At 46.9% G+C, this 57,671-nt stretch carries 46 protein-coding genes (1 of these 46 running past the window's edge); 30 read left to right on the top strand and 16 right to left on the bottom strand.

Annotated elements, in window-relative coordinates; genetic code table 11:
- A protein-coding gene (locus CWB99_RS17135) for an ABC transporter permease (RefSeq protein WP_138551192.1) crosses the window boundary here: on the top strand, window positions 1–1,072 show its 3' portion. It extends 140 nt beyond the left edge of the window; the window shows 1,072 of its 1,212 coding nt (coding positions 141–1,212); the start codon falls outside the window, past its left edge; it ends in the stop codon at window positions 1,070–1,072.
- A 56-nt stretch (window positions 1,073–1,128) separates the two neighbouring features.
- Window positions 1,129–1,542, top strand: a complete 414-nt coding sequence (gene arfB, locus CWB99_RS17130) for an alternative ribosome rescue aminoacyl-tRNA hydrolase ArfB (RefSeq protein WP_138551193.1) — start codon at window positions 1,129–1,131, stop codon at window positions 1,540–1,542.
- A gap of 14 nt (window positions 1,543–1,556) precedes the next feature.
- Here arfB and CWB99_RS17125 read toward each other — a convergent pair whose 3' ends face one another.
- From CWB99_RS17125 to CWB99_RS17110, 4 genes are read right to left on the bottom strand one after another with little or no spacing between them, the layout of a single operon-like run.
- On the bottom strand, window positions 1,557–2,804 hold the full coding sequence (locus CWB99_RS17125; RefSeq protein WP_138551194.1) for an ATP-binding protein: 1,248 nt from the start codon (window positions 2,802–2,804) through the stop codon (window positions 1,557–1,559).
- 6 nt (window positions 2,805–2,810) lie between these two features.
- Entirely contained in the window at window positions 2,811–3,500 is a 690-nt protein-coding gene (locus CWB99_RS17120) for a response regulator (protein ID WP_138551195.1), read from the bottom strand.
- Window positions 3,500–3,898, bottom strand: coding sequence for a DUF3019 domain-containing protein (locus tag CWB99_RS17115; protein ID WP_138551196.1), 399 nt, complete (start codon window positions 3,896–3,898; stop codon window positions 3,500–3,502). Before CWB99_RS17115 ends, CWB99_RS17120 begins: the two co-directional genes overlap by 1 nt.
- The gene (locus CWB99_RS17110) at window positions 3,888–4,871 is read right to left on the bottom strand and encodes a MipA/OmpV family protein (protein WP_138551197.1); all 984 of its coding nucleotides are present in this window, start codon (window positions 4,869–4,871) and stop codon (window positions 3,888–3,890) included. Before CWB99_RS17110 ends, CWB99_RS17115 begins: the two co-directional genes overlap by 11 nt.
- Before the next feature lie 160 nt (window positions 4,872–5,031).
- Here CWB99_RS17110 and CWB99_RS17105 point away from each other — a divergent pair, with 160 nt between their 5' ends.
- A complete protein-coding gene (locus tag CWB99_RS17105; RefSeq protein WP_138551198.1) occupies window positions 5,032–7,116 on the top strand; it encodes a beta-propeller domain-containing protein in 2,085 nt (694 codons plus the stop codon).
- 56 nt (window positions 7,117–7,172) lie between these two features.
- Here the strand turns inward: CWB99_RS17105 and CWB99_RS17100 are convergent, their stop codons facing one another.
- The 4 genes from CWB99_RS17100 to CWB99_RS17085 all read right to left on the bottom strand — a co-directional run bounded on the left by CWB99_RS17100 (window position 7,173) and on the right by CWB99_RS17085 (window position 11,197).
- Window positions 7,173–7,694 carry a GNAT family N-acetyltransferase gene (locus CWB99_RS17100; RefSeq protein ID WP_138551199.1) on the bottom strand — a complete coding sequence of 174 codons (522 nt, stop codon included), beginning with the start codon at window positions 7,692–7,694 and terminating at the stop codon, window positions 7,173–7,175.
- Between the two features lie 24 nt (window positions 7,695–7,718).
- Window positions 7,719–8,450: a 5-oxoprolinase subunit PxpA gene (locus CWB99_RS17095; protein ID WP_138551200.1), complete on the bottom strand. Its 732-nt coding sequence runs from the start codon at window positions 8,448–8,450 to the stop codon at window positions 7,719–7,721.
- A gap of 100 nt (window positions 8,451–8,550) precedes the next feature.
- Window positions 8,551–9,348: a D-glutamate cyclase family protein gene (locus CWB99_RS17090; protein ID WP_138551201.1), complete on the bottom strand. Its 798-nt coding sequence runs from the start codon at window positions 9,346–9,348 to the stop codon at window positions 8,551–8,553.
- A gap of 64 nt (window positions 9,349–9,412) precedes the next feature.
- Window positions 9,413–11,197 (bottom strand): glycoside hydrolase family 3 protein, encoded by a 1,785-nt coding sequence (locus CWB99_RS17085; RefSeq protein WP_138551202.1) that lies wholly within the window; start codon window positions 11,195–11,197, stop codon window positions 9,413–9,415.
- Between the two features lie 184 nt (window positions 11,198–11,381).
- Here CWB99_RS17085 and CWB99_RS17080 point away from each other — a divergent pair, with 184 nt between their 5' ends.
- Window positions 11,382–11,732, top strand: coding sequence for a VOC family protein (locus tag CWB99_RS17080; protein ID WP_138551203.1), 351 nt, complete (start codon window positions 11,382–11,384; stop codon window positions 11,730–11,732).
- A gap of 18 nt (window positions 11,733–11,750) precedes the next feature.
- On the opposite strand, the gene CWB99_RS17075 is transcribed toward CWB99_RS17080, so the two are convergent.
- Both CWB99_RS17075 and CWB99_RS17070 read right to left on the bottom strand, forming a co-directional pair.
- Window positions 11,751–12,482 carry an MBL fold metallo-hydrolase gene (locus tag CWB99_RS17075; RefSeq protein WP_138551204.1) on the bottom strand — a complete coding sequence of 244 codons (732 nt, stop codon included), beginning with the start codon at window positions 12,480–12,482 and terminating at the stop codon, window positions 11,751–11,753.
- Entirely contained in the window at window positions 12,479–13,084 is a 606-nt protein-coding gene (locus CWB99_RS17070; protein WP_138551205.1) for a chemotaxis protein, read from the bottom strand. The genes CWB99_RS17075 and CWB99_RS17070 overlap by 4 nt, the downstream gene beginning before the upstream one ends.
- Before the next feature lie 217 nt (window positions 13,085–13,301).
- Between CWB99_RS17070 and CWB99_RS17065 the strand changes: the two genes are divergently transcribed.
- A complete protein-coding gene (locus tag CWB99_RS17065) occupies window positions 13,302–15,539 on the top strand; it encodes a putative bifunctional diguanylate cyclase/phosphodiesterase (protein ID WP_138551206.1) in 2,238 nt (745 codons plus the stop codon).
- 95 nt (window positions 15,540–15,634) lie between these two features.
- A complete protein-coding gene (locus tag CWB99_RS17060; protein ID WP_138551207.1) occupies window positions 15,635–16,861 on the top strand; it encodes a sensor histidine kinase in 1,227 nt (408 codons plus the stop codon).
- A 22-nt stretch (window positions 16,862–16,883) separates the two neighbouring features.
- On the opposite strand, the gene CWB99_RS17055 is transcribed toward CWB99_RS17060, so the two are convergent.
- Window positions 16,884–17,558, bottom strand: a complete 675-nt coding sequence (locus tag CWB99_RS17055; RefSeq protein WP_138551208.1) for a hypothetical protein — start codon at window positions 17,556–17,558, stop codon at window positions 16,884–16,886.
- Window positions 17,559–18,026: 468 nt separating this feature from the next.
- On the opposite strand from CWB99_RS17055, the gene CWB99_RS17050 reads away from it, so the two are divergent.
- The 12 genes from CWB99_RS17050 to CWB99_RS16995 all read left to right on the top strand — a co-directional run bounded on the left by CWB99_RS17050 (window position 18,027) and on the right by CWB99_RS16995 (window position 37,376).
- Window positions 18,027–18,236, top strand: a complete 210-nt coding sequence (locus CWB99_RS17050) for a cold-shock protein (RefSeq protein WP_010380108.1) — start codon at window positions 18,027–18,029, stop codon at window positions 18,234–18,236.
- Between the two features lie 132 nt (window positions 18,237–18,368).
- Window positions 18,369–18,872 (top strand): DUF4240 domain-containing protein, encoded by a 504-nt coding sequence (locus tag CWB99_RS17045; RefSeq protein ID WP_138551209.1) that lies wholly within the window; start codon window positions 18,369–18,371, stop codon window positions 18,870–18,872.
- 695 nt (window positions 18,873–19,567) lie between these two features.
- On the top strand, window positions 19,568–22,291 hold the full coding sequence (locus CWB99_RS17040) for a M4 family metallopeptidase (protein ID WP_171045373.1): 2,724 nt from the start codon (window positions 19,568–19,570) through the stop codon (window positions 22,289–22,291).
- A gap of 90 nt (window positions 22,292–22,381) precedes the next feature.
- Window positions 22,382–24,334 carry a Hint domain-containing protein gene (locus tag CWB99_RS17035; RefSeq protein ID WP_138551211.1) on the top strand — a complete coding sequence of 651 codons (1,953 nt, stop codon included), beginning with the start codon at window positions 22,382–22,384 and terminating at the stop codon, window positions 24,332–24,334.
- 53 nt (window positions 24,335–24,387) lie between these two features.
- Window positions 24,388–25,635: a hypothetical protein gene (locus CWB99_RS17030; protein ID WP_138551212.1), complete on the top strand. Its 1,248-nt coding sequence runs from the start codon at window positions 24,388–24,390 to the stop codon at window positions 25,633–25,635.
- A 9-nt stretch (window positions 25,636–25,644) separates the two neighbouring features.
- Entirely contained in the window at window positions 25,645–26,514 is an 870-nt protein-coding gene (locus CWB99_RS17025) for a GEVED domain-containing protein (protein WP_138551213.1), read from the top strand.
- Window positions 26,515–26,524: 10 nt separating this feature from the next.
- The gene (locus CWB99_RS17020; protein WP_138551214.1) at window positions 26,525–28,000 is read left to right on the top strand and encodes an internalin; all 1,476 of its coding nucleotides are present in this window, start codon (window positions 26,525–26,527) and stop codon (window positions 27,998–28,000) included.
- Window positions 28,001–28,166: 166 nt separating this feature from the next.
- Window positions 28,167–28,907 (top strand): PKD domain-containing protein, encoded by a 741-nt coding sequence (locus CWB99_RS17015; RefSeq protein WP_171045372.1) that lies wholly within the window; start codon window positions 28,167–28,169, stop codon window positions 28,905–28,907.
- A gap of 487 nt (window positions 28,908–29,394) precedes the next feature.
- Window positions 29,395–31,947, top strand: a complete 2,553-nt coding sequence (locus CWB99_RS17010; protein ID WP_138551216.1) for a hypothetical protein — start codon at window positions 29,395–29,397, stop codon at window positions 31,945–31,947.
- 15 nt (window positions 31,948–31,962) lie between these two features.
- Window positions 31,963–35,736, top strand: a complete 3,774-nt coding sequence (locus CWB99_RS17005) for a DUF637 domain-containing protein (RefSeq protein ID WP_138551217.1) — start codon at window positions 31,963–31,965, stop codon at window positions 35,734–35,736.
- Window positions 35,737–35,753: 17 nt separating this feature from the next.
- A complete protein-coding gene (locus CWB99_RS17000) occupies window positions 35,754–36,284 on the top strand; it encodes a hypothetical protein (RefSeq protein ID WP_138551218.1) in 531 nt (176 codons plus the stop codon).
- 582 nt (window positions 36,285–36,866) lie between these two features.
- On the top strand, window positions 36,867–37,376 hold the full coding sequence (locus CWB99_RS16995; protein ID WP_138551219.1) for a hypothetical protein: 510 nt from the start codon (window positions 36,867–36,869) through the stop codon (window positions 37,374–37,376).
- Window positions 37,377–37,510: 134 nt separating this feature from the next.
- Here CWB99_RS16995 and nfi read toward each other — a convergent pair whose 3' ends face one another.
- Window positions 37,511–38,185: a deoxyribonuclease V gene (nfi, locus tag CWB99_RS16990; protein WP_138551220.1), complete on the bottom strand. Its 675-nt coding sequence runs from the start codon at window positions 38,183–38,185 to the stop codon at window positions 37,511–37,513.
- Between the two features lie 222 nt (window positions 38,186–38,407).
- On the opposite strand from nfi, the gene CWB99_RS16985 reads away from it, so the two are divergent.
- The gene (locus CWB99_RS16985; RefSeq protein ID WP_138551221.1) at window positions 38,408–39,241 is read left to right on the top strand and encodes an ADP-ribosylglycohydrolase family protein; all 834 of its coding nucleotides are present in this window, start codon (window positions 38,408–38,410) and stop codon (window positions 39,239–39,241) included.
- A 350-nt stretch (window positions 39,242–39,591) separates the two neighbouring features.
- Here CWB99_RS16985 and CWB99_RS16980 read toward each other — a convergent pair whose 3' ends face one another.
- Window positions 39,592–40,311, bottom strand: coding sequence for a substrate-binding periplasmic protein (locus CWB99_RS16980; RefSeq protein ID WP_138551233.1), 720 nt, complete (start codon window positions 40,309–40,311; stop codon window positions 39,592–39,594).
- Window positions 40,312–40,552: 241 nt separating this feature from the next.
- Between CWB99_RS16980 and CWB99_RS16975 the strand changes: the two genes are divergently transcribed.
- From CWB99_RS16975 to CWB99_RS16930, 10 genes are all read left to right on the top strand, one after another.
- Complete coding sequence (locus tag CWB99_RS16975; RefSeq protein ID WP_046007265.1) at window positions 40,553–41,224, top strand: GntR family transcriptional regulator; 672 nt, start codon at window positions 40,553–40,555, stop codon at window positions 41,222–41,224.
- Window positions 41,225–41,255: 31 nt separating this feature from the next.
- Window positions 41,256–42,134, top strand: a complete 879-nt coding sequence (prpB, locus tag CWB99_RS16970; RefSeq protein WP_125717407.1) for a methylisocitrate lyase — start codon at window positions 41,256–41,258, stop codon at window positions 42,132–42,134.
- An 88-nt stretch (window positions 42,135–42,222) separates the two neighbouring features.
- Complete coding sequence (prpC, locus tag CWB99_RS16965) at window positions 42,223–43,344, top strand: bifunctional 2-methylcitrate synthase/citrate synthase (protein ID WP_138551222.1); 1,122 nt, start codon at window positions 42,223–42,225, stop codon at window positions 43,342–43,344.
- A 98-nt stretch (window positions 43,345–43,442) separates the two neighbouring features.
- Window positions 43,443–46,031: a Fe/S-dependent 2-methylisocitrate dehydratase AcnD gene (gene acnD / locus CWB99_RS16960; protein WP_138551223.1), complete on the top strand. Its 2,589-nt coding sequence runs from the start codon at window positions 43,443–43,445 to the stop codon at window positions 46,029–46,031.
- 92 nt (window positions 46,032–46,123) lie between these two features.
- A complete protein-coding gene (gene prpF / locus CWB99_RS16955; protein WP_138551224.1) occupies window positions 46,124–47,302 on the top strand; it encodes a 2-methylaconitate cis-trans isomerase PrpF in 1,179 nt (392 codons plus the stop codon).
- Between the two features lie 268 nt (window positions 47,303–47,570).
- Window positions 47,571–47,948 (top strand): LysE family translocator, encoded by a 378-nt coding sequence (locus tag CWB99_RS24630; protein WP_249331968.1) that lies wholly within the window; start codon window positions 47,571–47,573, stop codon window positions 47,946–47,948.
- A gap of 7 nt (window positions 47,949–47,955) precedes the next feature.
- Window positions 47,956–48,333 carry an STAS/SEC14 domain-containing protein gene (locus tag CWB99_RS16945; RefSeq protein WP_138551225.1) on the top strand — a complete coding sequence of 126 codons (378 nt, stop codon included), beginning with the start codon at window positions 47,956–47,958 and terminating at the stop codon, window positions 48,331–48,333.
- A 94-nt stretch (window positions 48,334–48,427) separates the two neighbouring features.
- Window positions 48,428–50,809: a diguanylate cyclase domain-containing protein gene (locus CWB99_RS16940; RefSeq protein ID WP_138551226.1), complete on the top strand. Its 2,382-nt coding sequence runs from the start codon at window positions 48,428–48,430 to the stop codon at window positions 50,807–50,809.
- A 3-nt stretch (window positions 50,810–50,812) separates the two neighbouring features.
- A complete protein-coding gene (locus CWB99_RS16935) occupies window positions 50,813–52,213 on the top strand; it encodes a PAS domain S-box protein (protein ID WP_138551227.1) in 1,401 nt (466 codons plus the stop codon).
- An 11-nt stretch (window positions 52,214–52,224) separates the two neighbouring features.
- Window positions 52,225–52,917, top strand: a complete 693-nt coding sequence (locus CWB99_RS16930) for an SDR family oxidoreductase (protein WP_138551228.1) — start codon at window positions 52,225–52,227, stop codon at window positions 52,915–52,917.
- 386 nt (window positions 52,918–53,303) lie between these two features.
- On the opposite strand, the gene CWB99_RS16925 is transcribed toward CWB99_RS16930, so the two are convergent.
- Window positions 53,304–54,638 carry an NAD(P)/FAD-dependent oxidoreductase gene (locus CWB99_RS16925; RefSeq protein WP_138551229.1) on the bottom strand — a complete coding sequence of 445 codons (1,335 nt, stop codon included), beginning with the start codon at window positions 54,636–54,638 and terminating at the stop codon, window positions 53,304–53,306.
- Window positions 54,638–55,195 (bottom strand): GNAT family N-acetyltransferase, encoded by a 558-nt coding sequence (locus tag CWB99_RS16920; protein ID WP_138551234.1) that lies wholly within the window; start codon window positions 55,193–55,195, stop codon window positions 54,638–54,640. Before CWB99_RS16920 ends, CWB99_RS16925 begins: the two co-directional genes overlap by 1 nt.
- Before the next feature lie 300 nt (window positions 55,196–55,495).
- Here CWB99_RS16920 and CWB99_RS16915 point away from each other — a divergent pair, with 300 nt between their 5' ends.
- Window positions 55,496–56,938, top strand: coding sequence for a chitinase (locus CWB99_RS16915; protein ID WP_138551230.1), 1,443 nt, complete (start codon window positions 55,496–55,498; stop codon window positions 56,936–56,938).
- A gap of 130 nt (window positions 56,939–57,068) precedes the next feature.
- On the opposite strand, the gene CWB99_RS24625 is transcribed toward CWB99_RS16915, so the two are convergent.
- On the bottom strand, window positions 57,069–57,245 hold the full coding sequence (locus tag CWB99_RS24625; RefSeq protein WP_249331966.1) for a hypothetical protein: 177 nt from the start codon (window positions 57,243–57,245) through the stop codon (window positions 57,069–57,071).
- Window positions 57,246–57,671: the final 426 nt, after the last annotated feature.

The raw sequence follows: 57,671 nt of genomic DNA, 5'->3' as shown, positions 1-57,671 counted from the left end.
TCGCCCAAGTGGATTGGATGAACAACATACCTTTTATGTGCTAACTAATTTGCCCTCAGACGCTACGGCAAGGGCTGCGGATATTGACCAGGATTTGTTAGCAATCAATGATTTGCCAGGCGTCACTTCTGCGTCAGTTACATCCGGGGTACCTCTGACTGGCTGGGGACGGTTTCTGGAAGTGGCGACTCAGGCCGACAGCGAGTACGATACCCTCAGCGGTTATTATGGAGGCGACAACACATTACTTGAGACGATGGGGTTAGAGCTGGTTGCGGGTGAAGGCTTTTCACAGGCACCGCTGTTTGCAGAAACAGACGGGTTTCGAGTCGCAACTGAGATCATCATTACACAAGCGCTCGCACAGGCACTTTACCCCGATGATTGGCGTCAGGTTGTAGGGCAGACCGTCTATATTAACAAACGACCACAACAGGTGCGAGGGGTCGTCAAAACCTTGCACGCTGCCTGGAGCTTTTGGGCCGTTGTGGAACACAGCGTGCTTGCACAAGTTATAGAGACCAGTGAGTATGTTCATTATCTGATACGTACTGAGCCAGGCCAGCAGGCAGAGGCTATGGCACAAACGGTTGACTATCTTATGCGTCGTCATGGAAGAAAAGTTGAAGAATTACAAACGTTTGAACAAGTAAAGCAGCAAAGCTATCAGGCCGAGTATTCGGCCAGTATGACGCTGCTGTGGGTCGTTGTCTGTTTGTCTTTGGTTACGGCGCTGGGCGTATTTGGTCAGGCACGTTTTGCTGTTACACGGCGTCGCAGGCAAATAGGTATCCGGCGAGCTCTTGGAGCACAAAAAGGGCACATAGTTGGGTATTTTATGCTGGAAAATGCGCTTCTGACGACAGTGGGTATCGGTCTGGGATGTATCGCGGCCATGCTGCTTAATGTGCAATTTAGTAATTGGTTTGAACTTGCTGTTGTGCCTGTAGAATTCCTGGTTATCGGTGGGGCGTGTATGCTACTGCTCGGTCAGACTGCAACGCTGGCACCCGCTCTTCGTGCCGCCAGCGTATCACCAGCGATCACTACCCGCTTTGGGGAACTGAGATAGACTCACCTGTGCGCAAATTGTTATGATAGCGGCTATAGAAGCAAATCGTGGTAACTATGTTAAAGCTATCAAATAATGTTGAACTGGCTGCTTGGGAAATTGAACTGACAGCGATCCGGGCACAGGGAGCTGGTGGGCAAAATGTTAACAAGGTTTCCTCTGCGATTCACTTGAGGTTTGATATTAAACGTTCAACCTTACCCGCTTTCTATAAAGAGCGATTACTGGCCTTGCAAGATAGCAGGATCAGTAAGGAAGGCGTGATTGTCATTAAAGCACAGAGTTTTCGCACTCAGGAACAGAATCGCGAGGATGCATTAGAGCGGTTAAAGACATTGATCCTCGCGGCCATTAAGGTAGAAAGAAAGCGCAGGGCCACTAAACCAACACGCAGTTCTCAGCGCAAACGCCTGGACAGTAAAAGTAAACGGGCCCAGACTAAAGCGATGCGCGGGTCGGTTAAATTCTAATATCACTGAGCCAGTCAGCAATCCGTGGGCAACGCCAGCGTAAATTTAGCCCCGCCGAGATCAGACTCCCCAACCTGACAAATGGTGTCGTGCCAGGACAGGATTTTACTGACAATGGCCAGCCCCAAGCCAAATCCGCCGGTTTCTTTACTCCGGCTTTTGTCCAGTCTGGAAAATGGCTGAAATACTTGTTCGCGTTTGGACTCAGGAATGCCCGGACCATCGTCTTCTACTGAAAACTGCGCTATTCCCTGTTGCATTGTCAGGGTGATTTTGATTGTACTTTGGCCATATTTGTCTGCATTTTGCAGTAGGTTTTGTATCACTCTGGATAACTGATGTGGATCGCACTTTACTGGAATAGTTGATGTGATATCGGTGACAAGGTGTTTGTCAGTTGTACGCCTAAGTTTATCAATTTGGTCCTGGACCAGAGAAGCCAGGTCGCACCTTTGCATATGGAGTTGTTGATTAGTAAACTCTAGCCGTGCATAACTGAGCATCTCGTCAATCAGTACTTCCATTTCTGTCACATCCTCTTCCATAGCCGCGACTTGCTCTGGGTCTTTGGGAGCTAGCATGGCCAGCGCAAATTTTAGCCTTGCAAGAGGGGTTCTGAGTTCGTGAGAGACAGCATTAACAAGCTGCTTTTGGTTACTCATCAGGCTGGCGGTTTTCAGCGCCATTTTTTCTATTTGCTGGGTCAGGGTATAAATTGCAGAAAACCGCGAGCGAGTCGGAGTGAGGTCAAGAGAGCCTGATGCGAGTTTTTCGGATGTGCGCTTGAGCTGCACCAGGTCTACCCAAAGAGGTCTGAGCCAAAGTATTAGTAACAGTGCCAATAAGGAAAAAGAAAGAAATTTAATTGTGTATTGCTTTGTTGTCGCGGATTGCGCTGGTGCAAAAGGACCAAGCTGAACAACTGATGTACTATTGACTACGAATAAGAGCTGGGCGTTTCCAGAGTCGTCAAAAGAGGTGATTATCTCCCCGTTTTTGAGTGCTGCCAGCTGCTCAGGTAACCAGGCAACATCTTCGTACGGAAACACGGTTAACTGTGTTTGAGTATTGAAAAACGATGCCAAATCTTCTTCGTTTAGATGCGTTAATGCTTGTTTGTAGTGCTTGGCGACCGCCTTTGCGTGACGTAAGTCATCAGGTGCCTGCTCAACCCAGTTACGCCAGATAGCCTCACTGCCCTGATTAATTGCAATTATACTGGCAAATACCACAATATATAGGCTAACTAGCAAACGCAGCACAGTGTATTATTCCCATGCAGATTTAGAACACAAGTAGCCTTTGCCCCAAACGGTAATAAGTCGGTAGGGTTGTTCCAGGTTGTCATTGAGCTTTTTACGCAACCTGGAGATCCGTACATCTACACTACGATCTAAGCCATCGTAAGGCCTGCCAACAACCTCAGTATATATGTGTTCACGACTGAGGGTCTCTCCCGCGTTTCTGGCAAGCTCCCACAGGAGATCAAACTCATAACTGGTCAGTTCGATTTCTTGTTCGCTGAGATAGGTTTTTCTGGCTGCTTTATCTATGTGAAGCTGGCCTAAGGTCAGTGTATCTGTGTTATCAGTCTGTTTACCCTGACGGCGCAACAAAGCGTTCAGCCGGGCCAGCAGTACATAGGGTTCAACGGGTTTAATTACATAGTCATCCGCACCAATTTCCAGTCCTCGGACATGGTCGAAATCGCTGTCCTTTGCGGTTAGAAATAAGACAGGCCCTGAGTAATCTGGTCGGATCCTACGGCATATTTCAAAGCCATCAAGATTGGGCAACATGATGTCGAGAATCACCACGTCAGGCTGCTCCTGCACGATTTTTTCTGGAGCCAGAGCGCCATCATGGATCAGGGTGACATTGTAATTGTTACTTTGTAAAAACTGCCCGGTAAGTTGAGCGAGTCTTTCATCATCTTCTACCAGAATGACTTTGGTCATTAGAATAAACTCCAATCGGTTTTCAGTTTCCTACGGTACTTGGTACTAACCACGGCATTGACTTTCACTGTCTTCCTGGCAAGCGTATGCTGCTTTGAATTTCTCAGGCTAAACTCCATATTTTGCGCAAGTTTAACTGCCAGTTTAGCTGTTCCCTGATTGCTGCTTTGCCAGCAATGCAATTGCTTATTTTCCTGGTATAAGCATAGGTTTTCTGGCTCTGAGTGATGCCAGTTTACTCGGATGGTCATTTGGCAGGTTTGGCCTTGTGTCTTAACCATACATACCAGTGGTTTAATCTCAAACAATGGTGGTGGTTCTTCGCTCGCTTGTACAGAGCCGGCGCACCATAAAAGCACCCCAACAGGCAGGCCGTACTGAAGACGCCTAGAACGCATAAAGGCCTCCGACGAAGACTGATGTGGTATAGCCTTCCTCTATAATTGGACTGTCTGCGATGCTTGAACCAAGCCATTGATGTTTTGCGGTGAATTTAAGCTGCCAGCTGTCAGTGAGTTTATGATTATAAGCGATACCGATATAGGGATTGACGGTGCTATCTACCTGATAGTGAAAATGTGTGAGCTCGGTATCTCTGTCTGTGATGCCGTAGTAATAAGTCCCCAATTTCGCATCTTTGTAGTCTATACCCAACTTAAGCTGTAATTGCGCATATTTTGGGTGACCAAAAGGTAATTTGTAACTATAGCCCAGTGAGCCATGAAACCCTTTATAAATCCCCCTGATGTCGTGTAGCAAACGTAACGTTAGCTTGTGTTGCTCAGAGATGTACCAGTGTGCAAGTATGCCGCTGTCTATTGCCCACTTTCGCTTAGCCAGGTCTTCAAAGGTTAAGGAGGGTGGCTTGGTCTTTGTTGGAGTGTGGTCACTGTTTATGACTGGAACATAGCCGCTGATTTTATTGGGCTGGCTAATATTACCGCCGTTATCAGGGGTTACGTCACCATCACCGGAAGGGATCCGGGACTCAGGAAAATCTACTCGTTCACTGATGTCCGGAGAAAGTGTGTTTGAGCGTAACAGGGTACCAGGTCGGGAACGGGAAAAAAATGCCTGCTCTGAGTTAAGCTCTGCAATCCAACTGACGTCGAATGACTGCTGATTGATGAATGTGTAACCAATTGCCGTATTATCAAGGAAGAAGCGATCACCATAGTAGCGGACATAAGGTAATGCGATAAGTGGTGAGTGTTCTCCATCTTTAAGGGGGTTAGTCGCAACACCGGCCCCTACTGCCACTGAAACCTCCCACTGTGAGACTTCAATGCAGTTTTCAGGTTGTGTGTCGCAGTTAGCAAAAGCTACACTGCTAAACAACATTGGACCAATCACACCTGACAGACGTTTCACTTTCTCACTGCTCCCTATTTTGCACAGTGGTACTTTACCAATTAAATTACTAATTACCAGAAAGAGTTACATTAAATAACATTTACACAGGTTGGAGTAACAGCAACTCTTTTACAAACAGGTATGGTTATACACATACTTAATCCCAAGGAGACAACCAATGTTTAATTCTAGTCAGTTCAAACTCACTGCAGCCGCGATTTCGCTGGCGTTGCTCAGTGCATGTGGTTCGGGGAGCGACGGTAATTCTTCCGGCCAGGGTCCAGGCAATGGGGGAGGTCAAACTCCAGTCGATAAAGTGCCTGACTTATCTACTGGAGAGGCCAGTGCGAAAAAGTTACGAAAAGCCAGTGCAGAGGACTTTGCAACTTATCTTAAAAATGGTGTTTATCTATCTCAGGGGACATCAGGTGCTTCAGATGTAGCAGACGGCTCCGAAGCAGGCACGTCTCCAACTTCTGGAGAATCTCCTACTTTTTCAACCACCAATGTACAGGAATCGGCAGTCAATGAGGGTGACCGGATCAAGTATGACGGTGACTACTTGTATATTGCCAACACGACGGATTTTCAGGCGGCAGAAGGAGAGCACCAGCAGTCTGTACGCATTCTGAAACGCGGAGAAGCGGGAGAGCTTACGCCACTTTCCAGCTTGATAACCAGTAGGGATTATTATTTTAATCAACGCCTTTATTTAAAGGAGGATAACCTCGCCGTCGTACTCAGTAACGAGGGTGGCATGTTCGGGGTAGAGCCTGGTATTGATGGAGCCCTTTCCATTGCAGTGATGCCTTATCCGGCAGAGCTAGGTATTACGCTGGTACGTGTTGATGTTAAAGATCCCACACAGAGTAATATTACGCATCAGCTACGCTTTGATGGTGAGCTGGTGGACTCGCGCGTTATAGGTGACTCGCTTTATTTGGTTAGTGAATTTACTGCGCGTTTTGATGGTTTTGAGCAACAAGGAGAAGATCTTAACCTGACTAACTACCAGAAAATACTAGCGACGGATATCTCCGAGCTGTTACCCAAAGTGACCGATATCAAGACCGGAACACAAAAACTAATGATAGACCCCGCAACTTGCTTTGTACCGGAACAAGCATCGGAGCTTAATGGTTATCATCAAATTACCTCAGTAACGCGTGTGTCACTAAGCGATCCCGACTCCCTGACTTCCACCTGTATTGCAAGTCGAACGCAGGGGATCTATATGTCACAGAAAAACCTCTACCTCTACGGTTATTATTACGATCCAGAGCACCTGACTTTTGAGGACACAACCCAGACAGTTATGCACCAATTTAGTCTGACAGAAAATGCCGTGACTTACAGTGCATCAGGCAGAGTTGCCGGCCGATTAGGCAGTGGAAATACCAACCTTCGCTTTAGCGAACACAATGATTTGCTGCGTGTAGTAACGTCACGCTTCACCGAGGTAAATGGTATGGTGCACAAACTGTATATACTGGAGAAGCAAGGCGATAACCTGGCACTCATCAGCCAGTTGCCCAACGACACTCGATCCACGCCAATCGGAAAAGTCTCTGACAATGGTTTGGTGGAGGAAGATATCTATGCGGTGCGTTTTTTTGGTGATAAAGCCTATATCGTGACATTCCGTCAGATTGATCCTCTGTATGTGCTCGATCTCAGCGAGCGAAATGACCCTAAAATAACCGGTGCATTGGAAATACCCGGGTACTCAGCATACCTTCACCCGGTTTCAGACACTCTGCTGGTTGGGGTTGGTCAGAATGTGCAGGATTGGTTTATCGACCCTGTCGCGCAGAGTGATGATCAGATAGGCGCCAAGGTAAGCCTTTTTGATGTCAGCGACATTGGCGCGCCAACCTTGCTGCAGGAAAAAGTATTTCCCGGCGGATATAGCCCAGTAGAGTTTGATTATCATGCATTTAGCTACATAAAGCACAGTGAAGAGGTATTCAGAATGACGTTACCTGTAGAAAGCTGGCTCACTCAGGATGAGAGCGACAATAGTGTGACCTGGTATCGACGCAGTGAATTAGCTGCATTCGAAGTGCACAGTGGTGAAACGCCAAAGCTACAGTATATGGGCAGTAGTGTTATTGAACCGCAATCGGACTCAGAGCTTCAGGGTTATGTTTGGTCAGGAGATGATCGTAGCGTGATACATGACGATCATATTTACTACGTGCATGGCAATTTTGTCTGGTCAAGTCTGTGGCAAACGCCACAAGATACGACAGGGCCATTTTAATGTAACTCGGCAAAAACGACGCAACCGGGTTCTTGTTCCGGCTGCGTCATTTGCATTTAGTATGGCGTGATCAAGCCAAGCTTTTGGTCATTACACCACTTTCCACCGAGCAGGTAGTTGTCTTTTAGTGTGCCTTCGTGCTCAAAACCTAACTTGGTCAGTAAGTTAAAAGAGGGCTCATTGCCTTCGGTTACGGTTGCCGTTAGTTTATGGTAGCCGCACTCGTTGAAAGCAAATTCAATGACTGCTTTGGTTGACTCTTTGGCGTATCCCTTCCCCTGATGTGTGGGATCAAGCATAAAGCCAAGTTCTGCCTGTTGGAAGGGCACCCAGTTACACAGAAAGCCATGCAATCCAATAGGTGTCCCTGATTGACGGTCTTCAATCACCATTGTTAGCCAGTGATTTTGTTGTTTTCGCCAGCGAGGCAGGCGGCGGTTGAATTGGCCACGAATAAAATCTTGCCCCGGCAGGTCTTTAATAAATCGCATCACCTGAGGCTGCTGGTGAAGGTAGAGAAAAAACGACCAGTCATCACTGGTCAAAGGTCTGAGTAAGAGTCTTGGGGTTTCTATCACAACATTGTCCTTATGAATTATTATTTAGGTGTGAAAAAGTAGTGCTCTGATGGCGACAATTTGCGCAATGCTGTCAGGGTTATCACCGTGAACGCAAAGTGTATCCGCTTTGAGCGGCAATGAGCGGCCGCTGGCCGTCGTAACTGTGCCCTGGGTGATCAGCTGTTTAACCTGCGCCAGAAGTTGGGCTTCATTATGCACTGCATTGGGCTGCGCGCGAGGGCTTAGCAGTCCTTCGTCTGTGTATAGCCTGTCTGCAAAGGCCTCAAACAGCAGCTCTACACCAAATTGTGACGCAAGACCCAGGTGATGTTCTTGCTTTGCCGTTGCCAGAATCATCAATTTGAGCTGTGAAGGGTACAATGAGATTGCCTTAAGTACCTGAACAAGTATACCTTCGTCGCGCATCATGTCGTTGTACAGTGCACCGTGTGGTTTAACGTATTGCAGCGTCATGTCGTGTACGCGGGCCATACCCTCCAGTGCCGCAATTTGATAATGCAGGGTATTGATCAGCTCATGCTCATTAAGGGTCATTGAGCGGCGTCCAAACCCTTGCAGGTCCGGGTAACAGGGATGAGCGCCAATAGCGACTTTATGCGTTTTGGCAAGCGTCAAAGTAGATGCCATAACACTTGGGTCGCCGGCATGAAATCCGCACGCTATGTTGGCCAGATCAATGTGAGGCATAACCTGATCATCCAAGCCCATTTTCCAGGCGCCATAGCTTTCGCCTAAATCGCAATTTAACAGCATGAGTTGCTCTTTTGTTTGGTTTTTACTGAACCTTAACACGGATCAAGGTTGAAGGTTAGGGTATCAGCAGACAGAAATGAGCAGAGTCCTCAAGCTGAATTCAGCTGATCACAAGGCTGAGGTCTGCTTTATCAGTCACCAGCAGGTGTTGTGGACTGTTGATAATACACCACTCGGGTGCTGCCCGGGTGATGGCAAGATGCGCAGTTAAGCTGGTGGTCCAGAAGACGGGGATATCACCCGAGCTAATGCAGAGTGGCTCGCCAAAGTTTGGTTTACTCAGGTTAGTAACTCCTATTTCGCCGGCGTCACCAAAATGAACAGGAATACCGTGAGGCACCCGACTCACCGAGCCTGCCTGAATTGCACGGATCAACGTCGGCTTATTCATCGGACGCATACAGACCACCTTTGGCCCACCAAACGGCCCGACCTGATGGCTGTCGATATTGCTGATATACATTGGTAAAGAGTGAGTTGGATTAGCAAGTGGACTGGCAATGCCAAAAGAGTGTAAAACAGTGTCAAATGCCAGATGACTGGCCAGCGCAAAGGCGACAAAATCATCCCGCCACAGATGCGTAATATCAGAAACTTCTTCGGCTAGCTGTCCTTGTTTGAGTATTCGATAACGTGGAATATCTGTACGTATATCAATATCCTGACCCAGTTGGTCCAGGTGATAACAGCCAGGCGAAATACTGCTTGCCAACAGTGGACAGCAATCAGCATTGTGCTGGCAGTAGGTCTGAAATTCAAACGCATTGGCTTCAGGCAGGATTAAAATATTGCATTGGGCAAAACCGGGAACAAAGCCATTAGTTGGGCCGGAGTAATCTCCGGCCCGGATCATGGCGCGAATAGCGTTGGGTGCAGTGAGTGATGCCTTAGGGTCCATATTTGTCCTCATCAGATAACAGGCTGATTTAACAACATCTCCCCAATATTATAGGCCGATACGATTAATCTGCCTGTTTGTCTATGCTGACCGGGAGCGTACCATTGGCTTTGGCCTTGCCCATAATCACTTGTGCAAGGGCGGTGTAAGCGGGGCCGCTCACCCGGTGATCGGTTTCAACATCTACGTTATACGCATAGCTTGCCAGTACGGCCTGGCTGTATGGGGCAAAGCGAGTGATTTCATAGGGTGCGCGTAAGCTGATGAAAACTGTCGGTGTATTCTGCGCTTGGGTGAATATCATTAACTCTTCTAAGGCCTTTGGCTGGGCTTTTGCGTTTACCGCAAATTTGGCTAAAGTGGCCAGGTCGTCCATTCCGCCAATTTCAGCGGCACTTTGTGCCGGGGAGGCGTGTCCGGCAATTACCCAGTCAGCACGCTGGATATCTGACTTTGCTTGTTGCGGATTAAACCCTTGTAAACTAGACATAGTTACGGTGAGTGGATGTGCCGAGTGAGCCTGTAACGCTTGTTTAAGCGCGGTGGCTTTTTGCTTGTCAGGCATGATCAGGTGAATGTGTTGATTCGCGCGAATTGCCAGTGGCAATAGATTATCATTTTTCACTTCGGTAATGGCCGCCAGCGCGAGTTCGGCCTCTACTTTGCGATGTTGGGGGTTACCCAATACTGATTTAGCAATGGCGGTTGATAAGCGGCGTTTTGCGGGTAAAAAGCGTGCTTTGAGTGCACGGATCCGGTTGGCTGATAATGTGAGCTCAGAGATCGCTAGCTGGGTAGAGGCTGTTTGATAAAGCTTGTCCATAAATTGCCTGAATGCGCTGATATCTTCTGTGCTCCGTATCGCAAAAGGCATGAGTGCGATATCTACGCCGGCAGCAAAGGTTTCTATGACTGCCTGCTCAGGAGCAAAGAAGTCACTGATCCCGGCCATGTCGAGCGCATCCGTGATGGTGACACCCTGATACCCTAATTGACCCCTCAGCAAATCATGCATTATCTTGCGTGACATGGTGGCTGGACGCAGCATTTTCTCACCACGTTTGTTGAGGATTTTCGTATCATCTAAAGCCGGATATTGAATATGTGCTGTCATCAGCATACCCGGAGGGTGTTGCTTGATGATGGTCGCAAATGGTGCGATGTCCTGCTGGTAAATTTGATCAGGAGTGTGATTGACCCGGGGCAAACCTGTGTGGCTGTCTACATTGGTATCACCATGGCCTGGGAAATGTTTAATGGCTGAAATAACCCCTTGTTGCTCAAATGACTTAACCTGCGCGGCTCCAAGCTTTGCGACTATGTCGGGGCTCTCGCCAAATGAACGTACATTGATGACTGGGTTGTCCGGGTTGGCATTGACGTCGACTGTTGGGGCGAAGTTAACATTGATCCCAAGTACAGCCAGTTCTTTCCCTATCGCAGAAGCGACTGCATGCGCATAGTGGGTGCCGTGTTTCGCATAGCTGGCACCAATACTCATATTGCCCGTAAATGAGGTTGCCTCGGCACGGTTGATTCTTGCAACTCTGCCACCCTCCTGATCAATGGCGATAAAGGGAGGGACTTCAGTAGCGTCATGCAGCTGGCTTGTTAGCGCGACAATCTGGTCAATTTCCTGAACGTTTTCGGCAAACAGGATCACCCCACCGATATGATATTCACGGAGGATGTCTCTTAGCTGCGGTGGCAGAGACGTCATAGGCTCTCTGCACTGGGCTCCTTTGCCTTGTTCACAAAAGTATCTCAAATCGAGCATCAGTTTTTGGCCAATCAGAGGGCGTAATTCCGGTGATACCGTGGCACTGTGGCCTTGGGTTGTCAGGGTCATGAGCAAACCTATTAAAAGTAAGCGAAGCAAAGTATTCATCGTCAATATGCTATTTTTTCTGGCACTCTATCATGCCATAGCGCTAAGATGGAGCAAATTCAGCTCAGTACGCTATCTCAAACTGGTGTCAATGAACGAGCTTTGAACATTAAGGTAGAATCATAAAAATTAAGAGGGAAAAACCATGACACACCATGCCTTAAACTATGTAGAATTTGCAGCGTCGGATCTGACTGCGACACAGGCATTTTTTGAATCGGTATTTGGCTGGCAGTTTCAGTCATATGGCCCAGAGTACGTTGCTTTTAGTGAGTCTGGCTTGGAGGGGGGCTTTTTTCAAAGTGAGTTGTCTGCAAGTCAGGATCAGGGGGCACCGTTACTGGTGCTCTACAGTCAGGACCTCGAGCAAACACAGCAAGCTGTAGAGCAAGCTGGGGCTACTATCAATAAAGCCATTTTCAGCTTTCCAGGTGGCAGACGGTTTCATTTCATTGAACCAAGTGGTAACGAATTAGCGGTGTGGAGCGACAAATAACGTAAAACCAGTATCCAGTTAACTTGCAATCCCGACATCCAGCTTGGCAAACCATTCAAGGAATTCGGTGACGGCGTCTCCTTTAAACAAGCGGCCATGTTGTGGTGCCATAATATCGATATCCAGCTCTTTAACGCGGGCTATCCAGTTTGATTTTGCGCGGTTAGAGGGCATCCAGCGACGATGAAAATACTCCATGTGTTTCACATGAGTGCCAAAGTCTTCAACAAATATGGGCGCATCCGTTTTTTCCAGTGCTGCGCCTACGTCGCCGCTCATCAGAATTCTGGCTTGTGGGTCATAGACATGAAAATTTCCGGATGAATGCAGGTAATGTGCTGGTACCAGCTTTAAGCTGACGTCATTCAGGCGGATCTCCCCGCCTTCATCCTTGATCCCCTGATATCTGATATTGTTCATACCAAAGTGACGAATAAACCCTTCCCATAACCAGGGAGCATGCAGGGTTGCGTTCGGCAGAGCTTTATCCCACAACCCAAGTGATGAAATGATGTCGGGGTCCTGATGAGAAGCGAATAACGTTGTCAGCTCTTCGAGTTCAATATGCTGTAATATGGCGGCTAACATAGGCGAAAAAAGCTCAGTGCCGCCCGGATCGAGCAGCACTGCCTGACCTTTTCCTTTTACCAAATATTGGTTGGTATCTATGATTTTTTCCGGTTTTCCTTCATCCCGACCAAACATCAACCAGGTATGGCTGGGAGCCTGAAACAGTTGTGTCGCTTTCAATGCAAGGTGCCTCTTAGTGTATGAATTTCATTTAAGTTTACGGTGACAGATTGCTTGATTGTTCTGGCTGCACTGGCAATAAAGTCGGAGACGGATTGCAAGCTATCACTGAATTCTCCTGCATTCGATGCTTCAACTCTACTGGTCACTGCAATGTATTCAGCACTGCGCATTTGTTTGTTAATTTCTTCAAAAAAACTCTCGAGCTCAAGCAGGGCGATTTCGAGTTTCTTAGTCTGTTGCTGCCGTTCTAATTTCGCTTTGTGCTGTAAGGCAGCAAGTTGCACTGTGGTTGCTAATGCCGCAGCCTGATCAACATGCAAATCAAACTGTGTACTGCGCACGGCTTCGAGTGCGATTTTGAACAGCTGGTTGGATAATGTGGAGATGTGTGTCGTGGTTTTAATGGTTTGCTCTGAGAACTCATCAATAAAATTAGTGATAGGCTTAAAACCTGATGCAGAATCTCCCGCCCGAAGTGCCACAACTCGTGCATTTTTAGCGGTTAATGATAAGTTTTTGGCTTCGGCCAGAATGGCATCCAGGTTGGCTATAATACGCGCAACGCGAATGAAGCCATCTACTATATTTTTATCACTCAATGCAAAACTCCACTGGCAACGGGCTGCTTTCAAGACACTAGGATAAAATACGCTGAAATTCCAGAAATCGGCATAATTGCACACTCAGTAAAATTTATCTCCACAGCATTAAACCCTTTCATTAACAAAGGCTTCAAAAGTACTCTGAAGCATTACCAAAGTAGCGAGATAGCGACTAAGCTTGTCAGGTGCGACATAAAAAATGACCGGAGCCTGAGTGAAACCCTCTGCGTTGCAATCAATAGCTTGTCTGTGTTTCTCTGCCATGGGGTGGCAGGTAAGCGCAGCAACTCAATCACCAACTATTTTATTGGCCAACCCTATGGTGTTTGCGCTGGTCATAGGAGGTGTGTTTGCGTTGATGGCAGGCTCGGTGGTGTGGGGATTGAATCGTAAACGGGGTGTAATTCGCAGTAACGAACATCATGAAGCTCACCATTTTTATCTGGAGGCATTTCAGGCTAACCCGGGATACCAGTTTGTGTTTAGCTCAGATGCAAGCTTAGTCAGTATGAGTGATGGGTTGACCAAAGCGCTGAATAAAAGCCATGCAGCATTGTTTGCCTATAACCTCCACGAATTGCTTGAACCAGATAGCTGGGCAAGGCTTGCGGCATGGCTGGAACAGCCAAAAAATGGCCAGGTGGTTAAATTGACGCTGGTTAGCGGCCACAACGAACGTGTTACGGGGTTGTTTGAGCTGCAGAGCTCCGAGCAGGGTAATCTGCACCTTGCTCGCTATTTACATCTTTCTCCTCATCTTGGTCAGGCAGACACAGACAGCGAGCTGCTGGCCGTGACATTGAGCTCTATCGGCGACGGCGTAATTTGCTGCGACTTGGACAGCCGCGTGATCTTTATGAATCCGGTCGCCGAGGCCGTCTTAGCCTTGCTGACCGAAGAAGTCAAAGGGTTGCCTATCACCGAGGTCATGCCGCTTTATCATGAAGGCAGTGACAGGCTCATTGAAGATCAGATGGCGGTTTGTATGCGCAACCAGCAAACGGTTAGCTTGCCGGATTCTACCTGTTTTCGAAATCATCTCGGGCTGGAGTTTGCGATTGATGATTCCTGCTCTCCGGTCTACAACAACGCAGGTAAAGTGATTGGGGCGGTGATGATTTTTCAGGATGTGACTGAATCGCGGGCGCTTAAACGCAAGATGAATCACCTGGCTCACCATGATGCACTGACCGGTTTGCCGAATCGACTATTGCTACAAGACAGACTGATTCAGGCTTGTAAACGTGCATTGCGCAACCGTCATCAGTTTGCCGTTGTGTTTATGGATCTCAATAAGTTTAAAAAAATCAACGATTCATTGGGGCATGACTTTGGTGATCTGCTCCTGAAACAGATTGCGCACCGACTAACCGATGCTATCAGGGCATGTGACACCGTGTCCCGAATGGGGGGCGATGAGTTCGTGCTGCTGCTCGATGCCATTGAAGATAAACGGCATGTTGGCAGTGTAATCAAAAAAGTGCTTGATAAAGTGTGCGGCCTGTACGAGATCAAAGGCGTTCAAGTGCAGGCGACTTTGAGCGCTGGTGTGGCTTTATACCCCGATGACGGTGACAATGCCGAAGTGTTAATGAAACATGCAGACAGTGCCATGTATCGGGCGAAGAAATCTGGCAAAGGCGGCATGCAGTTTTACTGTTCACAACTGGATGACGAAGCCGAACAAAATCAGGTTCTGGAGCAGGCCATTCTGGCGGCAATATCTCAGGATAAGTTTGTGCCTCATTTTCAGCCCGTTGTAAATGCCGCGGATGGCCGGGTTGTTCAGTTAGAGATGTTAGCACGCTGGCAAAGAGAAGGTGTATTGGTCGAAGCGAATCGTTTTATCGGTGAGATAGCAGACATGGACGCTTTGATGAGGTTGCAGGTCAGGCTTTGGGAGCAAGCGCTAAGCTACTTTGTAAAATGGCAGGCGCTGCATCCCAAGCTCAGGTTAAGCATCAATCTTGCAGTAAAAACACTACAACACGATGACGCATTGCAAACGCTTAAACGCTGCATATCCTCACACGGGTTATTACCCCAGCATATAGAAATTGAGATTGCTGAAAAGCAGCTGTCGTTGCTTGGAGCAGAACTTAGCTCGGTGGTTAGTGCATGGCGTCAGGCAGGGTTTACTCTGGCAATTGACGACTTTGACGCCTGTCATACCAGCATTAGTGAGCTGCATGCATTCAGTTTTGATGTCCTTAAACTGGACCCCAGGTTAACAAAGGGACTGATTGAGGGTGAGGCTTCGGGGGTGGTGAGTTCGGTACTTACTTTGGCCAATAATCTCGGTGTTGTTTGCTGCGCAGAAGGAGTCGAAACCACTGAACAAGCCAGGTTACTCACTGAGATGGGCTGTCCCCTGCTGCAGGGTTATCATTTGGGCGAGCCGCTCTGCGCAGAGGACATTGCTGCGCACCTGACACGGAAAAGCAGGTCATAAACTCCAAATACGCACTTAAATTGGTGTGTTCAGGCTATACTCAAAGAGCAAGCTTGTAAGATATATTGCCAGAAAAGCTTGCCAGGAGCAGGCACATGAACACCAACACTTTATCAGATGAACTGGTTGTACAATGGAATGAGTTATTAACTCGGGTGGCTGAATTACTGGAGGTGCCTGTTGCATTGATCATGAAACTCAATGGCCCCCACCTGAGTGTTTTCAATAAGAGCCTCAACAGCAAAAACCCTTACGAGATTGGTGATAGTGAGTGTTGGGATCAGTCTGGGCTCTATTGTGAAACAGTGATAAAGACACAACATGAGTTGTTTGTTCCTAACGCCCTCAAAGATGCTGACTGGGATCATAACCCAGACATCAAGCTCGGCATGATAGCTTACCTTGGTTTGCCAATTAAGAATGTCGACGACTCAGTTTTTGGTACCGTATGTGTACTCGATGACAAAGAGAATACCTTTGATGGTAAAACCAGAGCTATGCTCAGCTCACTGAAACATTTGTTTGAACTGCAATTGAGAATGCTGGCAGAGCAAAAGGAGCAAGATCATAAAGAGGCATTTAAAGAGCAGACATTAATGACCATGGGGCTGGCTCATGAACTCAATACGCCATTGGGCGTGGGGGTGACATCTGCATCTATGCTGGTCGAGTCGGCCAGTCGGCTTTTGCAGGCATTAGAGGATGGACCAGAGTCCATGGATGAAGTCCGTAAACAGGCGGACTGCATTGGTCAGGCTGCGGCCTTGCTGGCACGCAACCTTTATCAGATTGACGATAAAATTGACCGGCTTAAACAGTCTATTGTGCAGTGCCACAATGGGGTTTCGACAGTATGTCGTATTACAGACGTTTTTAATTCACTGGCGGATGTATGGGCACCCTCTCTTGCAGAGAAAGAGATCACGCTCCATATCGACATTGACCCAAGCGCTGACGTACTATTACACCTTAAGCCCGCAAGCTTGGTTGAAGCGCTTAACCATCTGATTACAAACGCAATTGAACACGCATTCGATGGCGTTGAAGAACCAACCATCAGAATTGGCGCCAAGGTTAAAAATCAGGAGCTCAAGCTCAAAGTGAGTGACAATGGCGCGGGTGTGAACCTGATTCACCCGGAAGATATTTTTGCACCATTTTATTCAACTAAAAAACAGGTTGCAGGGTCAGGGCTAGGCCTGGCACATGTTAAGCGTATAGCTTTGAATGATCTGGCGGGTACTGTGTACGTCAGTTGTTATCAAGATGGCTTGAGCATAGTACTGCGATTTCCTGTGTCCGGGCCAATCGCACAACCGTAAGCGGATACTCAAAGAGGCTTTGCTACAGACCTTTTTGTGCCTTGACGGTTGCAATCGCCAATGACAGTTGTGCCGCCATTGACGCATGCTTTTTATGCAGTACGTGATAGGCTTTTGAGCTAAACAAGTGGTGCACATTTAAATGTGCGAGTGAGTCGGGTAGCGGCCACTGAGTTGATACCACAAAAACAGCATAGTCGAAGCGGTGCAGGTTTAGCAGCTCAGGCAGTTTGCCTAAATTGTTAATCTGATAGAACTGATTCCTTTGCGCTTGCGGGTACTTGGTGAGCAGCACACGCTTGGATTGATCGGTAGCGACTATGGTACTTGGTGTTGCTACTAACACAGAGTTGTCGCAAGGCACATTTGCGACGCATAAGAGCACAAAGTCAACTTCCGTTAACGCCGGACCGACAGAGATAACATCTTTGAATGGGGCGAATATCTCCTGTGCCAGAATGACGTCGCCGTCTGTATGCTCTGCTGTAATTTCGTGAAGCACACGGTGCGCGGGCATGGCAATAAAGTTGGCTTTGATACCTGCTTGAGCATACGCAGCCTGAACTAATGGCAAGGCCTGATCTCGGACACTAGGGTGTTGCAGGTAAGATATTGTTAATGGTGTAGCACAAATTGGTGCACTGATAGCGCACAATACAATAACTCTGGTTATTAGCAGAAACATTTCTTTGAGCATAAAAAGCGCCTTAGCGAACCTGCGCAGGATTATACCCAGTTTGGTTGCAAAGCGTAGTCTCCAAAGGAGTTATATCTGGTTAAATTAACCACAATTTGCCCTCGTTCATAATCCTGTTAAATAGGTAAAATAAAAAAGGTACACCCTTGCCTCCTCTGCCTTTAAAGCGACTTGTTTGTGTCATCAAGAATTAACAAATATGATTAAAAATTAGTTGACTTAGAGGGGCAGCCCGATAAGATGAACGTAGACAGAATTTGGGTCAGTGTTTATAAATCTCCATTACGTTGTTGTATAAGTTTTTGCTTGTAGTAGTACCGTCCTGAAGTTTTATCACCGGCAAAATTTAGGTCTATGCGCCCACATGGGCATAGGTTTGCCAGTTTTTTGTATAGAAGGATCCTTTGCAACAGGGCAGAGGTTAGCTTTTAGGGATTGGCATCATTTTAATATTCAGGATTTACTATTATGTCTAATACTTTAACAGGTACCGTAAAGTGGTTTAACGAATCAAAAGGTTTTGGTTTCATCGCTCAGGAAAATGGCCCAGATGTATTCGCACACTTCAGTGCAATCAAAGGTGACGGTTTCCGTACCCTTGCTGAAGGCGAGCGTGTTGAGTTTAAACTGACTCAAGGCCAGAAAGGTCCTCAGGCAGAAGAAATCGTTAAGCTTTAATTGACGCTTGATGCCTAAGAGAAAAAGCAAGCTAAGGCTTGCTTTTTTTGTGCCTGTGAACCGTCACACCATACCTTTCAGTTAGCAGGCTGTGGTAAGATCGCATCATTACTTCCTGATGTGTTTTATTCCATGGATCTGACCCAATTTTGGCTGCTCATTGCCATCGACAATCAAACTAAAGATAAAGCGGCACAACTAAAAACCAGGCTGGAAACCCTGTCTGACACAGAAATTGCCGATTTTGACACTCACTACAGCAAGCAGCTCAGACGCTTATGGCACTGGGATATCTGGGGGGCAGCTTATGTGACCTGCGGCTGTAACAGTGAATATGACTTTCTGGATTTCTGTAATTGGCTACTAACCCAGGGCGAAGCAAGGGTAGAACAAGTACTGACCCAGCCAGATACCCTGGCAAATATCGAAGATATCCCCCTGCGCGATAACCTGCCTTATCCCTACTGCGACGAACTGGACCTGACAGCAGGCTTGCTCTATGAGCAAAAAACGGAGCAGGAGCTGCCCTATCACAACACGGTGAATTATGCGCCACAGGGCAAACAATTTAAAAATAAGCCCAAAGTGTTAAAGCAAACCTACCCACAGTTGTTTGCTAAGTACTGGCAGGGTTGATCTCCGCCAGTGCCGTCGAGGACCTGACTACGCTTTGTTAGATTTAAGTAATACGCCGCAGAATATGAGCTACAAAATGCAGGTACAAACAGCACATTCCTTGTGTATAGATAATTAGGAGTAACAAGGCGCGTGCCCAAATTAGACTTTGTACACCAGAGACATTTTTCTGCTCGGTGCTTGAGTACTGCAAATGCAAATAGTTCTCCTATGAAAACCATGGCGTACTCTTCTTAGCCATTTGAAATCTCTACTAACTTATTAATTCTTTGAACCTTATTATTAAAATAACGGCAGCAATCTCCACCGAGTCTGTAACATACTGTTTTGAATAGTGCTTTAGCATTATTTTTATTTGCTACAACCGAATGTGTCCAAAATGCGGAAGTGAACATGAAATTTTAACAGGTTGTTTGTTTTTTGTTTCATTGTGGGTGTTTGTACATTACGCTTTTATGACGTAACGCGTTAGGCTTGAATACTCAATCAAACGTCTCAATGGCTTCATGATGTTAGCGATGAGCCAGGTTCAAGCTTAAAAGGAAATAGCCTAATTTGTAAACAGTATGTATTCAGGGAGAGAGTGAATGCCTATAAAAAAAGCCGCTTCGATGGCCTTTCTATGTTGGTTCAGTTGTTTTAGCTACGCTGAGGCACAGTGGGTCGACACACACTCATTATTGAACCAGCAACACTTGTGGCATGAAATTGAACATGAACTGCACAAGCAGATTCGAACCTTTGCCCTTTCAGCGGATGCGGACAAAGCGGAAAAAGGATTAAGTTATCAACGGATAAAAACGATAGAAAGCACCAAACGCTTTGAGCATTATCAGGTTTTTTATCGTGACATACCGGTGATAGGAGCTCAGTTTGTGCTCGTCAAAGATGGTACTGATAAAGTCGTGCAGGGTCTGGGTGTGACCTTGAGAGCATCAGAGGTAACAAGCGCCACTGATGGGCGTTACTTTCACAAGCCTCAGACAGATATAGAGCAGCGGCTGAAGGATGGAGCTGGCATAGCTGCCGAGACGAAATTACAACATCTCAGGCGTGCGTATTTGACTTGGCAAGGCCGTTTAGTTGGCGTGTTTCGGGTCTCAGCCACTTCGAAAGAGGGCGTACGTATACTTACCATAGACGCGGACACCCTTAATGTACTTAAATCTGAGCAAGGGGTCGTTCACGTTTCCAGTGATGAGCAAGACGTTAAACCGCTTTCTATCGACGAACAATACGTTGCTGCTGGTGGCATAGGTGGTAACGAGAAAATGGGGGCTATTTGTTATTCACCACAGCCTTCGACCATGGAGGCCTGTCTCAGATATCAGTATGATGAAACAACCAGCCCTTCAACTGAGTTGCTATTCAATGATATCAGCGACATAGATCGTTCGCTCATTTTTGCTGAATTTGACGGCTACCCTTTTATTGTCAGAAAGGAGGGGGGACGCTGTTTTTTAGAAAATCCTTATGTGCAGACGATTGACAATAGAATTCATGAAACAGAGCCTAGTGAGTTTGACTGTAGTGACAAACTTGAAAATTTTGATCGAACTAATGTCGATCAACTTTACTATCAGCGGTTTAGTTACGGCTCTGTGAATGAAGCTCACTTTTATGGTGGGCTGACAATGCAGTTTTTTCATAAACAGCTGGGTGAGCTATTTCCGGAACAAGATGCTCATTGCGCAGAAAACGGCTATTGCCTTCACAAACTAAAACAGAGAGTGCATCGGAATTTTTTTGGCATGAACAATGCCTATTGGGATGGTACTTATACTAATTTTGGTAGTGGCGACAGCTATTTTAATTATTCGCTGACTGTGTCGAGCGTAGTCGCCCACGAGGCTGCGTATGCATTGACATACTGGAATAGTCAGCTGAAAAGTCAGGGGGAAGCAGGCGCTTTTTATCAAGCGTTCTCAGATATTTCTAGCCTTGCCGTACTGGATTACTTACAGCGCAGAGTGTCTGGCAGCTTTAGTACTTCAGAGCCATTTTTAACGCAAACATTGGATGGCACAGGGCGCCCGCAAGACGATAAGAAGTGGTGGCTCGGCTGGGATGTTAAAACCCAGGACGTAGGGCATCGTTATTTTGCCCTCCCGTCTATGGATGGCCGAGGTATTGACCACATGAGTATGTATCGTGCGAACATGTCTACCTACGACGTTGGGGGAGTTTTCAGAAAAGCGTTTTATGAGTTAGTGAAAACCTATGGCTGGACAATTAAAGAAGCGTTTAAGCTATATCTGAAAGCAAATGTATCCTGCCTGCCAGCCAATGCCAGTTTCGATGATGCAGCGGCCTGCTTGATACTCGTTGCAGATTCAGATGTTGTGAATATGCCAGTACAGGAAGCACAAAGTCATGTCGATGGTGCGTTGCACCAGGTGGGGCTGGTGGCACACTCATCTGGGATTTCCAGCCTGCCGGTCACGGCAGTACCACAGTATGATGAGTTTAGATATTTGATTGAGACACTACCTATTGATGAAATAGAACGCATTACTGTGGACTGGGGTAATGAGGTTACTGAACACTGGGCGCGTACGTCTGGAGATGCGATTTATCCGTTCTTACAAAGGGCGAACGTTATTGAGCCTGAATTGCTTACTCGGTTTCAACTCAAAGTGGTCAAAACAGATGGTAAGGAGCTGTTTGCCTTTCGGGATTATTATTCACGCCCTCTGGGAGTAGTTTGCCCACCATTATTTGTAGACGAAAATCCAGATCTGATGAGTCGTGTTCTGATTAATGGTGATAATTTGTCGTTATTGCCACAGAGCTATCAGGAGATATTGGACCAGCCTCTGCGTTTATATTTGAAACAGCAGAACATCATTGACCTGGGGCTAGATGCTGTAGGTCAAAAAGTGACTGTATTGCTGGATACCAACCGTAATGGTTCGTATGAAGAGCAGGAAGTTTATCTCGTAAAAGAGGTAACTGATACGGGGCTGGTTGCTTTTACTTTGCCCGAAAGTATTCTGCCGGGTAAAGCAATGATGCGTGTGGTGGTTGGTCACGGATATAGTTTTTTCTTTTCATGTGGAAGTGTAGATGAGGGTCAAATCTTTGATGTAAAAATCGGCTTCTCAAGCACTGGTGCGTGGTCGCCTACAAATTTTAGTTTCGAAATTCACAGTAATAACAAAGTTAAGTTTACCAACAGCTTCGTGCAAAATACGGCTCAACCTTCGGGTGATATTAAACAGCCTGTGAATGTAAATGGTTTAACAGATATTCCCTTCTCAAGTGCAACTTCGTATTCTATTGGTGCTAAGACTTGCATTGAGCAGAGATCTGAAACAAGCTCACGCATGTATACGTACAGTGAGTTGTCATATTTATTAGCCTGTCAAATAAAAATAGCCACACTGCAAAAAACTCATAAAGGGTTCCATCCGACTTAATTGAATGAATTGCTGTAGGGTTTCGCTGGCATATTGTTGGCGGGACCTGAGCGTTTGCTCAAATAACTCTCCATATTAAGGGAATAAAATATGAAACCTCTCTATTTATCCATTGCACTTGCACTGGGGACGGTATTTGTTATGCCAGATTCTCTGGCTGGCTCATCAAATGCAACCCATGATGTCGCTTACCAACAAAGTATGCAGATTAAAAATGAGCACTTAAAAGCGCGACTGGCAGAGCATAGTCTGAGTAAAAATAATCGACCTCATTTATTTTCGCTGATTGATCAAAGACTGAAACGGGACATATCAGTAGCAGACAGTGCGAGCATCAGCTCATTACAAAACTGTTCGAGCGGCAGGCCTGAGCTGTGTTCTTTTTTCAAACATATGGGAGTTGAAGTAGCAACTAACAATACAACTGGTGAGTCATTTGTTGTGTTATCTGCATTGTACAGTAAAACTGTTTCAACGAATTACACTTTGATAGACCTTCGCTTGATCAATGAAAAAGGCGAGCAACTCACTTTGCCCGTATACAAGGAGTACTTTGGTGATGGTCAGGAAGCCAAGCGAAAAGTTGTTTACTCGTATGCCAAAGCGCAAAACATTCTCTCCAAACTTGCAGCCTCTGAGCGTATCTTTGCTGATGGCTGGGTCACCGTCGTATACATGGATGCGAGCAAAAAACAGGTAGTCGAAGATCGAAATATCGTAGTGGAATACTCAAAAGATACCTTGCTTGCTAAACTGGGGTATCTCAGTCATCAAGGAGCGGGTACATTTAGCGAAACAGGTGCCTCTGTGTTTCCAGCGACCGATCAAGGTGGCTTTGAGAGTAACATTGCAAAGCCAATTGACAATCGCTCCGAAGCCGGAGAAGGGGTGCCAGACGGTAGGATAGTCATGTGTCTTAATCGGAATTACGGTGATTGTGATTATGAGAATATCTACCCAAGAGATACACCTACTAGCCAAACCAAGCTTAAGGTGCCTTTTAAAGGCAGCTTGAATGTTATGGGAAAGGTGACACGCATCTATCAGCCGGACTTTACTACGCTGGAAGTAAAAGAGGAAAACGGCGCAATAACGTTAGTTGAGAACCCAGTGGTTGATAAGCCTACCTTTGTTAATCATGGCTCAAATATCTTTATTCAAACGAAAGAAGGCGGAGGAGCTGTGCCGATTGGTGGTTCTGATTTTCAGAGCATTAGTGATTTTTTTGCGAAGCAACTGACGGTTAGCTACGATAAATTTCTCGGTATAGATAGAACAACTCTATCATGGGATATTCCACAAAGTGAAGGGGTTTTTGGGGATGCTACTTTGTTTAGCAGATATCAGGATACTCACTGGATCATGCACTTTGCACTTGATCACGTACTTCGTCCTGGAAGAGATCCGCTAACGGCTTCTTTTGTTATTGGTTCCACTGAGATGGAAAGTGGATGGCAGGATATAGGCCACCCTCAGATGCAAATTGTTTACAGTTGCCTGGCAGAAGGCACCTTAATCACTCTGCCAAATGGCAAGCAACTTCCCATAGAGCAGCTTGATGTGGGAGATCAAGTGCTCGGTGCCAGCGAGTTTTCACCTGATCATCACTTAGCGCTGACGATAGAAGATATTTCTGTTGGTGTTGAAACCATTCCCATGGTCCAGCTGAAAACCAAGTCGGGTAAAACGCTGCTGTTGACAGAATCTCACCCTGTTGTAATGCAGTCTGGTAAGGCTGTGTGGGCCAGTAAAATTGAGCAAGGCGCAAAAATTCTGACCGAAAATGGATTGGAAATGATCACTCAGATAGAAGAGATTGAGTTTGCCGACAAGGTGTATAACCTTCGTCTGGGCCGTGGTAAGGATGATCCCAATTATCAGCAAGGTGAGTCTTTCAGCATGTTTGCCAATGGCCTGCAAGTGGGTGATTTGGCGATGCAAAGCGAGCATGAATTTAGTAATGAGGTGGAAACAACAGAAGATGTGCTTAATCGTCTGCCACAGGTTTGGCATCAGGACTATCTGAACAGCCTGAAGCAGTAGTCATGGATTGACAAATACCAAGGCCCGATTGGGCCTTTCATGGAGATATGATAATGAAAATACGTAATGTGGTTTCGATTATGCTGTTATTGGGGTCCGCCTTGTTGTTGGTAAAGGCGCACGCTCATACTGTAGCTGTCCATGAAGTAGAAGAACGAACGACCATTGGTCAGAGTAATGACCTTGTGCCACTTGGCACGGCTTATCAGAGCAAAGGAAAGCAATTTTTGGGGTTGCAATCTGTGCTTGGCAGGCAAGTGGATCACCTGGGCAACACGCACATAGATTTTAGGGTAGGTGTTGACCTGAGCTATCAGCAAGCACTTAAACTCGTCGATGGGAAGGTGGATGCGGGTTTCGAATTGCCAGCGGTAAGAGTGGATGCAGGCTCAAACTATGCTAAGGATATCAGTGCGGACAGGTACACAGGTACATATACGGTCTACGCCTCAATTAAGCCCAAATCGAGAATATTGATTCCCAGCGATGATAAAGGCTACCAGCCTACAGCGGCCGCGAAGGAATTGGCGACGGCGTACCCCGGAAACAAGGCCCATAATTTGGGGGACGGATTTGCTCAGGGCTTTGCTTACGGCTCGAATGTTGTTATTAACATGAAAATTGAGTATCGAAATGAGACGGATAAGCGCACAATTGGTGGATATCTTAGCGTTGACTGGATAGGTAAAGTAAAAGTCGATGGAGAGCTTCAGAAAATTGCCGAGGATAAACGCAAGTCAGTTAAAATTACGATCAGTGGTCTTCAAAGCGGGGGAGACCCAAACAGGTTATTGCAAGTAATACCTAACGGTATTATGCACTGCACATTGCTAAACCCTGACCCTTGCTTCAATTTGTTTGAAGCTGCGGTACACTACCTTAAAACGGACTATATCAATCAGTTTAATTCACTGGATGATTACAATATTACCGACACTTATACAGCCAGATATTTAGATTCTGGTGCAGGCCTTCAACAACTCATCCCTGATAGTGGTTATACGCCAGCTAATTACCTGACTCGACTCATCATCAAAGAGCTAACCACACGTTGGATAGATGAACGGCTGGTATATCGCCGTGCAAAAAACCTGCAACGTTACTACGCAGCGCAATTTTCAGCGGAGCAATTGATACAGTTACAGGATATTGAGACTAAAAGCCGTGCCAACGCCAACTTGTTTGCTGATTTAGTGGATTACTGCGAACGCAACCCGGAAGGTAATCACTGTATTAATTACGAGGCCGATAATCTCGTGTATGTACGTGATTATAGCGCCATCAGCGACGTACTAAGATAAGGATATCTCATGAATATACTCAGATTTTTGTTAGTGTTACTGGTACTGATTGTGGCTTTTGGTGGTCCAGCCTTCGCTTCAGTATCAGAGCAAAATAATGATACACACCAACAAGCCAGATACAGTGAATTAGGAGATTTACTTACGGTTGAACAGGCACAAGGCCGGTTTGCGTGGCTGAGCAAGTGTTATGACGGGCTGCTGGTTGAACTATGGGAGCAGATGTATGAATCGACCAATATAGTCCCAAAAGAGGAAAAACTTCGCCAGCTTAAAGAGCTGTGGCTCTCTGACGCTGCTTTAGCTGCTGGCAAGGCGCAATACGTGACGTTTGCGAACACTGATTTTACGAACCCCTATCAGTGGTATGCAGGCACCAGTGCCGATGAAGCCTGCTCTATAATGCCTCCGGAGTATAAGCCCGTGGCACTTAAAACCACGGTACTGCCAAGATCATACTGTGACAACCGCAGTTATGAACATGAATGGGAATGGATCTCCGAAGTAACCGTGGATGACGTTACCCACCAGTCTGAAAAGCACGGGTACAGCCTGGTTTCGGGTAAAGTGCTTGGATTGCGTGCTAATCAGGTTTCAAAAGTCATCATCAAACCTGGACACAAAGAGCCAGAATTTCCATCTTATGTCGCAGCCAGAGTCTGGCTAGACTGGGATCATAATGGTCAGTTTGAACCTTCGGAAATGGTTTATCGGTCTGCATCAACAGGTGTATTTAAGTTTTCGCTAGACGTGCCGGCACAAGTGCCCGAAGGTTTGACACTGATGCGCGTTGCCATTGATGCTGGAGGAGGATCGGATAGCGCATGTACGCGTGTCCATTACGGTGAAGTTGAAGACTATCTGGTAACAATTCGTTAAGGAAGATGATATGAATCCAATTTACTCTACATTGCTGGCGATAACGCTGGCGGCAGCGAGTTGCTATTCACTGAGTGCCGATACTCAAATGACGAATAGTGCTTTGACAGGCTCTGTCATTTCAGGGCTCATAAATGATCACATCGAAGTGGGCACGGCATACGACAGCCAAAAGAAGCGTTTTTTAAACGTGCGGCCAGTCAGTGGTGTTGTCGATGAGAGTTTTGGTAATACTGAGCTGCAGTTCAAAACCGGCATTGACATGGGTTATGACGATATGCTGAGTATTCTCAATGGCAGTGTTGACACCAACGTGAACTTTCCTGTGGTGCGCGTTTCTGCGGGGGCTTCGCTTGCCAAAGAAATGGCATCCAGTACTTATTCAAGCTCTTACACATTCAGTGCATCCAGCACGCCAAAGAAACGTTTGTTTTTGCCTGTGAACCAGAATGCGGGATATACCCTGTCGCAAGTTGGGCAGAGCATAGCGAATAACTACCAGACTAACTTGCAAACTTTGGTAGGCGATGAGTTTGTCACTGGTGTTGAGTATGGTGCTAACGTGCTGGTTAACTTAAAGATTGATTTTGGTAGCAACAAAGACAAGTCAGACATAGGCGGCTATCTGGATGTTGACTTATATGGAGGTGTATTCAATGTCGGTGGGCAGCTCAGATATTTACAAAATGACGTAAAAACGTCGGTAAAAATTACGGTAAGAGCGGTACAGCAAGGAGGCGACCCAAAACAACTGCTCACCGTCATACCCAACAACATCATAACCTGCTCTTTGGATAATCCACAGCCGTGTTTTGACATGTTTTATGAGGCGGTTAAATATGCAAAATCTGGGTTTAATAACCAGCTGACCTCACTCAGCGATTACAATGTCGTTCGCTACTATACAACCCGCTACGACAAATCTTCACTGGCATTGCGCGCATTGGTGCCTGACTACCAGATAGTCAGAAATGCAACTAAATGGCTGATCACTGAGCTTGAGGATGACTTTAAACAAGCTATTCTGGATGAGCAAAGAGCAACTAATCTGCTCAACAGCTATTATGCATATCTACCTGAGTCACAACGTCTGGCGGTGGAGCGGCTCAAAGTACTTGCCTACGACAATGCCTGGTTTTCCTTCACCGCTGCACAGTTTTGTCGCGATAACCCCTTTGGTTATGCCTGTGAAAATAAGGTACAGGAAATGAAAAACGCCTGTGTTCAACGAGGCAAATCTTGCCCCGCCAGCTACGATATAACGGATTTACAGTTACCCACTAGTGACGGCCAGGATTGGAAGCAGTGTGAGCTTGCCCGGCAAGAGGCCGTTCGTGCTGGCGTTGTTTCTGGAGAGGACAGCGTAAGATATCGAAATATGAGGTGGGCACCTACCTTCATAGACGTCAGTGCGCCAGCGCGAGGGATCTTGAACTGGCGGTTGTGTGAGGCCGCTTTAAGTACCTATGGTGTTGCATTTCAGTAGTAGGACAAAAGCGTATGCCTGATTGCAGGTATACGCTTTTAGGCAAAGTTACCGTCGGGCACTGAACTTAGACCTAATACAAGTGAATACATTTACACATCGTAAGTAGTACTATTGGATGGATAAGTTAGCGTGTTATATTTTATTTTTTAACGATTATGTTACAATGAACGCCGTCATACGCAGGCTCATCAATGACGTTTTGATGTCACGTATGGCTCAATATCACTATCAGGGAGTGACTATGTACAAAGTAATGACTGGCCTTTTATTTCTAATAACTTGCACTGTATCTGCGAGTGATGCTCAGTACTTCTGGCGGTTTGGTGATGGTTCGGTATCTCACGAGGCAGAGCCCGAACATGAGTACGCGCAACCCGGCATTTATACAGTGACCCGAGAAGTGTATCAGGACGGAAAACTGTTGGAATCTTCCCAAAAGCAAGTTGATCTTATTTCTCCAAAAATTGTTGGGCTGGTTATTTTGCAACCTGATACAGTCGAGCTAGGTCAGAATGTAGAGTTTCTGGCAAATCTCACATCCAGTGAGCCGCTTGACTTACATTATCAATGGTATGTTGCTGGTGAGCCGATAGCATCGCAAGCGGATACTGGCAAGTTAACAACCCAGTTTGCTGAGCTGGGTAATGTTGAGTTATCAGTTGATGCAATGTGGCAGCAGACCACGGTTTCCAGTGCAAGCGTTCAGTTGCAAGTTGTTGAAGCTGATAACAACAATGAAAAGCCCGGTAACGGTGATGGCAACAGCGATAATGGCAATAAATCACCTGGTACTGATAACGGCAATACTCAAGGTGGTGGCTCAGGTGGTAGTCTGAGTTTCTTAGTTTGCTTGATGGCTGGTACGCTCTTACGCCGCAAACTTTTTGGCAATGAGGTGAGCTGAACGTTTTTAGCCGCCGCAGTTTGCACTATGCATGGCAGCGAAGGCTGCCTGCAAGTTCATTTAGTACATGATCTGGGCGTGAATTATCCCAGCCCTCCTAATACCCAACCGCATTGACGCACAACCAATTAGAGGAATTATACCAATTTCACTTAATACCTGTTCAATTTGGCGGAGCAAATATGGCGATAGCTGTGTCAAAAATTCCTGTTTAAAATAACTACACCTCAACTTATTAGCTTGCCTATTTTGCCTCGCTACTGCATACGGATTGTTATTACAGGTAGCCACCTGGACCATTAGAGGTGTGTTTGTATTCTAAAGCACACGTTGTTCGGTGCCCAGTTCCACTTCCACTCCAACGCCTTTTTGATTAGCCACTCTATCTGATTTTTATTGTTGATAAAGCATATGGGCTGCTGTAAAATTGCGCACTTTGTACCTATTGTGGTTAAGCTATTTCGTTGATTGTAAATCAAGGGTTAGAATGAACATCAGAACATTGGTTTTTTATGTTTTTATTTTTGGGGTAATGTGTACGACACTCGCCTCTCAGGTGGCCTATGCGGCTGGGTATTCTTACAACGCAAATGCGAGCTTTTCAGTAGCGACGTACCCAAACGCAAGCAGTGACTTTCTGGTTATTGATGGCACACAACAGCTGGAACAGCTGAACTTCTCTCAGTTTAGTCAAACTGGGAAGCCTCTGACCATCAGAGTCGCAGAGGATAGCCCACTTGAAACTTTGGTGATCACTTCACCAGATATGCTGCTAAACAGTAAAACAACGGTCGTGGGAAAGATGATTGACGTGGTGTTTGCAACCACTTCACCCGCTTTGACCTGTAGTGACTGTAGTTTTGAAAATATGGGTCGGGTCACGCTGCTAAATGGTACTTTTTCAGGTACTAACCTTGACTCCAGAAGTACCGGTAAGATCGATATTAACAACCTTTTTGCACCTGGTATCCAATCTCTTGAATTAATAGCAAAAAATATTGTTACCGCAGGTGTGGTTGATACTAACCTGAGAGCTGAGCGCCACCCAATGGGCGGGTTTTCAGTATCACCAGAAGGAAACTACATTGTTGGCGCAGGTGGTATCAACCTCTATCCGGGCCAGTTTAGTATTAAGTATAGTAACCTTGATATTTTGTCAGCTACTACAACAACAACTCAGTACAGTCCCGGCGGTACATTCAAAGCTGCGAGCATAGGTATTGTAGCTGCGGGCACAGTCATAATTGGTCCGCAAACAGAGTTAAATACGCTTTCAGATGCACTGGCAACCAGTACCCGAATGAATGATTTCTATGCACCAAGCGAAGGTATATTCATTCAAATAGCCAAGAATGAAAGAAGTAGTATTGGCCTATCTGGAAAATTATATTCCGACAACATAGTAACAGTGAAAAACCAAAGTAGGGTTACCGTATATAACTCTGCCCACATTATGGGCAGTACATTTAAGGCACTTACTGACGGGGTTGTATACAACTATGGGCAAATTGATAGCGGTAATATTGAGCTTAAAGGGGCAAAGGTCATTAATCGTGGTCGCCTGACGGCTCAGAACATTGAAATTGACAGTGTGAGTGACGTGTACAATAGCTTTGGTGGTGTAATGCAAGCCGGCAACATTACGGCCACGTTGGCTAACGGTATCTTTACTAATGGCTCTCGAACTCCGGGTTTAAACATGCCTGCTCAGTTGCCTATGATGCCTCCAACAATTGACGTCACCAGCGCAAATCATGGTTTGTTCCAGAACATAACCAACAGTGGTGCCCACGAACCAAATCTCAGGGCCTATATCCACGCCAACTCTTTGTCTATCAGTGCAAAAGCGATAGAGAATATTAACCCTTATTCACTCCAAAAAGGGGCAAATGAAAGCTGGGATTCAGGCATAAAAGTAAATACAAAGCAGGCGAATCAGGTCAGGATGTCTGCAGAGCATACATTAGAGCTTAAAGCGACACACTACATTCGTAACGCCTCTGCGATTATGGCGCTCAATCAGGCGGGTAACTTTGACGTGAACGCGCCCAAATTTTACAACGAACGCTATCGCTTAGAAGCGACTACTTTTCTGGTATCACAAATTGCTTACGATGCGACCAAGAATGCAATATATAATGAGGTGCATGTTGGCACTGAATCTAAAATCACGGCGTACTCGCCACCTGGGCGCGTAATTAGTTACGGTAAACTAAAAGTCAGTGATGGTAATAGCACGGACTCTGATGAGCAACTGGTTAATGCGTTTTCTTACTTTGAAGTCTTTGGGCAGAGCCATTTTCATCAACTTGAGTTGAAGTCAATTGGTCTTGAACTTACCAGAGATATAGCCACCGCTACTGTCAATAATATGCGCCGTTGTATGCTGGGGTGGCGTTGTAGCACTGATTCCGTAACCACTTATGCAGAAGCTGAAACTTTGCTGTCACTGCAAGGCAACGTATATGGCCTGAATGAGCAGCTGCTGTCAGAGACCGACTATACGCAAGAAAATATCAATGTTCAGAATCAAGTCAGAAGAGATGCCATTGAGAAGTATAAGGCACAGTTTATCTGGGATAAATCTGCAACGCACTATTCTCGTATCGTCAATATCAAAGCGGAGGGTGATTGGCTCTCTGGCACCTATAAAGTGTGTAATGGGACGAAATACATTCCTTATGTTGGGTTTGAGGTACCTAATTGTAGCAGCGATTCTTTCAGAACCAGAATTTCAGAGCTAGTAGAAGAAGCCGTAAAAGATAATTTGGTAGGCACAACGGGTAAAACACATGCACAAATAACGCAAGCTGCTACCAATTTTGTGGAGGCACTTCCTAAAAAGCATTCCTCTGTATTTGCCGGTATGGATGGCAAAATATATTTATCGTATGCCTTGAGTGCAGATTACAGCACTGCGACGATTTCTTATGTTGAGTATGGAAAATTGTACCGACCGGGCTCCGGATTGGGGAGTGTTGATTACAGTGAGCGATACAACGAAACCATATCATTCACTACATTGATGACGCATCTGTAAGGGACTCTGAATAGTATGAAAAAGAACAACTTCAATCCTGAAAAGCCCGTATCATTATGGCAAAAGTGCGTTGGTTATCTAAATATTGCTCTGCTGGTCGGTCAGTTGGGCTTGCCAACGCTTGCGCAAGCGTTTACCGCGTTTGATGCACACCAGGCTGCTGTAGAGCTTAACGCAGATCCTGCGTTTACTAAAGTGAGCAACTCAGACAGTCAATTTGTTAAATCAGAGTATGTGGTTGAGTCCTCTCAAGCGCGCTCAGCGCAAACCATTGAAGCATTCCATGCCAAGCTGGTTAAACATAAAAAAAGTGGCTTGAATCCACCTATTTATATTCCAATCGTCAATGGTCGGGTTAACGTTATTTTTCCGCACTATAAGTTGCCCAAAAGAGTGGGTGACAGGTTTGTGCAATCGCGAATGGTGCGCTCGCAAATCTATAACCAGCTTAACCGTACTTTGATTAGTAGCTTGTACACCAATGAAACGCAGCAAATTAATGATCTGTATAACAACGCATATGAATTTGCGGGCTCTACAGCAACAAAGTTTGGTGACAAAGTTACAGCGAGTAACCTTAAAAGTTTTAATAAAAACTTTATCTGGCCAGAGCTTCAAACCATCAACGGCGAGCAGGTGTTGATTCCTGTTGTACACCTCACTCAAAGTACCATTGATAAACAAAGAGTTGATGGTCATGTGGCCGAATTTGGTGGCTCGCGGGCCGAATTCAGAAGTATTACCATCAAAAGTGGTACGCTAACAACTCAGCATGATACCTTCGTCAGAACAGCCAAAGATCTCACCGTTATGCCCAAAGCCGAGATCCGAGCGGATGGCGACTTAAATCTGTTTGTAGGTGGTACATTACAGAACCTGTCGGGGCGACTTTCTGCGACACAGAACGTTGATATTGTGGCGGGTCAATACCTACAAAAAACAGTTCTGCATCGATACAACACGGCCTACGGACAGGGAACCCGACTGGGACAAATTGCCTCAGTTGACGGCCAAAATATTCGCATTCAAAGTTATGGTGATCTCGTTGTCCAGGGCGGCACTATTACGGGGAATACCATTGGCCTGCGCGCCGACGGTAACATCCGTCTGATCTCACAACAAACCACTTATTCAAGTAACAAAAAGTTCGAAGGGTTTAATGAGTCCTACTCTGAAGTGGAGCACCTAACCACTAAGTTGTCTGCTAAAGACAGTATCTACCTGATGGCATCGGGTGCCATTGAGCTTAAAGCGGCTGAACTGCATGCAGATCAGGGAGTGATTGAATTACTAGCCGGGCAAGGGATTTTTATCGGTAACGAATTCAATAAGATTGAAAAGACGACAGATAAAAAATGGGGCAAGACGACTGAGCAGGAACAGGTACTCCAGACAGCAGCAATTCGTTCAGCTTTGCACGCTGGTAAGGGGATATTGATTGCGTCTGACTATGGTGATGTGACGCTGCAGGCAACTGAGTTGACCTCCGACAGTGGTACAGAAATCAATGCCTACAATGGCCGTGTTAATCTTTTACTTGCTAAAGAGCAGGATCACTATTTTTACAATAAGGTGCGTAAAAGCACCTGGAAGATTAAAACTGAAACTAAACAGGATCAGGTTGACACCGCCATTTACAATGAGGTGATCGGTGGGGTTAAGGTTCATGCTTCCCACGGCATTACGCTTGAGTTAGGTCAGTATGATGGAGAGCTTGTTGAAGATGTCATCTCAGAGTTTAGAGGGAAAGAAAACCTTGAGTGGATGGCTGATCTTTATGACGACAACCGTTTCACAAACAATCTGAATATTGTCTCAACCGAGTTACTGAAAATTCATAAGCATGAAAAAACCAGTAATTTGAGCCCCGCTGCCATGGCTATCATTGCTATTGCGGTTTCTGTTGCCATGGGCCCGGCAGGCACAGGGTGGATTGGCAGTGGTGCAAATGCCATTGGTCCAGCTTTCAATGGGCTAGTTTCTGGGTCTGCAATGCAGGCCGGTGCTATTACTCTGGCAACTCAAGCCGCGACAGGCCTAGCAAGTGGTAAAGGGATAGACGGCACCATCAAGTCAATGCTTGAGTCTGACAACCTTCGTGCGCTTGCAACGTCTATGGTCACTGCGGGTGTCCTTAATAGTGAAACGTTCAAAAGCCTGGAGTTTTTCAATAGCGCTAATTTAACCAATGTTGCTGAACAGAGCCAGACTGCAATTGATATTGCAAGACAGGCATCCCAAGCGCTGTTAAACGCCACGGTGAGCGCAGGTATTTCTACAATTATTGAGGGGGGGGACCTAGGCAGTTTTAAAGATCAGATCCTGGGTAACCTGACCTCTTATGCAATTGCAGAGTTGGGCAAACAACTTGCGTCAGAGATTGGTGATGCTGTTCATTCGGATCCACCAAAGATTAACCAGCTAACACGTTATTTGGCCCATGCAGGTGTGGGGTGTCTAACAGGTACGCTTACCGCGGCAGCTAGTAATAGTGACAAAGGTCTGGCTTGCAGCAGTGGTGCCGGTGGCGCTGTTGTAGGTGAGCTGGTCGCTGATGCACACAAAGAAATCAGTGGTTACTCTGACTTAGAAAAAGAGCTAAAAGACAAAGATAAAAAACTCCAGCAGTTATTGGGTGTGGAGGGGGTTGAGGATATAGACAACCTGACTCCTGCGCAAATGCAGACGCTGGAAGATAACCTGATGGTCTTGGGGAACCTCGACTACAGTAAAGCCAAGTTGATGCAGTTACAATCCGAAGGGGTTGATCTTGCTAAACTGGGTGCAGGTCTGGCGGCCTTTATTGCCGGTGGTGAAGTCAATATCGCTGCTAATGCAGGGGCGAATGCGGCCGAAAACAATGGTTTCTGGTTTGTTTTGCAAGGTGCTTATCTATTATGGAAAGCCTATGACGCGATAGAAGCTGCCAGAAAAGTTATTGCTATTGGTAAGCGACTAAATAAAGTTAAGAACTTGCCAGCAGGGCAACAGGCAGCTGCTCGCAATGAGCTGATCATGGAGTTAGGCTTTACCCTGCTCGGTGATGTGGTGCTTGGGCAAGCGCCAGAGCAGGTGTTTAAGGCAATTAAGAAACTGGCAAACAAGACCAAAATTGGTGCTGAGTTGTCAATGCAGTTGGATCAAGTGATTGATTCAATCGAGCGCAAGGTTGAGTTTAAAGTTGCGGGCTATCGGGATGCAAAATTTGACGACCCTAAATATGTTTCTGGCTCTGGCTACTCGAATGAAGCACTACCGGGTGATCCAACTGGAAACCTTAAAAAAGCAATCATTAAAAAGGACTATTATACCAATGCTGAGTTACAATTGCTCAAACATTCGGACGGCGCACATACGCTTGAAAAACACGGAAGCCATATCAGCGATGAGCACCTGGTACATCGTCTTGCAACTGGAGTTGCGCCAGATGGTTCAACTGGCAGGGCAATCGCAAAATATGCCAGTAAATTTGATAGTCCGGAAAATTTAAGGCATGCACTAGAAAAAGTACAGCCAAATAACCCTGAGGTGATTGCGATGTTAAATGAGGCACTTAAAAACGGCAGGCCTTATGTAGCCGGTGTTGTTGTTCCTATGGGGAAGAATGTCGGTTATGGTTTTAGGAGGATTGGTAATGGTCGCGTGCCCAATGAAGGGCAGGTTAAGCCTGCGCCGGCGGCAATACCAGAAAACCGCCATTATATGGACCAAGTTCATGTTAACTATGCTTATGATAGCTCAACTAAATCATGGTACATTGATACAATGTTTCCAACGAAGCAAGATTAAGGGTTGCAAAATTTGTTATGAAGTATTTTTCTCAACACTATCCTGTTATTACACATATTTCTAAACCCTTTAGAGGTGGGTGGGGCCCTGGAATTTGTCGAAAAGATGAGTTTGAGAAAGAGTTTCCTGATCGGGCTTACTATGGAGAATTAACACTTTGCATCCATGATATGCAGAGTATGTTTAATGAGTTTTATGGTACAGAGGAGGACTTCGAACGCTTATGTCAGGAGTTCTTTAGCCTTTTTAACGCAGAGGAAGCTGACTGGTTTGGTATGTGTTCAGAATCAACAAGAATTGGTGACAAAAAGCTGGAGGATATTGACTACGGAATCCAGCCGAGCGCCATTTGTATTTGGGAAGAAACATTTTCAGATGAAGTTCAATTATACAGTATTGACCCAGAAGAGGAGTTTCATATAGACATGCTAAAACTTATGGTGAAACGCTGTATGTGGGATGTGCTATTTCCCGGTGAGACCCTACCGGGTTATACGGAACCCACATCAGGTGATTTATCCCTATTGGATTACAGCATAATGAAATAATACAGGATCCATCTTTCATTTCTACAAGGCCAGCTTTTAAGCTGGCCTTGTAGAAATTAGGAAAGACCCCCCAAAAAAACTGGCGCGGAGTTGCATGGACAGCCATCTAAAACTGGCGTACAGAATGTGCGGCAGGTTCAACTTGGTACTCGGCGCCAATTTAGGGTGGGTGTCCTCGGTTCTATCACTTCCTCGGTTCCATCACTCGGTTCCATCTTTCAGTATCATTTCGATTTATCCAAGTTCAGGTTTGGGTATGCTATCGTACTGTCCGAATCTGATTATTCTCCAGGATTTAATAATTAAGCTTATGAGCTTCACAATTCGGAGCTTATAGGAAGCGCAGCATTCAATAATCTTGCATTTCTATTGTAGTTTTGCCTTCGAGTTGGCATATGTTATGGGTGGGTGTCGCTCAAATTTTGGGCTATGGCTATAAAAAGGTAAATGGTCAAGTGAGAAAGATCAGTAACCTGACTAAAGTGGTTGTTCATTACAGACAAGATAACAATGGTACATGGTGCATCAATACCATGTATCCAAGTAATAAAGGCGTCAGCCCAGTTGATAAAGGTTAAATAAATGTTTGATTCTAAAAAGTTGGAGATTATTTATTGGGTTATATTGGCATTCAGGGATTATTATGTTCCTGGCGAGTGCGAAGAAACCCCAATGGGCATGATGCAGGAGGGCATTGACAACTATCTTCAGGGGTTTGATATTCAGGGAGGCCGATTTCGAATCGTCGATTTAAAGGATACATTGCTTTGTGCTTATCAGTCAGATATTGAACTGTGGTGGCGTCTAAATTGTCATGACTTTAATGCAGAGCCCCCAATAAATGAAGTTCAAGTAGAGGATGATTTAGGCGTGCAATCCGCAAGTGTCCTTTTCTGGGTTGAATATTTTGGTTTGGGTAAGGAGTTCATGGATCAAGATAAGTTTGATGAGTATTTTGATAAGTACCATCCTGAGATGCTCAAGTTGCTGGTCAAGTGCTGTGTCTGGGATGTCTTATTCCCGGGAGAAACCTTGCCCGGTTATACGGTGCCCACATCCGCAGATACATCGTCATTTGACTACACTGCTTAAATAGCTATTTTGCGATTCGAAAGCCAGCTTACCAGCTGGCTTTTTTGTTGTTGGGCTGTGTATAAACATATTCCAAACTGTCGTACAGAATGTATGCCGTCTATCGTTAGCTAATACTGTGCAGGGCGGATTTGTCAGCCTTGTGCTTGTAGTGCTTTAAGCGCCTTGTTCACTTGTTGATCGGCCTGACGGGTCGTTTCTGGCAGGCGATACTTAGGGGTAAGTTTGAGGATCCAGTCTTTTGCTGTGCTCAGACTGACTTTATGACCAACAGAGACATACACTGGTTTAATGTTGTCCTGGGTCCGTAAAACCTCACCGATTACTTGTTCATCGTCTATCAGCGGCGTGCTGGCTCCGCGAGTTTCAAGTGGCGTTTCATGCGTGCCTGTCAGTCGTGTTTTACCACACCCTATGGTGGGAATATCCAGGACTACACCAAGATGACAGGCCAGACCAAAGCGCCTTGGATGAGCCAGGCCCTGTCCATCACACACTATCATGTCCGGTTTATGGGTGAGTCGCTCAAACGCGGACAGCAATGGCGGCAATTCCCTGAATGAGAACAAACCGGGAATGTATGGGAAACGCACACTTTCGGTGACCACCTGAGTTTCAATGATCTCCAGTGTGCTGGCATCTAACACCACAATGGCACCAACCAGTTGGTTTGTCGCGTCGTCATAAGCCACATCAGTGCCAGCAATGGTGGTGATGGAGTCAAATTGATCTTCACTGATAACCTGAGCTGCGAGTGTTTCTTGCAGTGTTTGGGCTTCTGTTTCAGAGCTGGGGTGCTCTATTTGCATGCTAACGCCTTATTTTTTGTATTGCGCTGCAATTTTAACGTACCTTTACTCATTAATCATAGGGGGCTGTACCATAAATGGACATACACGGTATGATTAAGTTTGTTAAGAGAAAATTGAGCCAATAGAAAGTGTAACTATTATTTAAGTGGCTGATTGAACTAAAGTAGACAATTATAACAACAGCTCATTAGGGCTGTTTAACATATTTAAGGAAGCCTGATGTTGGTTGAAATGGCAATTGCTGATGCATACGGTGCAGGGTTTGAGTTTGTTGCACAAGATATTATCCGGACACACAATGATCTTAGTGGCTACCGGGCACATGCATTGTCGGGTGAGTCTGCCTGCTACACTGACGACACGCAGATGTCTTTGGCTTTGGCTGAGCTGATGTTAAGTGACAAACTCTGGGACAGCGAAATGATTGCCGCTGCCTTTTACGATACGTACCACAGGGACCCGGTTCATGGCTATGCCAAGCGATTGCAACAGGCTTTTGCCGAGGCGCCTAATGCACAAGCGTTTGCCAGACTGGTTAAGACCGATAGCTTTGGTAATGGCGCTATGATGCGTGCTCTGCCTTTGGGTTATCTGATTGACGAGCAAAAAATTTTGAGCAGAGCTGAGCAGCAGGCCCGAGTAACACACGACCACGATATTGCGGTTAACGCCGCCAAGTGTATTGCTCTGGCCACTCATGCGGGCTTATATAAAAAGGCAACGCTGAATACTTTGGCAGATTATCTTACTGATTTCGGTTGTGTGTTTGATGCTCACTGGGAAGGGCCAGTGCGCGCTATTTCAGAAGATACGCTGAGCGCGGTTTTGATGATGCTGAGCCAGTCGCGCAGTTTGAGTCACATACTCGAACTATCAGTAAACTTAGGCGGCGACACAGACAGTGTAGCAGCAATCAGTTGTGGTATAGCAAGTTGCTATGACGAGGTCGAAAAAGATCTGCCTCAGATATTAATTGCTCAGTTTGATCATCCTCATTATGGTCTGGAGTATCTGGCCAATATTGATTTACGTCTTGAAGACTTGAAGACTTGAAGACTTGAAGACTTGAAGACTTGAAGACTTGAAGACTTGAGTTTAATGGAGTAGAAGAAAAATAACATCGCCTTTCTGGCTAATGGGTTGTATTGAGAGGAAACATAGTATAAGGCTGTTGCATTTTGAATCAGTTTCTCTTTTCTGAAGCGACACTTCCGTCACATACCTGCGCCGATGGGATTCCAGCATGACAAATCGATTTGTTCGACAGTATCCTACAAGGATATAGAGAACTCACATCAGGTGATTTGTCATTAGTATTATGGAATAAAACCTTGCTCTATCTTGTTATTATATCCAGCCAATTTTTAGCTGGCTGTGTTTAGCCCAATGAAATACAGCTTCTCCTACTCAAAAAGCGCTTTACGATATAAGGGCGTATCAATCAGTTGCTGGTAGGCGGTGCGAAGCCGAACAACCAGCTCCGGATCCGTAGCTAAGCTGACAGCCAAATAGCCCCTGACACTAAGCGGTTCAATATCCAGCACATAGCGAAAGTGATTGTCGGGTAAATTCATTGCCTGCTCTATGGCGCTGACATAGCGTGGGTCGTCCACAACCAGGTCGACTTTATTGGCTGCCAGTAAATGGTAGGATTGTTGTATATCTGCGGTCTCGATAAACTCAAAGCCCAGAGTCTGCAATACCTGGGCAGCCACGTCTTCTCTTTGTACGGCAAGCCGATATTGCTTAGCGTCCGTCAGCGACTCAATGTGGACTTTCTGAGGAGGCTGATTCGTTACAAAGCCGAGGTTAAACAGCGCCACGGGGCCAATCCAGTGAAACAAAGCCTCCCGCTGTGGGGTTTTTGCCATGCTGTAAATTAGGGTGTTGGGCTTATCTTTTGCGGTACTCAAAGCGCGTGCCCAGGGGTACATGTAAAAGTCCCCCTCAAGCTCAGCTGTGTCCAGAATGGCTTTAACCAGTTCGGTGCTGATACCGGCAACCTGGTCGTTGACCCAGGTTTGATTGGGTGGGGATAACTCCGTGACTACGGTGAACTTAGCCCAGCTGTGAAAGCTAATCAGCAGCGTGACTAGCATCAGGGCAACGACTGTTTTTACCATCAAAAACATACCTTTTAATCTGCATACGGATAAAAGTGTAGCAGGGCCAGGTTATCTTGCCCTTATTATTCAGGGTGTCAGGTTCAAGATGTCAGCCAGTATGTCGGTAAACAACCATAAATTTCATGAATACCCCCTATATTGTAAATTGTCGACAATCTACCGCAGATTGGGTTGACGTACACGTAAAGCAGCACTATATTGTCTACAACTTTTAACAAGACCGGAAGGCAAACACATAATGAGCTTTATGCATGAAAGTGCCGTAACTGCTTCTGATAAAGCATTTTTCCGGCTTAGAAAAGAGATTGTTGAAGGTGATATTCCGGCTGGCTCTAAGCTGAGCGAAATGGAATTGTCGACAAAATATGAGGTAAGCCGAGCGGTTGTTCGGGAGGCGATAAACCGCCTTGAGGCCTGCCATTTGGTTGAACGTCGTCCGAATGTGGGGGCCAGAGTGGTCTCGCTGAGTGAAGAAGGCCTGATGGAGTTGTATCAGGTGCGCGAAGCCCTTGAGGGCATGGCTGCACGTCTGGCAGCGCAACACATGCCAGATGAAGAAATTGCCAAACTCAATAGCCTGTTGAACGAGCAGTTCGACGAAGTCAAAGGCGGCGAATCTTATTATCAGGAAGCGGGCGATCTGGACTTTCATTACCGCATTATTGTCGGCAGCCAAAACCAGCAGCTGATTGCCATGCTGAGCAATGGTATTTATCACCTGGCGCGAATGTATCGGGTGCAACTCGGCATGGCCGGGCCACGCGTGACAACGGCCTACGACGAACACAAACACATAGTGCGTGCCATCGCAAATCGAGATGCCGAGTTGGCAGAAATGCTGATGCGCCGCCATATTCAATATTCTAAAAATAATATTGCCACCAAGTTAACCAAACAGCATCAGTCATAATCGGGGAGACACACTTATGAGTACAGGGATCATCAGCGCAGGTAAAAGATTTCGCGACGCGCTAAAAGCCAATCAGCCACTACAGATCGTGGGCACCATTAATGCCTACAGTGCCATCATGGCGAAAAAAATCGGTCACCAGGCTATCTACCTGTCTGGCGGCGGCGTTGCGAATGCCTCTTATGGTCTGCCGGACTTAGGCATCACCTCTTTAAACGATGTAATTGCAGATGTTCAGCGTATTACGTCTGCCTGTGACTTGCCCCTGATGGTCGATATCGACACAGGCTGGGGTGGCGCATTTAACATTGCTAAAACCATTCAGGAGATGCAAAAAGCGGGTGCCGCTGCCGTGCATATGGAAGATCAGGTAGCGCAAAAGCGCTGCGGTCACCGTCCTAACAAAGAGATTGTGTCGACAGACGAAATGGTCGACCGCATCAAAGCGGCTGTAGATGCGCGTACCGATCCAGACTTCTTCATCATGGCGCGTACCGACGCATTCGCGCAGGAAGGTCTTGAAGCGGCTATTGAGCGTGCTAAAGCCTATGTTGCAGCTGGTGCAGACGGTATTTTCGCAGAAGCTGTGCAGACTGAAGAGCATTATCGTGCATTTGCCGAAGCGCTGGATGTGCCCATTCTGGCCAATATCACCGAGTTCGGTAAAACAGAGCTGTGGAACAAAAAAGAGCTGGGTGAGTGGGGCGTCGACATGGTGCTTTACCCGCTGAGTGCGTTCCGCGCAATGAACAAAGCCGCAGAGATGGTGTATCAATCAATTTTAGAAAACGGCGATCAGAAAGCCGTCATCGACAGCATGCAAACTCGTATGGATTTGTATGATTATCTTGGCTATCACGAGTACGAGCAAAAACTCGACGCATTGTTTGCCCAAGGTAAGAACAAATAAAAAGTTTAAAGGATAAAGATAAAGCCGCGTTCCTGCGGCTTTTATCACAATGAAATTAACCAGCAGGTAAAATTCAGGAGACAACAAAATGGCTAAAGTATTAAGCGGTGCGGGCCTTCGCGGTCAGGTTGCAGGTAAAACGGCACTTTCAACAGTCGGTGTATCAGGCTCAGGTCTGACTTATCGTGGATACGACGTAAAAGACCTGGCTGAACATTGCCAGTTTGAGGAAGTCGCATATCTGATCCTAAAAGGTAAATTGCCTAACCAGCAGGAGCTGGACAGCTACAAGGCAATGCTAAAATCTCAGCGCGGCCTGCCACAGGCACTAAAAGAGGTGCTGGAGCGCATTCCGGCCGATGCACACCCAATGGACGTATTACGCACCGGCTGTTCTATGTTGGGTAACCTTGAAGGTGAGCACGACTTTGAACAGCAGCAGGCCATCACAGATCGTATGCTGGCATGTTTCCCAAGCATCATCTGTTACTGGTATCGCTTTAGCCATGATGGTGTGCGTGTTGATGTTGAAACAGACGACGACTCAATCGGCGCACACTTCCTGCATATGCTGCATGGCGAAAAGCCAAGCGAGTTGCATGAGCGCGTAATGCACGTTTCGCTTATTCTGTATGCAGAGCATGAGTTTAACGCCTCGACCTTCACTGCACGTGTGTGTGCTTCTACGCTGTCTGACATGCATTCTTGTATCACAGGTGCCATCGGTTCATTACGTGGTCCTCTGCACGGTGGGGCGAACGAAGCGGCAATGGAAATGATTGAGCGCTTTGAGTCGGCCGATCACGCTGAGCAGGAAATGATGGGCATGCTGGAGCGTAAAGAAAAGATCATGGGCTTTGGTCACGCAATCTACTCTGAGTCTGATCCGCGTAACGAAATCATCAAAGGCTGGTCTGAAAAGCTGGCAGCTGATGTGGGCGATACCGTACTTTATCCGGTTTCTGTACGATGTGAAGCGGTTATGTGGCGCGAGAAGAAACTGTTCTGTAATGCGGATTTCTTCCACGCATCGGCTTATCACTTTATGAAGATCCCAACTAAGCTGTTCACGCCTATCTTCGTGATGTCGCGCCTGACTGGTTGGGCAGGCCACGTGATGGAGCAAAGAGCAGACAACCGTATCATCCGCCCGTCAGCGGAATATACGGGTGAGGAACTGCGTCCGGTTCCAGCTATGTCTGAGCGTTAATACCTGAACGTTCACATTCGTCACTGTATGGCACAGATCACCGACAATAATCATAAAGATCTGTGCCGTTGAGCCAATGAGCAATCCTGGAAGTAGTTATGAACAGCCAATTTCGCAAAAAATTACCTGACTCTTCGCTGTGTTATTACGACACACGCGAAGCGGTCGAAGCCATCAAGCCTGGAGCGTATGATGGCTTACCTTATACCTCTAAAGTTCTGGCAGAAAACCTGGTGCGCCGCGCCGAGCCTGAAAAACTCAACGATTATCTGGCCCAAATAATTGAGCGTCGTCGCGACCTGGACTTCCCCTGGTTTCCGGCACGTGTGGTCTGTCATGACATCCTGGGCCAGACGGCCCTGGTAGATCTGGCCGGTTTGCGTGATGCCATTGCTGAAAAAGGCGGCGATCCTGCCAAAGTAAACCCGGTGGTACCAACTCAGCTGATCGTTGATCATAGCCTGGCCGTCGAGCATGCGGGCTACGAAGAAAATGCCTTTGAGAAAAACCGGGCGATTGAAGACCGCCGTAACGACGACCGCTTCCACTTTATTAACTGGACCAAAACAGCCTTTAAAAACGTTGATGTGATCCCGCCGGGCAATGGTATTTTGCACCAGATCAATCTGGAGAAAATGTCGCCGGTTATCCAGGCGCGTGATGGCGTGGCATTCCCGGATACCCTGGTTGGAACCGACAGCCATACCCCGCACGTTGATGCACTGGGCGTAATTGCTGTGGGTGTAGGGGGTCTTGAAGCCGAAAGCGTGATGCTGGGTCGTGCTTCATATATGCGCCTGCCAGATATCGTGGGTGTAGAGCTGGTTGGCAAACGTCAGCCGGGGATCACCGCCACGGATATCGTGCTGGCCATCACGGAATTTTTACGTCAGGAGCGCGTGGTTTCTTCGTACCTTGAGTTCTTCGGCGAAGGCTGCGAGGGCTTGTCTTTGGGTGACCGGGCAACCATTTCGAACATGACACCTGAGTATGGCGCCACGGCCGCCATGTTCTATATTGACCAGCAAACCATTGATTATCTGCGCCTGACCGGTCGTGATGACGAGCAAATCAAGCTGGTTGAGCAATATGCCAAGCACACTGGTTTATGGGCCGATGCCATGACAGGCGCTCAGTACGAGCGTGTGCTGAAATTCGATTTATCTTCGGTTGGCCGTAACCTGGCCGGTCCGTCAAACCCGCATCGCCGTGTTGCGACAGCAGACTTGGCCAAGCAAGGCATTGTGGCAGATTATGAGCAGCGTGAGGGCGAAATGCCAGACGGTGCGGTGATCATCGCAGCCATTACCAGCTGTACCAACACCAGTAACCCGCGCAACGTGGTGGCAGCCGGTTTGCTGGCACGTAATGCCAACAAACTGGGTCTGAGCCGCAAGCCGTGGGTTAAAACCTCATTTGCGCCGGGTTCTAAAGCGGTGCGCTCTTATATGGAAGAAGCGCAGTTGTTGCCTGAGCTTGAGCAACTGGGCTTTGGTATCGTGGCATTTGCCTGTACCACCTGTAACGGCATGAGTGGGGCATTAGAACCAAAAATTCAGCAAGAAGTGATCGACCGCGACCTCTACTCAACTGCTGTCCTATCGGGCAACCGCAACTTTGATGGTCGTATCCACCCTTATGCCAAGCAGGCTTTCCTGGCATCACCACCTTTGGTTGTGGCATATGCGATTGCCGGAACAGTGCGTTTTGATATCGAAAATGGCGTGCTGGGTCATGACCAGAATGGCAACCCGGTTACGTTAAAAGACATCTGGCCAAGCGATGAAGAGATTGATGCAGTCATTGCACAGAGCGTGAAACCGGAGCAGTTCCGCGCCGTCTACGAACCTATGTTTGATCTGAGCGTTGACTATGGTGAAGACAACGACCCGCTCTATCAGTGGCGTGAGATGAGTACCTATATCCGCCGTCCGCCATACTGGGAAGGCGCGTTAGCAGGTGAGCGCACCATGAAAGGTATGCGACCATTGGCGATTCTGGGTGACAACATCACCACAGATCACTTGTCGCCTTCAAATGCGATTCTGGCATCCAGTGCCGCTGGTGAATATTTGGCAAAAATGGGCTTGCCCGAAGAAGACTTTAACTCGTATGCAACCCACCGTGGCGACCACTTAACGGCGCAACGTGCTACCTTTGCTAACCCCAAACTCCTTAATGAAATGGTGTTGGAAAACGGTGAAGTGAAGCAGGGTTCACTGGCGCGTCTTGAGCCAGAAGGCAAAGTCACTCGCATGTGGGAAGCCATCGAAACCTATATGGAGCGTAAACAACCGCTGATCATCGTAGCCGGTGCCGATTATGGTCAGGGCTCGTCTCGCGACTGGGCAGCCAAAGGCGTGCGTTTAGCCGGTGTAGAAGTGATTGTGGCTGAAGGCTTTGAGCGTATTCACCGTACCAATCTGATTGGCATGGGCGTGTTACCGCTGGAGTTCCAAAATGGTACAACGCGTAAAACGCTGGAGCTCGATGGTACTGAAACCTACGATGTCGAAGGCACACGCACACCAGGCGCTACGCTGAATCTGATCATCCATCGCAGCAATGGCGTGCAGCTAGAAGTGCCTGTGTTGTGTCGTCTGGACACAGAAGAAGAAGTGTCTATTTACGAAGCCGGTGGCGTGCTACAGCGCTTTGCCAAAGACTTTCTGGAAGCAAACGCTTAACCACTGCATTCTTGCTCCGCACTAACTGTGGAGCCTGTCTGAGCAGAGTGCACCCGCAAAGGGTGTTCACTCTGCTACTTAGGATGAAAACTATGACTTTCAAACCTCAACTACGTGTGCCGGCGACCTATATGCGCGGTGGCACCTCCAAAGGTGTGTTTTTTAATCTCAGCTCACTGCCCGAGGCGGCACAAGTGCCGGGTGAAGCGCGCGACAGACTGCTGCTGCGCGTAATTGGCAGCCCGGATCCTTATGCCAAGCAAACCGATGGTATGGGTGGGGCAACCTCCAGTACCAGCAAAACCGTGATCTTGTCGAAAAGTGATAAAGCGGACCATGATGTCGACTATTTGTTTGGCCAGGTCGCGATAGACAAACCCTTTATCGACTGGAGTGGCAACTGTGGCAATCTGACCGCAGCGGTGGGTGCTTTTGCCATTAGCAACGGCCTGGTAGATGCCAGCAGAATACCCGAAAACGGCATTGCTGTAGTACGGATCTGGCAGGCAAACATTGAAAAAACCATTATCGCTCATGTGCCTATGGCGAATGGCGAAGTGCAGGAAAGTGGCGACTTTGAGCTTGATGGCGTGACTTTTCCAGCCGCCGAAGTGGTGGTGGAATTTATAGACCCGGCCGACGGCGATGCAGATATGTTCCCAAGTGGCAACCTGGTCGACCAACTGGAAGTGCCGGAGATTGGAACGTTTGATGTAACTATGATCAATGCCGGGATCCCAACCTTGTTTTTCCGCGCGGAAGACTTAGGTTACACCGGTGTGGAACTGCAAGAAGCGATCAATGGTGACGACGCAGCATTGGCCCGATTTGAACAGATCCGCGCTTACGGTGCCGTAAAAATGGGCCTGATTGAACACATTGACGAAGCCAAGGTGCGTCAGCACACCCCTAAAATTGCCTTTGTATGCGGTGCTAAGGCGTATACCGCATCCAGTGGCAAAGCCATTTCGCAGCAGGACATTGACCTGTCTGTTCGGGCCCTGTCCATGGGTAAGCTGCACCATGCCATGATGGGCACGGCCGCAGTGGCAATTGCCACGGCTGCTGCTATCCCCGGTACATTGGTGAACCTGGCGGCAGGCGGTGGTGAGCGCAACAGCGTTACTTTTGGCCATCCTTCGGGCACTTTGAAAGTGGGCGCAGAAGCCGAACTGGCAAATGGTCGCTGGCTGGCAAAAAAAGCGGTGATGAGCCGCAGCGCCCGAGTGGTGATGGAGGGGCATGTTCGAGTCCCGCAAGAACAAATTTAGTGATGAAAATTGGCCCGGTTAATCCGGGCCTTGTTTTTTAAGGAACGAAAAAGATGTATGAAGCGTTATTTTCTATTGCTCTGACCACTGCGTTGTTGCTTGGCTCGCCAGGTCCTGCCCCCTTAGCATTGGCCGCTGTTGGTGCCAGCTCAGGTGTGCGCCGTGGAGTGCCATTTTTATCCGGTATTCTGCTGGGGCTGTTAGTAGCAATTATTGCGGCTGCAACGGGGCTTGGGGCGCTGTTGTTAAGCTATCCGAATCTCAGTGCGTGGCCATCGCCTACCTGTTTTATGTCGCCTATAAAATTGCGACTAATCGCAGTGGTTTATCTGACGTGTCTGGGGGAGAAGTGGGTTTTCGGGATGGCTTTATTCTGAATTTGCTTAACCCAAAAGCGTACGCAGCCTGTATTGCCATTTTTGCCAACAATAGCGTGCCTGATGCGAGCCCTGTGATGGGGGCTGTATTGGCGGCGATAACGTGTTTTGCAATTGCCATTTTAGTGGATAGCCTGTGGCTGGTGTTTGGTGGGGTATTACACCGTTTTATTAAAACCCCCAAACAGTTGCGTATTTTGCGTTTATTTTTTGCCTTTTTGTTAACCTCTCTGCTAGTTTGGATAAGTACCACACATATCCTGAGCTGAGGCTGCTATGGAGCGCTTTCATTCTATCTCTGTTGATACCGAACGCCTGAATGGCGGTCTTTTAATGAGTTTTAAAGCGCTCGGTAAGGTTAGTCATGCAGATTATATGACTATTAAGGCTGTGATTGACAGCGCGCTGAGAGCGGCAGCCGGGCAGCAAATCAGGGTACTGGTCGACGTCACTGAATTTGAGGGCTGGGAGCTGCATGCAGCCTGGGACGATGTAGCACTGGCACTGCGCCACAGCCATGACTTTTATAAAATAGCGGTATTAGGAAACAGCCGTTGGCAAAAACTGGCTGCCAAGGTCGGAAACTGGTTTGTAAACGGGGAGTCGCGCTACTTTGAAGAAAAAGGTGCCGCACTGAGCTGGCTTTGCGAATAAATTATTTTTAATGTTGCTTTGTCATTGGTCGTTTTCTCACTCTCTTCTACACTTCAATTGTACTATTTAGTATTGGAATTGAGTTGGAGCGGGGATGGCGGGTGAGAAAATATTGATCGTTGAAGACGAAAGTATAGTGGCGTTTGATATTAAACGCCGCCTGAGCAAGTTCGGGTACGTTGTCACAGGAATGGCATCCAGCGCAGAAAAGGCGCTTGCCTCAATTGAGCAGTGGCTTCCCGACCTGATCCTGATGGATATACATATTAAAGGGCCAATGGACGGGATAGAACTTGCTAGTGTCTTGAATAAGAAATATAACATTCCAATTATTTTTCTGACGGCCAATTCAGAGGCCAGTACTATCAACAAGGCTAAAATTACGAAACCTTACGGTTACTTGCTTAAGCCTTTTTCTGAACGTGAACTCAATGCATCAATTCAGGTAGCACTTCAGCGCTACGAGACAGAACAGGTACAACGTCAGAATGAAGAAGATCTATCTATGGCGCTTGCCGCAGGTGACTTGACCAGCTGGGTCTCGATTGAAGGCACTCAGGAGCTACTGATTGAAAAAAGTACGGATGGCACGCTGCAAACGCACTCGAGCTGGCAGAGTTTTCTAGCTCGGGTTGATAAGCGAGACTTAACTGCGGTTGAGCAAGCACTAGAGCGGCTTAAGCAGGGGGAAGTACTAGAGGTCGAAACTGAGTTCAGATTGCAAAAAGAACTGAATGTTAGCGACGTAAAGAGTGCTGAGCAACAATGGTACAGGTTATATGGACGCGCTCAGATGGACCAGAGCAATCGCATTACCCGGCTTGTAGGTGTATTGCAGGATGTGACTGGTCGTCATCAGGTAGAAGCGAAGCTTAAACAGGCCAGTAGTATTTTTGAAAGCTCCGCCGAAGGGGTGGTGATATTTAACCGTCAGTTTGAAATTGAATCCTGTAATTGGGCATTTGCCCAACTAGTTGGACAACCTCGTTCAGAGTTAACAGGCACGCGGGTGCCTTGTCTGCCACTGGACCCCGAACATGAGCTTTGGCAACAGCTGGCCCAACAGGGGGGGTGGCAGGGCAATCTTGAATTTAACTCTGACTCTGCACCCCCGCGTTTTTTTCAGATCCACGTTAGTAGCCTGAACTGTGATGATCATCATTGCGACTATGTCATGATGGTTGCCGATGTATCAGCGTTGAAAAGCGCAAATGATGAACTCTCCAGAATTGCTTATTACGACCCACTTACCGGGCTGCCTAATAGAACTTTGCTGGTTTCCAGGCTCGGTAAAGCGTTAGTCACGGCTCAACAAGACAATACCATGGTAGCAGTGATGTTCATCGACCTGGATGGGTTTAAGCAAGTTAACGATAGCTTTGGTCACCAAATGGGTGACAAAGTACTGGAGACGGTAGCACAGCGTATCGAATCTCGGGTTAGAACTTGCGATACCGTTGCGCGGTTTGGTGGCGATGAATTTATTCTTGTTTTAGAAGGAATAAAAGATGGGAGAGTGTGTGAGCGACTGGCTGATAAGTTATTGTCATGGATAGCAAAACCGGTTCAGGTTGGTGAACAAAGAGTAGGCGTGGGAGCCAGCATTGGTGTCAGCCTGTATCCAAAAGATGCGTTAGATGCCGATGAATTGATTGAGAAAGCGGATGTGGCCATGTACAGCGCCAAACACAAGGGTAAGTGTAAAATTAGCTACTTTGATGAACGGCTCCAACATATGCTGGAGCAGGCACAAGTACGTAAAGAATCTTATCTATCGGCCTTAAACGCGCATCAGTTGGATATGAAGACAGACTGCGTTCTGGGGTTTATTGATAGGCACGTTTTATATGAGGTAAACAGCATTGTTTGGGAGCAGGCGGATGGCTCGGTGTTGCTTGTTGATGAATTACTTGAGTTGGCTTTAGATCTGGATGTTCTTGACTTGTTTAATCACGCTGTATTGTGCCGGTTTATGATGCAAGTGGTCTCACGTAAAGGGGTACATCAGGCACTTGTTGTAGACAGTCGCCAACTACGAGATCCTGGTTTTGTTATGACGTTAGACGCTCTTTGCACGCAACACCATATTGAAGCATCGCAGATATTAATTGAGTACTTGGAGTTTCAACCGGGTGAGCGTGCTGAGGTGATATCTGTATTAGGGGCACTACGTACATTGGGAGTCCGTTGCATACTTGCCGGATTTGGGCGAGGCAGCATCTGCTTTGATAGCTTCACAGAGCAGCCGCCTGATTACATCAAGTTGGCTGTCGCATTGACTGAATACGTCAATGGCAATGAGAAGCAACAGACGGCGATAAAAGCACTTTTGGCTTTTTGTCAGCTATTTAACATTCCAATAATTGTCTGCGGTAATATTGCACCGGTTCAGGTTTCGCTGCTACAAGCTTTAGGTTGTCGCTTCTACCAAATTAGCGTACCGCCTGCACGTGATGAAGCGCAAATAACGGGGTAGTCAATGGAACATCCCATACGACACGCAGAACAACAGAATGCCGAACAAATTATGGAGCTGGCAGTAGAAGCTTCTCCCAATGGCATGGTGATGATCGATGAGCAGGGATTGATTGTATTGGTCAACCAGTCCGTCGAAACCATGTTTGGTTATAACAGAGAGGAATTGATTGGTCAGTCGATAGAGTGCTTGGTACCAACGCGATTTGCTCATTCACACCCAATGCAACGGCAGAGTTATTTTTGCCAACCGACGACAAGAGCAATGGGTAAAGGGCGTGATTTATATGGGTTACACAAAAGTGGTCTGGAGTTCCCGGTTGAAATTGGGTTGAACCCAATTGAAACGGACAGGGGAACCTGGGTACTTGCAGCGGTGGTCGATATTACTTCTCGTAAACGTGCGGAGCAGATCATGTCTTTGGCGGTAGAAGCTGCGCCAAACGGGATGATATTAACAGACAAAGTGGGTGATATTGTACTGGTTAATTCTACAGTTGAAAGGATCTTCGGTTTTGGCCGGGAGGAGTTGGTGGGCCAGCCCGTCAGCATTTTAGTGCCTGAGCGATTCAGAGATATGCACCCACATTTGCGAGAACATTATTATGAGTATCCTGAGGCGAGGGCCATGGGCCATGGTCGCGATTTGTATGGGATACATAAAAGCGGCAGAGAAATTCCATTGGAGATTGGTTTAAACCCAATTCAGACAGAGCAAGGCTTGATGATCCTGGCGTCAGTGGTGGATATCACTGAGCGTAAACAGCAGGAAGAGGCAATAATGAAGGCGCTGAAAGAGAAAGAAATGCTGCTTTCTGAGATCCACCATAGAGTAAAAAACAACCTTCAAATAATTGACAGCCTGATCGGTATTCAGTCGGAAACCATGACGGATGAACGTGCACAGAATGTACTGTTAGAGTGTCAGAATCGCATTAAGTCTATGGCGGTGATCCACCGTACTTTGTATGAATCACAAGACTTTTCTTTGGTAGATATGGAGCAAGTGACACACACTTTGTTGGAAAATCTTTTTGCGTCTTATGCGATTGAAAAAAGCAAGATCTGGCTGGAGTTTGCCGTCAAGGACGTGCGCTTGCCTATCAATGTGAGTATTACCTTAGGGCTGATCATCAATGAGCTATGCTCCAATGTGTTTAAACATGCCTACCCGGACGAAAAGAGCGGACCGCTGAGCATTCGTATGTCGCGCATAGAAGGCGAGTGTTTTGAGCTTGAGATTTCAGATCAGGGAGTTGGAATTCCTGATAGCTTTGTGGTAGAAGAAAGCAAAACGCTGGGGCTGATTTTGGTGCAGTTGTTGAGTGAGCAAATAAGCGCATCGTTAAGTATTAATAATAGGCACCCAACGCAATTCACGCTCCGTTTTTGCAATCAGGCATAGGGTAGTCATTTATGAATACACTTTTTATCACAGGTGCAAATCGCGGCATTGGGCTTGCGCTAGTTAAGCTGTATCTTGAGCAGGGCTGGAGAGTATTGGCAAGCTGCAGAGCGCCGCAATCTGCCGACGCATTGTGGCAGCTGGAGCAGCAGTTTAGCCATTTACAGATAGTCGCGCTGGATATCACTAACTATGCGCAAATGACAAAACTCGCCGCATCGCTTAGTGATGTGCCCATTGATTTGGTGATAAACAATGCCGGTGTCTACGGTCCGAAAGGTTATGCGTTTGGCGACTGTGATGTAGAACAGTGGAAGCGTGTTATGGAAGTTAATGTGATTGCACCGTTAAAATTGGCAGAGGCACTCACCCCGCAACTAAGACTGGGTAAGTTAAAGACCTTTGCGGTGCTCTCATCCAAAGTCGGTAGTATGACCAACAACACGAAAGGGGGCGGATACATCTATCGCAGTTCAAAAGCGGCGTTAAATTCGGTGATCAAGAGTCTCTCCAATGACCTGTTACCTGAAGGAATAAAAACCGTGGCGCTGCATCCGGGTTGGGTTAAAACCGATATGGGTGGGCCCAATGCGCTCATCTCGGCAGAGGAGTCTGCACAAGGGCTTAAACATGTTCTTGATGAATTACATGAGGCGCAAAGTGGCGGTTTTTACGACTATCAAGGGCTCGCGATACCTTGGTAGCAAGTATGCTTGATTTAATACCTAGTCATTGATTTGACGTAATACGGTGATGTTTGAACTGGCCTCGCAGAGGGAGCTTTGTGTAAAATGAATTAAAAGTAGCTGGGCTTGATGCGCTGCCAGCTACTGACACTGGATAATATTACTCAAATTTATCCTGACATGGGCTTGAACCAGGACAAGTCCAGCTTGTTGTGCCTGTACCACCTGCAACATGTGGTGTGTTTTTCTCTGCATGCTGCAGTTGTTTATGAGATAAGCTTTTTAGTGGTTTTTTGTTTAGCTTTAACATTGTTATTGTATCTCCAAATGGTTTTTGTGTTTTCCTTAGCGAAAAAATTTCGCAATTCAAAATTAACCTTGTGTTGATGTTTTGTCAATAACTGTTATGAGAACTTATCCTGTACTTGCGCCAGATGATAGTAACCCAATTGCCCGAAGCGACGAAGCTGAGGAAAGGGGATCCTGGGCAAAGGCCGCTGGAACAGGGGTAAATCAGGCACGGTATCTTTCATTGCCAGTTGTGCCAACCGGTAGGCAGCCTGGGAGCTAAATGATACGCCTGAGCCACAGTAACCCAAAATATATCCCACATTGTCCTCAAAAAAGACATGGGGCATATCGTCCAGTGCCGCGGCAATATAACCGTGCCAGTAATAATCATGTGGTATACCTTTGAGGCATGGAAAACACTCGGCCAGTGCTGTTTTAAGGTGAGTCAGATACTTGGTTTTGTGCTGATCTTTGGCAAATACTGCGCCTCGTCCGCCAAACAGCAGGCGGTGATCTGGCAGCAGCCGATAATAATATTTTAGCCTGCGCGTATCCATTACCACCTGATGTGTCCTCAGACCTGTTTGCTTTAGCTCATCCTCGCTGAGCGGGCGTGTTACAAAGATACTGCTGAGGATAGGCAGGTAGCGGTTATCGATCAAAGGATGGCTGTGTTTGTTGTTATAAGCATTTCCAGTATAAAGCAGCTTATCTGCACTGATTTCCTGATCGTTTACACTCAGCGTGTGACGCTGACCGTGTTTAACCTTGCTGACCAGGCTTTGTTCAAACAAGGTTACACCGGCTTTAATAGCCATGTCACGATAGCCGAGCAGGAGTTTGAGCGGGTGCAAACCAAAGCCATTCTCATAACGCATGGCACCATGAGCGTGGTGATTCAGCATAAACTGCGCGTCGAGTTCTGCCCTGCTGAGCAGTTGACTACTTTCACCGCCAAAATTATCTGAGATAAACCGCGCAGCACTTTGCAAGTTGGCATAAGCCTGAGCATTATGCGCTATTTTCAGATAACCCGATGCCTGTGCGTCACAGTCGATTTTGTGTTCATCAATGAGCGATCTAACTCGGTTAACGCCACCCTGAAACTCATCGTAAATGCCACGGCTAACGTCTAGCCCCCAACGTTTTGCATAATCGCCATAACCAAGCCGTCCCGAGCCGGGCAGTGCAAACCCAGCATTACGCGCACTGGCGCCAAAGCCAACCTGGTTGGCTTCCAGTACACACACTTTTTGCTGATAGTTTTTGGCCAGATAGTAAGCACTTAATAACCCACTGAATCCGCCACCAATGATGGCTACATCAAAGTGTTCAGATGTTTCGGGTGCGGGGTTTGCTGTTGGCAGGGGCTGTGTTGCGGCCCAGTAACTTGGCGCGAATTCCTGACCCTGACAATGGGCTGCACTTAGGGGATCGAAAGTTTGCATCAGAACTCCAGTACCATTTCAGCAGCCTGGCAATGGCATTCAGTATCGCAAAGCGTGCAGCGATATCCCTCATATAAGGTCAGATCTAACCAGCGATCATCGTGAACTTTAACGAGCTTTCCACCCGCTTTAGTGAAGTATTTCACGGCTCCGTTGCCCGGGCTTTGCATCCACAGATGGGAGACCCCGGCTTGTGCGCCTTGTTGTTTCAATACCTCGACAGATGCGTTGAGTAACTTAGGTCCAATCCCCTGTCCCTGCGCATCAGGGTGAATGGCTATACACTTAAAGTATGCCATGTGCTCCTCATCAACTGGCCACAGTGCAGGTGAGCACCACTTGTCTATAGGCCACTGGCCTGCGCTATAGGAAGTTCTGAACCCAACCACCTGTTGCGACTCGTCGATCGCCACAAATGAGGCATTCAAATCATTTTTGGTGCCCCGTTGGTGCATCATTTTAATACCCGCCATATCGAGGTAATTGTCCCCGTGGACCAGATTGCCGAGGTCGATGACCGCCTGATAATGGGAGGTATCGAGAGGAAGGATAGAAATCATGCGCTACTGCCTAGTGTCATTTACTGAGTAGTCATTTTGCAGCATTTATTAATTGAAAACAAAGGCGTTCAAAAAAAACTGTACAAAATAGGTACGAAAATAGTGTGTTTTATGTTCATCTGTCGTTGACAGCGATGTCATCTTGGTAATAATTGTGACAATGGTGTGTCTGAATGATGGTTGCGTACGCTGCAATTATTTGTGATGACGTACTGTTAAACAGAACGATAACAATTTAATTCAGGGCGCGATATGACAGTCGCAACCTGAATCACAACAACATGTAAAGGATGTCCTATGAAAAAACTTAACTCCGTTTGCCTGGCGGTCATGGCGTGTATCAGCGCGCCTGCACTGGCACTCAATGTTCAGCCAGATCCGAACAACTCTGGTGCCTATTTACTGGATCGGGCTGGGCTTCAGGCAGCAGAAGCTACCCTGACCTCAAACCCAATGTATAGCGTGTGGGCACAGGCACTAAAAACCCGCAGCAATACTGTGGTTGACGCCATTGTGCCTGGCGCCGCCTCTAACCCCGAAAACGTAAAGCGCGTAGAACGGGTATTTGGTCAGAGTGAGTGGGATTTTCTGACCCAAATGGCAGCACCGGAATACACTTATACGCGCTTTTTGCGTGCTATAGGCAAGTTTCCGGCGTTTTGTGGTGACTATACGGATGGTCGCAATGCGGACGCCATTTGTAAAAAATCAATTGTTACCGCGTTTGCACATTTTGCACAGGAAACCGGCGGCCACATAGCCAAAGACAATGTCTCGGATAACCCGCTGAGATTAGAAGAGTGGCAGCAAGCCCTGGTGCATGTGCGTGAAATGGGCTGGTCTGAAGGGCAACCTGGTTATACTACTGGGTGCGGTCAGAATGACTGGCAAAACCGACGCTGGCCATGTGCGAGCGGGCAAGGATATTTTGGTCGTGGCGCCAAACAACTGTCTTACCATTTTAACTATGGCATGTTCTCTGAAGCCATGTTTGACGGTGATGCGACCGTGTTGCTGAATAATCCGGCCCTGGTTGCCGATTCCTGGCTCAACCTGGCCTCTGCAATTTGGTTTTTCCTGACCCCTCAGGCTCCAAAACCGGCGATGCTACATGTGATTGACCGTACCTGGGTGCCATCTCAGACTGAGCTGAATGCCGGTATTGGCTACGGCTTTGGCACCACAATCAACGTCATTAATGGCGGTATCGAATGTGGTGATCACAATAAAAACAAAGGCCAGCCGGTCAATCGTATTCGCTACTGGGAAGGGTTGTCGCATTATTACAACATTCCGGTTGAAAGCGATGAAGAAAATACCTGCTGGCAGCAAACGCCCTTTGGTAGTTTGAATCTGGATGGTGCCGGTGAAGTACTTTACACCAACTGGGAAGCAAACTGGGAATACTATGCCGACCGTCCGGGAGGGTTCTCGTTTGAATGTAAACTGGTGGGCTATCAGACCGCTTATTCCGCACTTGTTGAAGGCGATTACGAAAAATGCGTGACTAACTTCTATGGATCACACACCGGGTGGCCGGTTGTCACAGTGGTTGATAACTTGCCGCCGCCAGATGACAAACCTCCGGTTGATAATGTAGCTGCATGGGAAGCGAATAAGGTTTACCTGAAAGGCGATAAGGCCAGCTTTAATGGGAAAGTGTATGTTGCGAAGTGGTGGACTCGCGGTGATGAGCCAAATGGGACTGGACCCTGGGAACTGGCACCTGCAGCGCAATAATCTATCACGTTTTTTACTGAGGGCCTTTTAGGCTCTCTCATTCTTAATGGCCTCCTTTTTTTAGGAGGCTTTTTTGTTGGGGTATCGGCCTTGTTGATCAAATCCAGATAGCTTAGGCAACACTGTGATTTCAGCTGTTTCCCTGATATTCAGGCATACCTACCCCAGCCATTCTGTTGAGCACTTTCACTTTGATCATCGCTTCAGTGTGCTGCTGATTGAATTCACGACTGATCAGTTTGTCACCCATTAGCTGTTTATACCGGTATATTGCTGTTTTCGCCAGTGAACGTTGATGGTAGTTCACACACTTCTTCCACTCACTGCTACCTATATGCTTTGTTAAAATGACCGCGCTGTTACGAGCATGTCCACCCTCCCACAACTGAGCGTTACACCCTCGGTGGGATCACAGCGTCGCCTTTTTGGCTGCCACTTCGGCATAACAGCCTCGGGTATCATATGCGCCATCCGCTTATACCGAGCTGATCACACAAGACTAAATTAGTTCAATGATTTAGGAAACAACGCCACAATGTGGATAAAAGCGATTGACGTATACAGACTTTCACGTTAGCCTAAATTTTAAATTAAGGAAAGCGCTGTTAAATAAACTAAGTTACACTGAAAAAGAGAGCCCCAATGAAGAGTAACTTTCATAAGATTTCAGTAATAATTTTTTTGTTGTTTATGTCTTTTATATTTGGGGTTTTCGGTGTTTTTCAAGTTAGTT

Source organism: Pseudoalteromonas rubra (genome assembly GCF_005887095.1).
GTDB lineage: Bacteria > Pseudomonadota > Gammaproteobacteria > Enterobacterales > Alteromonadaceae > Pseudoalteromonas > Pseudoalteromonas rubra_E.
Note: the sequence above shows the minus strand (reverse complement) of the source record. Positions and strands in the feature narration are given on the sequence as shown.

What these genes read in the sequence shown, in the direction of transcription:
- arfB (WP_138551193.1), top strand. Translation starts at nt 1,129, where the DNA reads ATGTTAAAGCTATCAAATAATGTTGAACTGGCTGCTTGGGAAATTGAA.
- CWB99_RS17120 (WP_138551195.1), bottom strand. Translation starts at nt 3,500, where the DNA reads ATGACCAAAGTCATTCTGGTAGAAGATGATGAAAGACTCGCTCAACTT.
- CWB99_RS17115 (WP_138551196.1), bottom strand. Translation starts at nt 3,898, where the DNA reads ATGCGTTCTAGGCGTCTTCAGTACGGCCTGCCTGTTGGGGTGCTTTTA.
- CWB99_RS17105 (WP_138551198.1), top strand. Translation starts at nt 5,032, where the DNA reads ATGTTTAATTCTAGTCAGTTCAAACTCACTGCAGCCGCGATTTCGCTG.
- CWB99_RS17095 (WP_138551200.1), bottom strand. Translation starts at nt 8,450, where the DNA reads ATGCTGTTAAATTGCGATTTAGGCGAAAGCTATGGCGCCTGGAAAATG.
- CWB99_RS17090 (WP_138551201.1), bottom strand. Translation starts at nt 9,348, where the DNA reads ATGGACCCTAAGGCATCACTCACTGCACCCAACGCTATTCGCGCCATG.
- CWB99_RS17085 (WP_138551202.1), bottom strand. Translation starts at nt 11,197, where the DNA reads ATGACCCTGACAACCCAAGGCCACAGTGCCACGGTATCACCGGAATTA.
- CWB99_RS17080 (WP_138551203.1), top strand. Translation starts at nt 11,382, where the DNA reads ATGACACACCATGCCTTAAACTATGTAGAATTTGCAGCGTCGGATCTG.
- CWB99_RS17060 (WP_138551207.1), top strand. Translation starts at nt 15,635, where the DNA reads ATGAACACCAACACTTTATCAGATGAACTGGTTGTACAATGGAATGAG.
- CWB99_RS17055 (WP_138551208.1), bottom strand. Translation starts at nt 17,558, where the DNA reads ATGCTCAAAGAAATGTTTCTGCTAATAACCAGAGTTATTGTATTGTGC.
- CWB99_RS17050 (WP_010380108.1), top strand. Translation starts at nt 18,027, where the DNA reads ATGTCTAATACTTTAACAGGTACCGTAAAGTGGTTTAACGAATCAAAA.
- CWB99_RS17045 (WP_138551209.1), top strand. Translation starts at nt 18,369, where the DNA reads ATGGATCTGACCCAATTTTGGCTGCTCATTGCCATCGACAATCAAACT.
- CWB99_RS17035 (WP_138551211.1), top strand. Translation starts at nt 22,382, where the DNA reads ATGAAACCTCTCTATTTATCCATTGCACTTGCACTGGGGACGGTATTT.
- CWB99_RS17030 (WP_138551212.1), top strand. Translation starts at nt 24,388, where the DNA reads ATGAAAATACGTAATGTGGTTTCGATTATGCTGTTATTGGGGTCCGCC.
- CWB99_RS17025 (WP_138551213.1), top strand. Translation starts at nt 25,645, where the DNA reads ATGAATATACTCAGATTTTTGTTAGTGTTACTGGTACTGATTGTGGCT.
- CWB99_RS17020 (WP_138551214.1), top strand. Translation starts at nt 26,525, where the DNA reads ATGAATCCAATTTACTCTACATTGCTGGCGATAACGCTGGCGGCAGCG.
- CWB99_RS17015 (WP_171045372.1), top strand. Translation starts at nt 28,167, where the DNA reads ATGAACGCCGTCATACGCAGGCTCATCAATGACGTTTTGATGTCACGT.
- CWB99_RS17010 (WP_138551216.1), top strand. Translation starts at nt 29,395, where the DNA reads ATGAACATCAGAACATTGGTTTTTTATGTTTTTATTTTTGGGGTAATG.
- CWB99_RS17005 (WP_138551217.1), top strand. Translation starts at nt 31,963, where the DNA reads ATGAAAAAGAACAACTTCAATCCTGAAAAGCCCGTATCATTATGGCAA.
- CWB99_RS17000 (WP_138551218.1), top strand. Translation starts at nt 35,754, where the DNA reads ATGAAGTATTTTTCTCAACACTATCCTGTTATTACACATATTTCTAAA.
- CWB99_RS16995 (WP_138551219.1), top strand. Translation starts at nt 36,867, where the DNA reads ATGTTTGATTCTAAAAAGTTGGAGATTATTTATTGGGTTATATTGGCA.
- nfi (WP_138551220.1), bottom strand. Translation starts at nt 38,185, where the DNA reads ATGCAAATAGAGCACCCCAGCTCTGAAACAGAAGCCCAAACACTGCAA.
- CWB99_RS16985 (WP_138551221.1), top strand. Translation starts at nt 38,408, where the DNA reads ATGTTGGTTGAAATGGCAATTGCTGATGCATACGGTGCAGGGTTTGAG.
- CWB99_RS16980 (WP_138551233.1), bottom strand. Translation starts at nt 40,311, where the DNA reads ATGGTAAAAACAGTCGTTGCCCTGATGCTAGTCACGCTGCTGATTAGC.
- CWB99_RS16975 (WP_046007265.1), top strand. Translation starts at nt 40,553, where the DNA reads ATGAGCTTTATGCATGAAAGTGCCGTAACTGCTTCTGATAAAGCATTT.
- prpC (WP_138551222.1), top strand. Translation starts at nt 42,223, where the DNA reads ATGGCTAAAGTATTAAGCGGTGCGGGCCTTCGCGGTCAGGTTGCAGGT.
- acnD (WP_138551223.1), top strand. Translation starts at nt 43,443, where the DNA reads ATGAACAGCCAATTTCGCAAAAAATTACCTGACTCTTCGCTGTGTTAT.
- prpF (WP_138551224.1), top strand. Translation starts at nt 46,124, where the DNA reads ATGACTTTCAAACCTCAACTACGTGTGCCGGCGACCTATATGCGCGGT.
- CWB99_RS16945 (WP_138551225.1), top strand. Translation starts at nt 47,956, where the DNA reads ATGGAGCGCTTTCATTCTATCTCTGTTGATACCGAACGCCTGAATGGC.
- CWB99_RS16940 (WP_138551226.1), top strand. Translation starts at nt 48,428, where the DNA reads ATGGCGGGTGAGAAAATATTGATCGTTGAAGACGAAAGTATAGTGGCG.
- CWB99_RS16935 (WP_138551227.1), top strand. Translation starts at nt 50,813, where the DNA reads ATGGAACATCCCATACGACACGCAGAACAACAGAATGCCGAACAAATT.
- CWB99_RS16930 (WP_138551228.1), top strand. Translation starts at nt 52,225, where the DNA reads ATGAATACACTTTTTATCACAGGTGCAAATCGCGGCATTGGGCTTGCG.
- CWB99_RS16925 (WP_138551229.1), bottom strand. Translation starts at nt 54,638, where the DNA reads ATGCAAACTTTCGATCCCCTAAGTGCAGCCCATTGTCAGGGTCAGGAA.
- CWB99_RS16915 (WP_138551230.1), top strand. Translation starts at nt 55,496, where the DNA reads ATGAAAAAACTTAACTCCGTTTGCCTGGCGGTCATGGCGTGTATCAGC.